We start from the raw sequence: 57671 nt of genomic DNA, 5'->3' as shown, positions 1-57671 counted from the left end.
TATATAACGCTATGCATGATGTATATGTACATCTAGGTCTTGAAAAAGAATCTTCTGGACAATTTTATATACCTAGAACATTTCTCATTGAGAGGAATTTAGGTACAAAATATCTGGATGCACAAACTGAGGATAAGAAAAGAAATATTTTAAATATCAATAAAGTTACCTTATAAATCACAGTAATATTAATGAAAAATTATATTCTAAATAAACAGGAAAGACAGAAGATAATTAGTTTTATCTTCTGTTTTTTGGTGTGCCCGGCATGCATGAACTTCGCTGAAGTCTCGAACTTTGAAGCGGAAGTAGAGGTTAGCCAAGAGCAAGGGTATCCGTGGTGACGCGGAAGCTGAAGGAAGCTGGAGGCAAATCTCAGGGCCGAGGAACACGAATCTTATAGAAGGTTAGATATGAGTGAGTGAGTTTGCCAAATAAAACAAAGCTTTTTTACCGAAGGTCAAATCAGGTAGATGAGGAGGATAGATGGTATGAAAGTGCATGTGCTTACCTGGGGAGGTCTGACAGAAACGTGAAGTACCCTTTATAACCTACTCGGAGAAGAGTAGCAGAATTATATTGCCGTTTTTTAACTAATCAACTATATTAAAAATGGTGATTAGATGAATAAGGAAAAAACAAAAAAGAAAATTATAAATAACCAGAAGAAATATAAAAAGTTAAGAGAAAAAGCTAGTAATGAATTAATAGTTTTAATGGATTATTTCGGAAAAGGAAGACTAGATGATTTAACAACATATACAGAAATTAAAAAACATCTAGAAGCACACCAAAAAGAAATAGCATACTTTGGTTTGAGAGGAATATTTATCGGTCTGGTAACTGCTGTATTTGCTTTTATGTTCAACACACAAGTAATCCCGAAGTTAGGTACGCTTGAATTTGGTAACCGGTTAATATCTTATATTTTCAATCAAATTGTAGTTGTTATTATATTTATCATTTTCTTTCTTATATACTATTTAACTGCAGGAGAATTTTTTAATGCAGATAATAACAGGAGAAATCAGATTTATATTAATGAATATATGATTAAGCTTGTTGATGAAAAAATAAAAACTATTAATAATAAAAAAGAATGCAAATAGGACATATTTGATTGATTATTCATATTAAAAATCGATAATTTATAATATAGTCTGATTAAAATCATCTCTCTTCTGAGTTTTCTTAGAGGTTAGATGATTTTACACTGTATATTTATGTTAATGTAAATAAAATGATTGTGAAGAAATGTACTTAAACTAACGCGGCAGGTTAGTTGAACAAGAAAACAGGAGATATGGGTTTCTTGTTGAATTAAAGAAGTAGCGTAGTTTAGAAGAATATATAGTTACTTAATATAGTGAAAGGGGTTTTATATTGACAGAAACTTTTCATATATCATATGGAGATCACCCGTCCCAATTCGGTGTATTGCGTATGCCGGATTTATCTGGACTAAGTCCAGTAGTTATTACGATTCATGGTGGTTTTTGGCAATTGAAATACGGACTTGAAGAAAATACACTAATTGATGAAGATTTGACTCGTCGTGGTTATGCTACTTGGAATATTGAGTATCGTCGAGTCGGAGAAGATGGTGGAGGTTGGCCAGGAACATTTATTGATGTTATAGATGCTGTAAATCATCTCACCCAGCTTGAGGAACGCTTTCAGCTCGATCTCTCTCGGGTGGTTATCCTTGGGCATTCAGCAGGCGGACACTTGGCTCTTTGGTTGGCATCCCGTTTTAACAAAGTTCAAACGGACGAAATCGGCAATACTTTGCTTATACCAATACGGAGCGTTATAAGTTTGGCAGGGGTCTTGGATTTGAAGAAGATGTGGGAAATCCATGAGGAAAAAGGGATGATTAGTCCCGTAGCTTCTTTTATTGGAGGATCACCCCAAGAAGTATCTGAACGTTATAGGTTAGCTTCACCGATAGAATTGCTGCCTTTGAATGTCGAGCAAATTTTAATTCATGGTGAATTAGACCGCCATGTTCCAGTTGATTTGAGTATTGAGTATCATCGTAGGGCTATTGAACAGGGCGATAAAGTTCGTTTGGTAGTACTTCCAGAAGTCGAACATTTTATGGTTATCGATCCGTCATCATCGGCATGGAAGTCAGTGACCGATTCACTGGAAACTTTAAAAGAAAGTTCATGTTATTGAACTAACGAGGTGCTTTAGCAAAATATGGCCATCATTTTGATGATCATTTTTATGTCCAAAACATTAAGTTGTTCTCAGATATGCATTGTGAAATGTTACATTTAAATTAAAGCTACAGTTTAGTTGAATAGGGATAACTATAATAAAATTGGACAAACTAAATCTAAATAAAACGTATATTCCACTAATTTGAATTAGTGGAGTATACGTTTTTTTGTACGTTTTGGATAGGGGTGCTTCTCATGTAAGCCTTTTTTGCATGAAAAACGGTCATATGAGAAGAGATAGTATAATCCTCGACTATTTGTGTAAGAATGTTAGAAATGATCATAGCAGCGAATTTATTAACGATTAGACGTTGTGGCTCACTTGCTGTCAATTCGGTACAAGATAGTTCACTTGGTTTAACAAAACTATCTTTATCTTCTAAAATATCGGGAAATACTTCTGCTACAGGTGGTTGTTTAAATAAATTTAATTTTACACCTGTAACAACTTGTCCACTCCAACCACTTTCATTAAAAGCAATTAATTCTTCTTCTGTCCAACTTGATTTAGTTCGTACTTGCCAATCTTTTGGTACTACAGTGGATTCATTACCCGCATCAATATAAATACATGTTTTCGAAGTTTCAAAGAATGTATTTAAAATTGACCTTGAAAAATTATTATCCACACATCCAATTAATATCGGCAAAAAGAGTATATCACTTCTGTAGTTGTGTACTTGAAGGTATTCTGAAGTAAATAACTTACGAATATCTTCTACACTTTCAATATAGTTATCTGTATACGTTGCAATGTCGATACCATACGCATATGAATATCTCTGCGCCAGGACTTCTGCCTTTTTTAAACCTACTTCCTCTGGAAGAAATAATTGATTACCTAAATTTTTGGTTTCAATAACGTCAGGGTCAACTACTGTGTAAGCTCCTCTTTTTTTCGATACTCCTAATAATTGACTGATATGTTGTGTTAAATATCCGCCTGTTCCACCTGTACCTATTTGAATAATGTAAGGAAAGATTTCTTTATTAGGTATAAATGAAGTCTGAGCTGCCTTTAAAATGTTAATAGAATCATTCATGGCTGCTCACCTCAATTTGATTCATATCGAAGGAAGGAAGTTCAGTAAATGGGCATTCAAATACTTGTTCAAAAGATTTAATACGATGGCCGACTGTTTCTGAAATAAATTGACGTAAAAATACGTCTGGAAAATACCGTTGCGTATTACCGACAATAGCATAATGCATACCTGGTACTCGTTCGGATTCGTTGTCTTGAGAACTCGGAGTAGGATACATACCGTGGTGCGAATGAATTTCTAATACTTTAATATTATCCATTACACGTTCAACTGTTTCCCTACCACTTTCTGTTACTTCTACCCAATACGTGTGTACCGTTTGCTTCGGAATATCTAAAAAGTATCTATTTACTTCTTTGTTGTAATAAATATCAGCGTGTACTTCCAATGATTTATCTCCAAAATGTTTTGCTAACGCTAGGAATTGACGCAAAATCTCAAATGGAATTTTAGGAAAGGGGAAAGAGTTGTCATTAGACAACTCCATACAATTTCCTTTTTTCTTTGCCTTCATTGTAGGAATGATAAGGTTTTTATCTTTCAAAAAGATAATTTCTGTATGACTCTTTACAAGTTCAGGGAAGTCATTTTCCATACGAGCACGTAATAATTCAGCAGTTAGCGGTCTTCGTTCGTTTTCTCCATCTTTATCTAAATTGACTACTAACAAACCTTCTGCCAATTCTTCCGTTGAAAAATACGAAGTGATTTCTAAAGATTCTCCATAATATCGAATCACGGTAGATTCATTAGGTTTAAACTCATCTTCTTTTTTCACTTCAGGGGCTTTTGTAGTTTTTTTAGTAGCAATTCCCTCAATTTTTTCGGAAGCACTGGCTTCATTACGCTTAGCTTGTACTTCAGCAAGTTTTGCTTGACGTGCTTCTTCCGATTTAGCAGCCTTTTCCTCTTCCTCTTTACGTTTTTTCTCTGTTACCTCATCTACTATATTAAACATTGCAAAGAAATCTGTTTGTTGTGTCATGTTATATTCTCCTCTCATGCCTCCCAAAAGGTGAGGGCTTACAGGTTTATACTTTTTACTGTATAAATGCTATTTCTTACACATAACCTTTATCTTTAAGAGATAAATAGTCATTTTCTCCAATTATTAAATGGTCCAGTAATTCTACACCTATAATTCTCCCGGCTTCTTCCAACCTTCTAGTTACTTCTATATCTTCACTGGAAGGATTGGGATTATATCAATAGTAAAGTGGGAGAAATATTATGAAAGCAATCTCTTGGCTTTGACTACATGTCTTCAGAGTTAGCATAACTAAATTATAAAATTACCTTTTTTATGAAAGAATTAGTCAAAAAAGATAAGAAAAACTGTTTAACTTTATGGGGGCACTTCAAATGAGTGGTCGCCTTTTTATTTCGTTTACCCCTGTAAATTTAGTTTTCGGTGGGGATCATGTCGTTTTGCCTTTATTAGAACAGGAACTTGTACCAACTGGATGGATAAACGAAGTCTGGTCGTTCGCTGTAAAGATACTTCGCACTAGGAATTGTTGATTAACTAATTAATTTAGGTATTAACGATAGAAAACTACATTTCTGTATTTTTAACTTAAAATGATTTGTAAATCAAAAGAACTGGAGGTATAATTCGATTATACATATTCAAACATTTGAATATGTATAATCGAATTTGTCAAAGGAGGAAAATTGATTGTGGACAGATATACAACAATTTAAAGCTGATTTTTTTAAAGCCTTGGCACATCCACTAAGAATACGGATTCTTGAATTACTGTCAGAAGGAGAAAAGAGCGTTACAGAAATTCAAAGCACTCTTAATAGTGAAGGTTCCGCAGTTTCCCAACAACTAAGTGTATTACGCTCTAAAAATATTGTAGTTGGTATCAAAAATGGTAAACGAGTTGTTTATTCACTTCGCGACCCATCCATTATAAAACTTTTAATAGTTACACGAGAAATCTTCAATAATCATTTAATTGATACCCTTTCTATGTTAGAAGAATTAGATGAAGAAGATACACTTTCTAAATCATAGAATCGGAGTAATCAATGGAAATTTAAATAGATATAACTCCCTAAACAATCAATAATATACAATCAATTTACTATTTTAATCATTCATAGAAAAAGAAGGGGTATAATGAAAAGCTTTTTTACAGGAAGATTTGATGACTATTCAATACGGCATTTCCAAAAAGATCTTCTTTCAGGCGTTATTGTAGGGGTAATTGCTATACCATTAGCTATGGCATTTGCTATTGCATCAGGTGTGAAACCAGAATACGGGATTTACACAGCATGTATTGCTGGTATCTTAATTTCTTTATTTGGTGGATCGAAATATCAAATTGGAGGACCTACTGGTGCTTTCGTACCTATTCTTTTTGGGATTGTCATAGCTTATGGATATACAGATTTATTACTTGCTGGTTTTTTAGCCGGTATTATCTTGTGTTTAATGGCGATTTTTAAAATAGGTTCTTTGATTAAATTCATCCCTCGTCCTGTCACAATTGGTTTTACTTCAGGGATTGCCATTATTATTTTCACAGGGCAAATTGAAAATTTCTTTGGACTGACAGGGCTTGAAAAACATGAGAAGTTCATTGACAACATGAAGGAAATTATCTTTCATATTGATACAATGAATTTTTATAGTATAGGAATTGCCATATTGTGTCTTTTCGTCATTTTACTCACACCGAAATTATTGCCGAAAGTTCCTGGATCACTAATTGGTTTAATCGTAACAACAATAATAGCAACAGTATTCTTTTCAGGCAATATTTCAACTATAGGCTCCACCTTTGGAGAAATTCCAAGCCAACTCCCTCATTTTCGCTTTCCCGATATAACATGGGAAAGAATACAGCGTTTAATAGTACCTGCATTTGTAATTGCTATATTGGGAGGAATTGAATCTCTCTTATCCGCTGTAGTAGCAGATGGGATGACGAATAGTAAACACAATAGTAATCGTGAATTAATGGGCCAAGGAATTGCAAATATCATTACTCCTTTATTTGGAGGAATTCCAGCTACAGGTGCAATTGCACGAACAGCGACAAATATTAAATCTGGTGCTACTTCTCCTATGTCAGGGATTATTCATGGGATTTTTGTTTTATTAACCCTCTTAATATTAGCACCCTATGCTTCACTTATTCCGTTAGCTAGTATGGCGCCTGTTTTAATGATAGTGGCTTGGAATATGAGTGAAAGAAAACAGTTTCTTCATGTGTTGAAAATGAAAAGTGGCGATTCTCTTATTTTATTGGTTACATTTCTTTTAACTGTCTTCACCAGTATTACGATAGCAGTTATGGTTGGTCTCATCTTAGCTGTCGTTTTATTCGCAAAACGCATGAGTAATATGTTGGTTGTTTCCAAAGTGTTACCAGACCACACTCATAAGAATGAAATTGTTCAATCCCATGTAGTTAACGAAGCTCATAACTGCCCACAAATTAGCATTTATACAATTGAAGGGCCACTTTTTTTTGGTGCTGCACAAGTGTTTGAACAACGCATAATGGATACAATTCATTATGAACCTACTGTCTTGATTTTACGTATGGGGAAAGTACCGTTCATCGATTCGACAGGTGAAGCGAATTTGAAGAATATTGTCAATTATTATAAAAAACAAGGTGGAATTCTTGTGCTTTCAGGTATAGTTGATGATTTGAAAAAGTCATTGAAAAAGTCTGGTCTTTATGATGAAATTGGTGAAAAGTATATATTTAGTCGTACAGGCGAAGCCATTGACTATTCCATCTCAGAAATTAACCATAATAAATGTTTAGGATGTAAGCATTTCGCTTTTCATGAATGCAATCAACTTTCACATACAGGAAATCTCGATAAAAAGGAGTCTAAATTACTAGAAATATAAAAAATAAAAGATAACTAAAAAGGATGGATATAAAATGGGACTAAACAACGCACTCAAATTACATTTTAATATAACACCTAGTCAACTAATAAAAATCGCTATCAAGCGTAAAGAGGTTCAACTTTCTTCTGGTGGCGCGATAGTAGCGAAAACAGGTAAATATACAGGCCGTTCACCTAAAGATAAATTTATTGTTAAAGAACTTGCCTCTGAACTTGCAATTGATTGGAAAACAAATCAACAAATGACGTCAGCAAATTTTGATCTTCTTTTAAAGGATGTTTCTAATTATCTAGAAGAAAAAGAACTATTTGTATTTGATGGGTTCGCTGGAGCCGATCAAGCATATCGTCTACCTATTCGAATCATTAACGAGTATGCTTGGCATAATTTATTTGCTCATCAATTATTTATTCGTCCAACAAAAGAAGAGTTAGCTGTACACAAAGAAGATTTCACTGTAATCTGCGTTCCTAATTTTGAAGCTACACCTTCCATTCATGGAACAAATTCCGAAACTTTTATTGTGATTAATTTCGATAAAAAAATCGTATTGATTGGAGGAACACAGTACGCAGGAGAGATTAAAAAATCGATTTTTACTATAATGAATTATCTTTTACCAATTAATGATGTTCTTTCTATGCATTGTTCTGCAAATAAAGGATTAAATGAAGATGTTGCTTTATTTTTTGGTTTATCAGGTACGGGAAAGACCACTCTCTCAGCAGATGCTAATCGTATGTTAATTGGTGATGATGAACATGGTTGGTCAGACAAAGGTGTATTTAATATTGAAGGTGGTTGTTACGCAAAATGCATCAACTTATCAGAGGAAAAAGAACCAGAAATATTTCGCGCGATTACTTATGGATCTGTTTTAGAAAATGTCATAATCGATCCTCATACACATTTGGCAGATTATAATGATTGTAGTTTAACAGAAAACACACGAGCAGCTTATCCGATCCATAACATTCCGCATGCTCTTAATCCGAGTACGGCAGGACATCCAAATGTTATTTTCTTTTTAACAGCAGATGCGTTCGGTGTTTTACCACCCATTTCTAAATTATCAAAAGAACATGCCATGTATTATTTTCTTTCAGGTTATACCAGTAAATTAGCTGGAACTGAAAGGGGCATAACAGAACCAGAAGCAACATTTTCAACCTGTTTTGGTGCACCATTCTTGCCATTATCACCTAGAGTTTATGCTGAAATGCTTCGAGAGAAAATTCGGAAACATGACGTGGATGTTTATTTAATTAATACAGGTTGGTCAGGAGGCCCTTATGGAATAGGCGAACGTATTTCCCTTTCCCATACTCGAGCGATGGTTACAGCAGCTATTGAAGGTCAATTAGCACATACAGAATTTGAAATGGAACGGAGTTTTGGTCTTAACATACCTAAAAGTTGTCCTAATGTACCATCTGAAATTCTTAACCCCCGCAATACATGGAAAGATAAAGAGGCTTATGATATCCAAGCAACAAAATTAACAAATCTATTTCGGGAAAATTTCGAGAAGTTTTTATAAAAATCATAAAATAAAGGGTAAGTGGAGAAAAACGAGTCGTTTTTCTCCACTTACTTTTGTATATTTTGATTTTTCCCCAAGGGAATGTTATCTATCCAGTAACATTAGCTGTAGTCTAACCATAGAAGATCTTCGGGAATGCCTTGCTCCATATTTAACAGAGTGCTTTTCTTGTTTTAATTTGCAATGTACTATTTTATCTTATTCAACAAGACCTCTAAAACAACTTGCCATGTAATTTTTGAACTTGATCCCTTAATTGTTTGTTTTCTTCTTCTAGTGCCTTTATTCGGATTTTTAATGTCTTAATTAAACTATCTTCTGAACGAAGGTTTTTACTCTGTTTACGGGGAACTAATTCACTTATTTGCATCCCTCTTAATGTCTCTATTCTAGTTCTAATGTCTTTTTGTTTGTACAGCCATGACTTTGAAACACTTGCTTTTTGTGCAACGGAATTAAAATTAATCTTCTCTTTTTTCAGTGCCATCTCTGAAATTGTCTTTTCAACCCTAATTCTTGTCTTCTCCGACTTTTCTTTGGATAGTTGAATTATGGCAGTTGTGTTACTCTTTCTAGTCATCTTAATTCGTCTCCTTTAACGAATGAATAATTTGCTCTAATCTATTTTTAACACGTTCGTTAGTTTCAACCTGACGCTGCCATTGGTTCTGTTTAGCCCTATTTAATATTTCTTTAGTTCGGTCTAAGTGCTCTTCATGTTCATTTAGAAATTGTTTACTTGTACAGAAGTTCGTACAATCTAAACAAGCATTTGCGTGAGGACACGGTCCCGCAATTACTGGTAAACGACAATAGCCATTAGGAAGTGCTTGTGCATTGATATTTTTTTTAAACCATTGAAGATCTGTATTGTCAGCTTCAGTATTTTCTTCGGTTAAATCCAGAATGCTACCGCTATTCGTCACCAAAGTTTCCTTAAACTTTATGAACTCTTTCTTTAGAGTTTCATCAAAAATATGGGCATATCTTGCAGTCATTTCTGGTGATTCATGCCCTAAGAATTTTTGAACAATATGCTGTGGCACTCCGTTGTTTATCATTCTAGTGCCAACTGTATGCCGAAAGGCATGAGCATGAAATCGGAAAATCTCTCCTTTATTATCCTTTATCTTTTCTTCATAAGCTAATTTATTTAATTTAACTCTAAAGGTATCTTGCTTCAATGGAGAACCATCTTTCCGTGGAAATACATATACACATCCATCGTCAAGTTCATAAGCCACTCTTTGCTCTTGAACCAATATCAATGCAGCAATTTCTTTAGAAATAGGAATGGTATGTTCTTTCTTCATTTTCCACTGATAATACTTTAAAAAGCAATCCCCTTCTTTATCTGTTATGACACTCCCTTTTTTCAATGTACAAAGTTCACCGATACGCATTCCGCATTCTTGAAGTACCATAACCATTGCAGCCATATAAGGTTCCAATTTATCCAATTTAACATTTAATTGTTCAAGGACATGTTCATCTATATAACGTGGTTGTGCCTTCGGCACTTTAGGATAATCTTCTCGAAAGATAAGGATTTGGGAAGGCGAATCCTTCCAATCAAACCTTTGAAGTGTAGAGAAAAAAACTTCTAAAGTAGATATTCGTCCAGTCGCAGTACTAGGTTTTAAACCTTTTAAATTAATTTCATTTAAATATTGCTCAACTTCATTCCTAGTTAATTGATGAATCCTTCGTATGCCTTCACAATTTGTATTTATAAAATTAAAAAACTCTCTTAATTTTGACGCCATATCAACTACATGGGAAAAGCTACGTGTATTTAACATTAACTTACAATATCGCTTGACGATTTCTTTAAAATAATCATTTTCAAAACCCTTGAAATTGATTGTATATTCGTAGGACGTTGGATTTATCTTATCTTCCGGCAATGAAAGTTTTCTTAGATCCCAAACATCTTTATCCCATTCTTCACCATCAAAATAGAAATCCTCATAGAACTCCATAAACTGTTTTAAATTAGTAACGTAGTAGGAGTTCGCTTGCACAGAAATTTTATTTTGATTTATATCAAGCTTGTAATTTTTAGTCGTAGATTTTATTCCTTGTTCTACTAAGTAAGTTCGGTATTCCGTCAAAGCTTTTACTATAGGTACTTCAGTTATAGAGGTAATATCGGGATATTTTAAATTTAAAAACCCCAACATTCGACTTATCACTGTTCCTTTTCTAATCCAAACAGTTTTTGCACTCCAAGTTCCATTATTTAAGAGAACATAATAAAAGTATTTTAATTCTGTTTTTAACCAGATGTTTTCTACTTTATCAAAATTTACCCAACGATTTCTTAACGAAGGATTCTTACTTAACTCTATCGCACTAGGATGTGGGCAAATTCTTATATCCCATCTATCTGCTGCCCAAAACCCTTGTAAGACACTAGTCATATCCGCTATTTTTTTATTAATCTCTGTGTTAGTGACGAGCTTTCGATTTGTTGCAACGCTTGGAAATTTCATTTTTTATGTTTCTCTCCCTTGGAGATACGCTTTATATTCATTTTTCATATCTTGATCAGAAAGATGAACGTATGTATCAAGTGTTGTTTGTACATGTGCATGACCTAACCTTTTTTGTACGTAAGCAGCATCCCATCCACTTCTAATGAGTTCTGTGGCATGCGTATGACGCAACATATGGGCAGTGAAGGTAATCCCTGTCCGTTTCACCAATCGCCTTATAAGATCTAATACACTTTGATATTTTAGAGGTTTCCCAAAATAAGATTCTTTGAGATTTATAAATATATAATCATGCTCCAAATCTTCCCCATATTCATGAACTAAATAATCGGTGTATAAAGCCATTAATTCCTTGCTAACATCGATTGTTCGTTCTTTTCTAAGCTTAATATAAGCCCCATTTTCGTTGTGATCTCTTGGCATGATATTAATCTGATTATCCCAAGTAGAAATATCTTCGATACGAAGGGATAATACCTCTCCTACCCGAAGTCCTCCTTCATACATAAGCATAATAAGTAACTTATCCCTTTTTGTATGACACGCATCGATTATTGCTTTAACTTGTTCGTGTTCTAATACTTGTACAAGTTTCTTTTTGACCCTAAGCTTTAAAATATTTTTTTGATAAGATTTACCTTTAGAAATATGGTGAAGAAACCCCTTGAAATTTCTTCCCCTCGCTTCTTTAGTCATATCTATAGCTTTAAAATCTCCTGTACGATTTAAATACTCTAAGAAACTAGTTACAGCATTAAGTATGGCATTAACAGATGTTTCTTCTCTTTTAGCCTTCTTTGGTTGTAAATCTATTACCTTTACCTCCCCCGTTGGATTTCTTAACCATCCCACAAAGTTTGACATTTCCTCGAATTTCAAATCTTCTAATCTAATTCCTCTTTGGCTCATAAATTCATAAAACAGCTTGAGATGATAACAATATGTTTTAATCGTATTTGGCGCTTTCCCCGTATTATCCAAGTACTTTATATATCTCTTAACCGGTTCTACCACTTCAAAATTTTTGTCTAATAGTATGTATAATGGATATGATTTTTCCTCAACAACTACTTTTTGAACTTTCATTTCTCCACCACCTTTAAATACCTTAACTCCTATAAATAATACCTATATTTATTCATTAGTTAAAGTATTGAATTAAAAAAATCCTAAACTTTAAGTACTTAGAGTACTCTAGTTTAGGATACTATGTTTATTGTCAAACCGCTAGGATGATTATGAAAAACCATAATCGATGCAGCATTACTTAGGATAGCCATTTTAAATACTTCTCTCGGATGTACTATAGAAGCATTCAGACTTCCGATATGACAAATTTGAATGTTGATTGGTCGATTTTTAACATCAAGTGCCATAACCAGAAACATTTCACGGTCAGCATCTTCTAAAATCTTCCGAACAACAGCATAAGCATCTTTAGGTGAACCAATAGACTGTGTATCATAAAGAACGCTAGATTCTTTCACCATTTTCAAAGACACCAAGTTCAATATTTGTTTTGTATGAAGAACTGCCGAAGTTTCAGCTACTACATCAGCAAAAAGATTAAGTTGTCCCATAGTATTCTTCTCCTCTCATGCCTCCCAAAAGGTGAGGGCTAACAGATTGATATTCATTGTTAAATGTCACTGGTTAAACATATAGATCACGAAAGCTTTGATTTCTTATTGGTATAAGCCACTCATCATCAAAGGGTTTATCTTGAATACGGTCAATTAACTTCCGGAAATTTGCGATTCCGTGTGTTGTACGTACCCCATGATCTTCGTTGAAAGGGCTAGCTATAAACCATTGAAAAGCTCTCTCTAGTTCGGTTAGACGAGTAATTTCTAATCGTTGATTTCGCCCCCAGCATACAATTCCATTTGATTTACCCACATTAGGATAAGGAAAGTGGAAAAGGAGAGTTTCGTCATCGATTGGCTTTTTATCATTTAACACGGCGAATAAACGTGTCTCAATCATCTTTTTCTGGTCATTTTGACTAGAAATTAAGTACTGAATGACCATCCGTGGAAAACCGATAGAAAAAAATTCATCATCGTCACCATATTTTATATCCCACTGTTTTTGCGGAATCTCCATCGTGATTCTCTGTCTTGTGTGCCAGGGATCCGAACTATATCGAATAGTTCCTACAGGGAAAGTAGGGGAGACGTTTGTCTCTTCTTCTACCAACTTTTCAGCATTATGAAGTCCATCTGGTTCAACTTTCAGAGAATTAATAAAGTCTTCCATAGTTAGATGAAATGGTCCTTTTTGTACCCCGTTGTCATAAAGCTGTGTGGCTTTAATTGGATAAGCGGGGTTAATAGGACAATCGGAAAGCTCAAATTGCCACTTCATATTGTTCACACTCCATATCGTTTTCTATAATTTTCTCTAATCTCTTCTGCTCTTTAATACTCGCTAAATGTTGGTATACAGAAGTCCAATCACAAACACCATAATCCTCATCTGCGATAAGAATAATTCCATCATCAATGGGATGGATGATTGTATAGGCACCGTAAAGAAATTCGTCATTTCCTAATATTTCTTCCTCTAAACAATTTCTTAGAAGAGGATCAAGAATTACCCACAAGTAACAAGAATTTATATCTCTTTTTGTTTCTCCAACTAAATTAGTCCAGTAAGCAATATCCTCTTCCTCTTCTCCTGGTGCAAAAAATTGAACTGCCTCGAATGTTTCTAAAGTCAATTTATAAAAAATTTCGAGGTTAGTATCATCCATTTGATAAGGATCGGGATATATATAGGTACTTTTTAAAATCTCTTTTACATTAATACCTTGTTCAAAAGCTACTTTAATTAAGAGAAGATTATTTAAATAAGTTCTCATAGCATAAAATTCCTCAGTGGAAAACATAATCTGTATACCTCCTATAAAAAACGGAAAGAAGTCGGCAATCGATGTCTTGGTGCCTCTTCCAGTTCATTTAATTTGTATCCCAATGAATACATTTGTCCGAAAGAACTAAAAGGATGTAAATACACGATACCATCCTCATCTTCCATCGTGACAGATTCTTCAAGTGTATTAAGTAGTGATTGCACGTCATGCTGAGTAAACATTTCACAATTAATATCTTCGGCACCATACTTATTGATTAGTGCTTGATACAAATAGGATTCAGATTGATGGTCGGGAACTACTTCAGTTTTTCGTTTCTCTATTTTTTCTGTAAACAATTCAAAATTGAACATTTTAGTTCCTCCATTAGTAAGAGAAGAAATCATTCATACTTCTTTTACACATATTCATTGTGAACGTACTGGCAAAATTAGTTGTAATTCATCTACTGTTTCTTGTTCAGTTCCGGAAGTAACTACCAATGGTCGCATACTACCAGTAAAACCGATTTTGACAGAGTTGGTAGAGAACGTTTTAAGAGCGTCTACAAGGTAAGTAGCAGAAAGACTGATTGAAAATCCTTCTTCTCCATTCCATGATTCAAACACTAATTCTCGTTTTCCTTTTGAACCTGTGCCAATAGCAGATAACTCAACAAATAAACCAGATACCGTTAATTTCACTACACCATTAATTCCTAGTAGTGCTAACATTTCCAACGCTTCTATAAGTTCTAAACGATTTAGAACTAAATCACTTTCGTACTCGGTAGGTATTAGACGATTAGTGTCTGGATAATTACCCTCGAGCAAACGTGAAAGGAGTATCGTTGTACCGTTAGCAAAAGATACTTGGTTACTGCTAGGAAAGATAAGAACAGGATTTGATAAATCAAATGATTTAACTGCATGTTCTAACACATTAGCAGGTACAGTGATTTGTATTTCCTCCGTTGATGAACCATTCAGGACTTTAGCTAGACGATGGCTATCAGTACAAATAAACGAATTTGTTTCACCTAGGTTCATGTGAACACCTTGAAGAATCGGACGATCATCAGAAGTAGATGCTGCGTAACGAGTTTTCTTCACGATTTTTTCAAAATCTTCACCTTCAAAACGAATGGCTTTCGATGTATTTGTAATTTCAATTTTTGGGTATTCGTCAGCGGCCATAGTAGCAAATTCTAAAGAAGTTTTGTTTTGCGTAACAGTTACTGATGTTTCCGTTACAGAAAACGTAATATCTCCTTTTAATTTCTTACAAAGTTCAAACGTTTCTTTTGAAAAAACACTTTTCCCTTCATCTTCTACGATTATTCCGCTTCCATCTCCTACAGGTACGTGATGAATCATACTTTCTGTTCCGTCACTTACTGTAAAAAGAACCCCTTTGCTTTGTACCTCTACTAACACCCCTGCCAAGATGGGAATACTCGATTTAGCTGTCATAAGACGACCAATTTTCCCGATAACTTCTGTGATGATGGCTTTAGGTAATGTAAATTTCATGATTAAATTCCTCTCGCTCATGCCTCCCAAATAGGTGAGGGCTTACAGGGTATAAAGTAATAAAAAAACACGAAAAGAAACGGTGATTTCCGTTTCAAGTTCGTGTTTGGTCTCTCAGAGAATTAGCTTGCTTGACCTTGTGCCTGTGATTGATTGTTTGGCTGACGGTCTGCTCTTACTAATTCAAGTGTTTTCTCTACTTGTTCCTTCATCATATTAAAAGGTAACTCATAGATTTCTTGGAAAGGCTTCGCTAAGATGATCTGTGCATAATAAAGGATTCCTTCTTTATCCAATCCCATTTGTAAACATGATTTTACATAGACACAAACAGGATTTAAAGCTGAATAAAGTTTTCCTAAATCATCCGCAGATGCTTGTTCTAATGACGCTTTACAACCACTTGCCGTTTCTAATAAATGAGGAACCAAATTAAGTGGTATCTCTAAGTATTGAAGGGCACCGGTTACATGAGCTAACGCATTCTTTTGTCTCTCTTCTTTGCTTTCAGGCATAGGTGATTGATTACTACCTTGCTTGTTAGATTGTTGTGTTTGACTTGATTGGTTTGCAGGTGGGTTAGAGTTCTGAGAATTAGGTAATTTCGGTAATGCCCATTTTGGTAACTTAGGCGTGTTGAAATAACCAGTAATGTATTTCTCTTGTTTATTTATTGTGAACTTTCCTCCTACATAATGTTCTCCATTAGTATTTAAGGGAACCCAATACTGTTGTAAATCATACAGATAACGTCCAATTCCCCACTTAGCTCCTGCTCGCTTTAAAGCATTAGAATAACCACCCTTGATTTCTTCAATGTCAGGTATATCTGATGCATCTTCTCGAGATATCCATTCGTCTCCAACTTTCAGAGACAAAATACAACGGAATCCTGTGCTTTTGGCAGTACCGATAGTTTGATAAGCATCTTGCCAATAAGGACCAACTGCTTCATCTAAACGATTCATTACTGCTCGTGAAGTTATATAAGGCAATACTAACACCTTAGTGACTCCGTTTTTCTCTGTAGCACTTTGTACTCTCCACTCAATATCAGTAATATTAAGCGGGCTTTTTAGTACCTCCAATACATCATGTAAATTATTGATAGCGTTTGCCATCGTAAACACCCTTTCTCAAAGTTTTTTAACTGTTCCTTTAAAAGAGAACGCAAAAAAGCCTTTAAGCAGATTGGTAGTTTAATAGCATAAAAATAAAAATATGCTATAGTTCTCAATCGGCCCAAAGGCTTATTAATTGTTCGTCACCGCAGAATCACTCGAAAAGTGAGGGATTTGCATTAAGAAAATAAAAGAATAGTTATACACTTAGTTTAGCAAACTTTTCCTGGGTTGTAAATTGAATTTAAAATTTCCTCTATCAAGTTAATTGGGAGTTATGATATAGTAATTAAAAGACTAATTTCATAGACAATCAAAGCAAATACTGCTCATACCAACCTATAACAAGGGGGAGGTATGAGTTTTTTTATTGGAAAAAAGGAGTGATTGAATGTCTACACATCGAAAGAGATATGCATTTCTTTATCTTTCTGATCAGTTAAACACAGCACAAATAAAAGAAATTACCAACATATGTACTAACTTAAATATTGAGTATGAATTGATCGAGAATCCAAAGGATTATCGTACGTGGGCAAAAGTGGAAAACTCTATCAACCCCTCTTTGCTTATAACTGATATGGAATTATCCGAAGATGATTTTCATGCACTCGATGTAAAGCTAGAGGATGCAGTTATTATCTTGTTTGGTGAACATACCAAAGAAAAATATCACCAAAAACCTGAAATGAAAACAAGTGAAAAAAGTAATCTCGTAAAGAAATGTAACGATTATGAAGGATTCATAAAATATATAACTGTTTTAATATCAAAGAAATTTAAAATGAAAGTTTTAGGGACAGAAAATCTTTCTGCTGCTCCTACTACGACAAGTAATACGGGTAGTACCCAAAAGGAAGAATTACCAAGTCCTTCACCCGCTAAAGAAGAAAAAGCTGAAAAGATGGTACAAGAACAACCTACAGAGGAACTAGCTACTCATACAGAAGAAGAACAAGAACAACAACTGACAAATGAACTTACTTCCACTCCAATAAAAATAATAACAAATGAACAAAACATGGAGATGAATTTTCCAACTGCAGAAGAGGAAATGGACGATAATGAGATGTCCGATAATCTCAAACTTATCACAGAAGCAGTACAACAAAAACCATTCAAGCCTGCTCCTCATCCAACACTTGTAACACGACAAGTAAATACCAATAGTGTTGGTAAAGAAGTTCCTTCTTTCTCAAAAGAGGGGAAAGGGGATATAGATACGAAAGTAACTGAACCAATACTTCCTGAAGAAATACCATATCAAGGTCGAGCAAGAGATATACAAAAGAAAATGGCTAGTCAAAGGTGGGAAGGACATCATACCGTGGGGGTATGGTCACCACTTCACCGTATGGGTGTCACTTCATTTATCATAAACTTTGCCTTGTTTTTGGCTGAAAATAAAGTACAAACAGCGGTTTTAGAAGGATTAACAGAACAACATGCCTTGAAAAGTTGGCTGGAGAGATATACATCTGTTCCGAGTGATTGGATTAGTTATGCTCAGGCACTCCTTGTAGATTCAGATGAAGAATGGAAATGGACATATCAAAATATTATGTTTCTACCTTTAGACAAAGAAGATACACTTCGACATTGGGATGCTAACGCATTAGCTGCTTACATGACTACAACTAACAAAATTGAAATGACATTGGTAGATCTACCGACTGGAAAAATGACTTCCTATACAGAAGATTCCCTTCAGTATCTAAATGAATTATGGATTGTATTAGATGATTCAACACAAGAAATCTTAGCTTGGAAAGAATATATACAAGCAATAACAGAACGCGTGGATATTCCTATTTATGTTGTATTCAACAAAGCTTATCCGTTTTCACAAGTTTCTCGCTTATGTAAAGAATTACAATTACCGTTGCTCGTTCAATTACCTCCACTTCATGAGGAAACGATGATGAATTACTACGAGAATAAACCACTGTACTTGAAACAAGAGGTTCGTGCTAAATTAGAACCGAAATATATGGAGATTGGTAAACATCTATTTGGGAAGGAATTTCAGAAAAGCTCTAGGTTGACTGCTAAAGCAAAAAGAAATTGGTCGTTTAATTTTTTAAAAACGTTGAAGGGTTAATAAAAGGGTGCTATATTTACAGTAGTTCTTATTTATTTAACTTTTTTTGCAAACCATCTTCGGATAGGTTCTGCGGTGACGACTATTAGAGCGGTCTTTGGACTTAGAGTGATTTGTACAGTTTTTGTACAGGACTACTTTGGCCATTGCCGCTCTTTTTTATTATGTAGAAAGGAGAGGATGAAATGGAAATCAGAGAAATCAAAAAAGCACTTATGCAAGGGGAAATCCGTTTAACTAGCCATGTGCTATCACGAATGGAAAAAAGGGGATACACCAAAAGAGATTTAATTGCGTGTATTATGAGTGGCGAAAAGACACATACACAAATTTACAAAAATCGTTTATGTGCCATTATTGAAGGAGTAGATACTGATGGTTTACCAATGGTAGTTGTCATTGGAAATGATTTTTCCAAACAAACAAAGTATGCATTAGTAACGGCTATGCCTCCAATTAACAAAAAGAGATTTAAGCAAGTGATTTAATCTAGAGACTTAGAGAAAGGGTGTTCAGAATACATGAGTAATCTTAGGAGAAGTAAGATACCTGGTTGGTATGAATATACAAGAGAAGTATGTCCTATCTGCAATAAAACTGGAGGGTGTATGATCCATGAAAACGGAGAAAAGGTCGTATGTATTCGGAATCAAAGTAAAGTACAATTCTCTGTAAAATTTCCAAGTTGGATTCATAATCTTGTGGAACCAAAAAAGGTTACAAAAGCTAATTTTGTTCAAGGAAATAAGAAAGTGGGAGCAGCAAGCTTGAATAAAGCGTATGGAAGTTTGCTTGCTCAACTTACGTTGGAAGAAGCCGATTGTATGCACTTGATGAATGAAAAACGAAAAATGAGTCGTGAACAAATAGAAATCAGAGGGTATAAAACAACTTCGGAAAAACCATGGATAACGGTAAAGCAAATGGCTAAGCATATGCAACCGGAAGAACTAAAAGGTGTTCCTGGTTTTTATCAGAATGAATTCGGGTGGAGTTTTACTAGAGGAAATGGGTTCTTTATTCCTTATCGTAATGAGCGAAATCAAATTATTGGTTTTCAACTACGAGCAGATGTAGTACCTAATGAAGTGAAAGTTATTCCAGGTTCTTTCGATAACTTGCAAGCACGGGTTATTGAACAATCAAATCTGGTACAAATCATTATAGATGGCGAAATCATTGAAGAAGTTCGACTAGAAAAGAATGATAATGCTTATGGTGTTTATCAAGACGGAAAATATGGTCATGTATCCTTAGTCGATGGTCAAAAATATTTTTGGTTTAGTTCTGCAAACAAGCCGAACGGTACAGGAGCAGGAGATCCGTTGCCATATCATGTAGCTGTTCCGACTGAACAATTGAAGTATTGGCAATCAGGTAATTTACACAGCACAAAAGCAGTGTGGATTACAGAAGGTGGCTTAAAAGCGGATATTGCAGCAGAACATATAAAAAATGTGTATGATGCAGAAGAATTAATGGATGTAGGTTCTACCGTGATTGGAACACCTGGAATTAATACATGGCGCACTATTCTTCCTGCTTTAGAAGAAATGGGTGTCGAACGGGTGAATGTGGCAATTGATATGGATGTTATGTCTAATCCAGATGTAAGGTACCATTCGCTACAAATGATGGAGGAATTAAAAAGATTAGGATATTTGGTGAATATAGCAATATGGAATGAAGCTGACGGCAAAGGAATTGACGATATCTTCACAATCGGTAAATTTCCCCATTTGAAAAGGTGTTAGAAGTTATATTTTGTCTGTCCAGTTACATCATAGTTGGTAACTTTACAACATAGTTGGTAACCTTACAACATAGTTAGTAACTTTACAACATAGTTGGTAACTCAAGCAGATAGATACTACTATTTCAAAATAATATATTAAAGCATGAAAATGGTTAGAAATCTATATAACAAAATTATTGTTAAAGACAGCCTGTGGATGCTACAAAACCACAGGCTGTCTTTATTTTCCATTTCAGTGTTAGTATTAAATAAAGTTTGATATTTTAAATCAAGACGGGTTACTTTGTTTATTTGCTTTTTTTAGGGTTAAAAGGATATCTTTAATCAAACTTTATTTTAAAGTTACAACAGAAAAGTGTTATTCTTTCATGGTGTGATATTCATCGCCAATTTCAAACAAACCGAACACTTCAAGCGTGATTTTGGATGATGTTGCATGAAGGATGTAATTACGAGTAGAACGAATTCATAAGACCTTAAACTTCTGTTAGAGGTACTTGTGTTTTTGGGGGACCTGGTGAAAACCCGCTACAATTCTCTTTCACAAAGGACTCAAAAAAATCTAGTTCCTTTTTCTTTTAATAAAATATCTCAAATATAGTAGAACCAGATTAAAAATTGGGTAGTATACCTAATCAATATTGCATGTAAAGGATTTAAAAGTTAATGATATAATCGTACTTAAAGAGAAAAAAATAAATATCAGGAGTTATTGTATGAAGTTTGATTGGGGAGTTTAAACTTACTTCTTAATCCTCCATTGTATTCCAGCCATTTTTCTTTTTCTCGCTCTACTGCTCGGTTTTGCCATTCAAACCACACATATTCACACTCGCTACAATGACTTTCTACACCGTTATTATTACTTACATCTCTCCGAGTAAATATGCTCTTTTTACGACAACTGTAGCAATAGATTACTTTATCATCATCTTTTTTTAACATAGATAATTTTCCCTCCTATTTACAATATTTATTGTCCATTAATAGACTCCTTATTCTTTAACCGAAATATTTTTATTTGTTTATGTTAATTATTAATAGCGTCGAGGCCACATCCACAAAAAAAAGGACCAAATTGAGTCCTTTTTTTGCTTATAAGTAAATGGGGTCTATATTTAGATGTGCTAACTCCTGAAGTACTTCACTAGAAATAACAGGAACATTAATAAATAGGTTCTTTTTTGCTCTACTTAATGCGACATAGTAAACGCGGTGATCTTCTTTACTCATATCAGGTGTAAGCAAAAATTCAAGGCTCTTTTCACTATTGGTCTCTGGAATCACAACAAGAACATTGTCAAATTCATCGCCCTTTGACTTGTGGATAGTCTTAAACACACTTATATCATCAGAAATTTTGACTTCTATTGCTGCTCTCTTATAAAGTAATTGTTCATAGTAGCCTTTCACCTTTCCACTCGAAATTTTTCCTTTAACTCCATAATGACCAAAAATGTAATTGTTATAAAAATCTTTAATATTTCCATCGCAAAAATTATTATATGCTTCTAAGAGTCTTTTCAGATTGCTAAATGCTTTCTTATCTGAAAATCCATCAATCTTTCTGTAAGCTTTTTTCATAAATTTGATGGCATCTTGTAACTTTAATTGCTTCCCGTATTCAATTGCATGGATAATATAATAAATCATCCATCCTCTAGAACTATCTCCAAAAATCAAATCGATTCCCTCCGTGTTATTACCCTTGAAATCATATTTAATAGCATTAGTTTCATTATTTCGGTAAGCCAATGTATAGAAACTGTTAATCCCAAGAGTTTGAGAAACATACTTATGTGCTGTAAATGAACTTCCAATTAGTAATACTGGAATCTCGCCAACCTTTTTGTCTGGACTACATTGATTAAAGTCTCTCTGGGATCGTATATGATTTAGTATTTTGATGATTTGTTCAGTAGAGCGATGATTGTTTTCTAAATAATGAAGGGACATACCATCAAGTTTAAATTGATCAAACAAATTATCATCAGTACCTTGAAATGAGAATATGGCCTGACAAGGATCTCCAATAACCCCGATTACCGTTTCTTTCTCCGCAATTAATTTAATGATTTCAGCTTGTAGAGGACTTGTGTCTTGAAACTCATCTAGTAGAATATAAGGGAATTTTGCTCTAATAACTTCTCTTATTTCATTTTTTTGAAGTAGAAGCAAATATGAAAAGTATAGAACATCATCATGACTCAAAAGTCCATTTTCCCAGCATAATTCTTTATAAACTAAGTATGAATTTTTCTTGATATTATAGCGTCCAACCTTGGATTGGTATACTTTGAGAAAATTCAGTTCTATTGTAGTTCCATTTAACATCCACATTAAATTTCCCAAAGAATGAGCTAGATCCTTATTGAGACTCTCATCAAAATGTTGTTTACTTCTAGTTTTGTATTCTTGAAGTAAAGACCTTCCTAATTTAACTTCTTCGTGCCCGTCTAAATGTTCAACAGGAAAAGGACAATCATCTAACATCCACAAATACGGTTTTAAAACATGTTTGTAAAGAAAGCTATGTATAGTGCTTACCTCAACATCTTCAGCTGTATCTTTCAGACGACTTTTTAAGGTTTCTACACCGATATTAGTGTAAGTAATACAAGCAACTTTTTTAACTTTCGATAGCTTTTTTGATTGATTTAAAATCCAGTGAATATGACGAGTTAGAAACGTGGTTTTTCCTGCACCTGGACCTGCATAAAGCTTGAAGTGATTGTCAATTGGTATATTTCCATTACTATCGTTTAGCTTTACTGCTTTTGACAAATCCATGTTATCGCCTCTTTAATGTAGTCTGGGGGACTAATTTTTTCTTTATTACTTGTAGCAACAACATAAGCTAATTCCTGTGCTACTTGGCCCTTTTTTATAGAATTTAAATATCGTCCGGCTATTATTTTAGCTTTTATTTTTTCCGCTTTTTTAGGTTCATTAAATATTTCACCACTAACATATTCTCTAACTTCCTTTCCATAATTATTTTCGCTTAATATATCTGTAATATCTTGAATCGACTTCCCATCCTTTAAAGCGCTCATTAATCGTTTTATTTCTTCTATATTAGAGACTGATTCTGTTAGTAGGCTTTCAGTAGTAATATTTTTCAATAATAGGTCATATTCAAATGTAGAACTTTCCTTTTCTTTTTGGCTAAATACTTTAATTAAATCTTGTTTATTATTTTTTCTTTTATCAATCAAAGTATTCGAATATGATTTATATTCATAGTTATTTGGAGCAACGTCAATAAACAATGGTGAACAAGCAACCCAAGAAGCACCCTTTTTTCTTTCTTTTCGGACGGGATCTAGGTCTGTAATACATGCAACCTTTTTCTTAATAGCATACTCGCTCTTTTCTTGATCAAACAATTTTAAAAAGTGATCAAAGTACCGACCACCAATATTAATGATTGAAGTATGAGTATCCACTAGATCAAAATCCAACTTTTTTGCAAACTCTGGAACTAACAACAACTCTGCTAAGCCCTCCACCAAAATTAAACTGTTTGCAAAGAACATATCTGCTTTTGTCACATCAATAAAACGTTTTACGTAATTTTTCGATTTTTGGTCTTCTGTACTTGCAGTAAATACTCTCCCTGGATAAGCGACATGAACATTTTCCTGCTCTTTTTGCAATACAATGATATCATCCAATTCAACAGCTGCAGTTATATTTGGTGAATGAGAGGTTATAAAAATTTGATTTACTTGAGAACTTTGGTTTTCTTTTAAGAACTTCAAAAACTTATATTGCATATTAGGATGTAAATGGGCTTCAGGCTCTTCAATAGCTAAAATTGAATAGACCTTTGCATTTGAGCCTAAGTAATCCCCTGACGCATCTTTCTGCATTTTTGCCAGCAGAAGAGAAATGTAAATCAAGTTATTATAGCCAAGACCATTATGTATAGCAGGAAGTTTAATACCCGTTTCACTTTCTATAATTAGTTTAAGAGCAGAATATAGTTCTGTATCTAATATCGTCCCATCAAAAGATGGCTTCATACCTCCAAATCCAGCTCCAGTATCTTCAACGTATTTAAGCATGTGAATGTTTCCTTCACTCATCCGAGCTTGCAATGAAGTAATCAAAAGTTGTGCATCAGTTGAAAAAGCTTTCTTCTTAGCTTTTATTTGTTTTATTTTTTCATCTTTGTTAAGTTTTTCATCAATCTTAATCTCGTAGTCCATAAAAAAGTCGATTACTTCTTTTAATAAGGTATTTCTTCCAGTGAAAAGATCACGTTCAACATCCCTAATGGCAGTTAAGAATTGAAAGTCAAATTTATTTATGTTTTCTGGATCAATTAGGTTTTTTTGTTCTGGATTTCCTACATAAATCTTTTGTGTGTATTTTCTCAAAAAAATGTTACGAATGACATTCCAGTATTCTTCAGTTTGATTTACATCTATGTCAGACATCGTTTTTACGTAAGAATCCACTTCCTTATCTGGTAGGTAGAACTCGTAAGTAATGCAAGCTTCATATGGACTCTCAATTTTAGTAAGCCAGGTTGATACAGTTACAAGGTCATCAGAGTATTCAGGTTCCTCTAGCGACTCAACTAATTTTGCTGAAATTATTATTTTTGGAGGAGCCTTTTTTAATTCTGTAGTTGTAATAGTTCTATTAAAATCATCAACAGATAAACGTTTGTTCTGTTGATTATCAAATAACAATTGCAATGCTTTAATAATTGTTGTCTTTCCAGCATTATTTTGACCTATTATCACATTAGTACCTTCGTGAAATTCAATTGTTGTTCTAGAATTAAATGTTCTAAAATTCTCGATACTTAATTCAGCGATATACATTTTCAATTCATCCTTTTCTTTAGACTTATAAGCTACATTAAAAATTTATAAAGAAGATAAACATAATAAAATAAGGATTTGTATTAATATTTTTATCCTTTCAACATAGAACTTTGCAAAAGGATTATTAAAGGTTTCCCACTCTTGGAGCAAACAAAGGATTTATCAAATGCTTTAAATAGGAATCCGTTATTTTGCCTTAAACTATATCTTTTAATTTAAAGTTCCTACTATTTTTAAAATAGTGTTTTAAAATAGTCTATTAAGGTTATTATACTACATATAAAATAAACATTTAGATTTTTCTGATAAGTAAAATTCAGAGTGAAAATTATTAAAACTATTATTGAGGTGCATAATGGAATACCGTTATGTGCCTTTTATTATATTGGGGGTTGTTAAATGAGTAATAGCAGTATTAGTAAGTCACATTTAAATCGTTTGAGTGATGGCAGGGGCCAGGGGAGAGGGAAAGACTATGTACCTTTTATACAAGCCAATGACAATAAGGTAGCTTCTGAGGGATGGTTGACAAGGACGCATGGATGGAAAACAAGGAGAATACATCATACTCTATCCAAACATGAATACCAATTTCTTCTTGTTCAAGAATGGGCAGACTGTGTTGTAGATATTAGAGAACAGTATCCGTTGACCCCAATAGAAATGACTATTGAAATTGCGGATAAATTAAATATTCGCCATCCACATTACAAAGGTGAGAAGGTAATTATGTCAACGGATTTTATGTTAAGTGTAGTAAACGAAGACGGGGAAATAACTGATGTAGCTAGAACTATAAAACCAGTGACTAAGCTTACAAAGAGAACATTAGAATTATTTGAAATAGAGAGACGATATTTCCTAGAGATGGGTATAAGTTGGAAAATGGTTTTTGATAAACCAAAACCAATAAATATGATTAAAAACATAGACTGGATGTATGATGCAAAATTTTTAGGTACACGGCCAGGTGTTGACTCAGAAGTTATAGATTTAGTTGCTGATCCTTTACTTAAAACCCTTTTCTCTTGTAGCCCAAAAGATTCTATAAGTAAAAATTGTTTGAAATGCGATATGAAACTTGGGTTGGAGGCTGGTACATCTTTATATATTGTTCAGCACATGTTGGTAAATAAGTTATGGAAAACAGATATGAATCTGCTTATAAGGGAAAATAGACCTCTAAGTTTGATTGTTGATAGACAGTAGTATTAAAAAAATGAGGTGAATTTGTATGCAATTATTTGAAAATACCATAATACAATTTGAAAATATTTCCGACCAAGAATTAGTGTTGGAAAGAATATTATGGATTTCTGAGGATCGTAGTAAAGTAGTTCTTATGAATATAATGAATAGGAAAAAAATGCAATTTCCCTATTTTCGCTCGTATCAAGATTTAATTCAACTAATTGAAGATGGAGTTGCAAGCACATATAATTTAGAGCCTGATATAAGGTTGATTAAAGCCAATCAGGAATATTCGAAGAGGCATATTGATAACAGAGATATTAAGTGGGAGATAATAAAGTCAATAGTTATGAAAGAACCAGAGATATACTATCCAGAATCTAGAGGTTTAATGGTTAGAGAGGTAATGAAAATTACAGGAAAACAAAGAAAAACTATTCATGAATGGATAAAAAAATACTGGTTTTATGGAAAATCAATTAATGGTCTATTAAATAATTACTTTGATTGTGGGGTAAATAAAAGACAATACTCTGATAAGAAAGCTGGTCCAAAAGCTGAAGATGGAAATGAGTATATTATCCGTGATGAAGACAAGGAAAATTTTCTATGGGCCATAAAAAAATTTCATATTGAACAAGGATTAACTATTACAGAAACCCATAAAAAACTTTTACAACATAGGTATAAAACGGGATTTTATCGAGAGTTTAACGAAATGGTCCCAATAGTAGAACCCGAGAAATGTCCAACATTAAGAATGTTTCGCTATTGGTATCAGAACAACTTTAACTCAAAGCAGAAATACAGTGCAAGGTATGGTGAGCGAAAAGCAGAGATGAATGCAAGAGCTTTTAAGGGTACACCAGAGGAAAATGTTCAAGGTCCAGGTGCTTATTATGAGATTGATTCGACTCCAGCAGATGTAATTCTTGTGTCGTTAGATAGAGAAACGGTAATAGGTAGGGCACATGTATATTTTGTCAAAGATGTTATGTCCAGAATGATTGTCGGTGTACACATTTGCATTACTCCATCTTGGGAAGAAGAAATGGTAGCTTTAGAAAATGCTTCTACTAATAAAGTAGAGTATTGTAAAAGGTTTGGAATAGAAATAACGGAAGAAGATTGGCCTTGCCTCCATTTGCCTAAATTTATTGTTGGAGACCGTGGAGAACATAAAAGTAGAAACTCAAATAATTTAGTGGATATTAATGTGAGAGTCGGAAACACACCTTCCTATCGTGGAGATTTTAAGCCATATATTGAACAACAATTTCGTAGATATAATGCAAGAATACGAGAATCCATACCCGTTAGTGCTGTTCGAAAGGAGCATCGAGAAAGAGGGGACAAGAACCCAGAGAACTACGCGGTCCATACAATCGAGGCTTTTTCGAAATTGACTATTTTATTTGTCCTTGAGTTTAACAAATCTGCTTTACCGGATGAATATCTAATGACGAGGGAAATGTTCGAGGAAAAAGTTGAATTGACTCCATTGGGAATATGGAACTGGGGATTAAAAAAGAATCTCCTCCACGAAATGCCACGAGATTTAATTAGATTAAAACTACTACCGAAAGGAGAAGGCATAGTAACAAGAAGCGGTATTACCTTTAAGAAAATGTCCTTTTCTTCGGATAGAGGTTTTGAGGAAAAGTGGTTTGAACAAGAGAGTATTTATGGACAAAAAAAGGTAGTTGTGAATTATGATCCTAGAAATTGTAGTAGTATTTTTATTAGCTTAAAGGATGGAACATTTGAACCGTGCTTCCTAACACCAAAATTCAATGACTATAGGGATTTACACTTCAATGATGTTAAGGTGTTGTTGAGTTATAAGAACAAACAGCTTAAACAGCTAAAAAAACAACGGGTAAATATAGAGGGTCCCCTAGATGCTGTTGCAGAAAGTTTATCTTTATCTGAGAAAGAGAAAACAAAAGAGGCACAAAGAGGTATGCCGAAATCTGGAAAGTTTAAGAATAAGCGACTTGCACGTAATTTAGACAAGAGGATGACTTCTAGTGAGGATGCATGGACTACAGTTAAGAGAGAGGAAGATATTAAACAGGTAAGTAATGAAGTCTCAAGTAATAGTGAAAATACAAATCGTCAATCCGAAATTACAAAAATGACAGAAATGCAGCTTTTCTTAATGTCTAAAAACAAGGAGAGACGAGAAAATCGTGGAAATGAAAAATGATCGTTTTATCTATTTAAAGGGCTATCAAGTAAGAGCAGAATATAAGGAACAAATTGTCCCTGAAAGTATAGGGAATCCTTTTATCGAGGCACTTCCTAATCGTTTATCACGAGAAGAACTCTATGATCTACTTTATTCAGTTCCAAGGTTCAATGGTAATATAGATGGCCTCGATGATGAGGATAGAATTGAATTGGTACAACAGATTAAGCCTAGTTTTTGGTTACCTCTTTCTTCTCATTTCAATAAATACCGGAACCTATATAGTATGATAAAAATCGGCTATCAATCAAGGAATCCGATGACTCCTCTATATCATAGGTATCTTTCTGTTGGATATGACAAAATATTAGAACATGGCACAGATGAGAAGGGGCTAAACCTCCTTGGACAAACCCAAACTGCTCAACAGTGCGCAGAAATTGGATTAAGTGGTATGGGAAAATCGAAGTCATACGACAAGCTTTTATCCTTGATTCCTCAAGTAATTCATCATACTAGCTACAAAAATAACCAATTAACTTGTAAACAAGTGGTTTGGTTAAAAATTGAATGTCCTAGTAATAAATCAATAGGTGCTCTATGTCGGAATTTTTATACAGCTGTTGATGACTTGTTGGGCACTACTTACTATGAGGATTTAGCTGAGAAGGATGGCAGAATTGAAGTATTAGCAAAGCGTATGGCAAAAGTTGCAGGTTTAATAAATTTGGGCATTTTAGTAATTGATGAAATCCAAAGAGTAAACCGTGCTCATTCAGGCGGAGATGAAAAAATGATTGATTTCATTACGGAACTTACTAATTCTATAGGTATTCCAATTGTCATTATAGGAACTTTTAAAGCTCTTTATATTTTTAAATCGAGCTTAGCCAATACCCGTAGGGGAGTATCTAATAGCTATGGAGAAAATATAACGGACAGAATGAAAGATGAATGGGAATGGGAACAGTTTATTGAGAGTTTATGGGATCTGCAATATACCAAAAGCTTCACTGAAATTACACCTGAAATTAAATCTGCCATGTATTATCATACGATTGGAATTCCTGATTTTGCGGTCAAACTATTTATGCATGTACAATCCCATGCAATTCTATATAGTGACACTGAAAAGATAGATGTTGAAATGATAGAAAGTGTTGCTAATAAAACTTTAAGACTGGTACAACCAATATTCGAACGTATTCGAAATGGAGAAGAAGTAAACGCTGATGAGTTCGATGATTTAAAACCTGACTGGATCTCGTTTAATAGTTATCTTATGGATATTCGTCACCGTATACAAATAGACGGTCAGATGTCGGAAGAGCATAAAAGAATTTTATTGCAAAGAAATAAGAGAATCTTAATTGAACAATTAACTAGCTTTGCGACAAGGATGGGTTGTACAGAAGAAGAAGCTAAAAAGTATGCAATAAGAGTTGAACGAGAAAACAATGGTTCACAGGATAATGAGCTGTTGTATGCTGAAATGGCAAAGTTAGTATTGGAAAACAACAGTATTGTAACGAGCGAAGAGGTTACTGGAAAATCAAGTAAAAGCAATAAGAGAAGGAAGAAAAACCTGGAAGAATACGATCACGATGATTTAAGGTTCGTGGTCTTTGAAGGTTTAAATACTAATAAAACCACTGATGAAGCACTTCGAGATGCTGGACTTGTTAGTTTATATGAGGAATTCGTTTTAGGGAAAGAGGAGACTTGATATGAGCAATATCATATCTTTCCCAACTACTTTTCCAGATGAAGATTTTAGGAGTATTTTATATAGATACCATTTACGTTCCCCACATAGATCTTATCTAAAAAATAGAAAAGAATTATTAGGAAAAGCATATTCTACTATGGTTATGTACCCTGAAAATTTAATTCATGTTATTAATGGGCTAGGAGTTTCTGAAGAATTTATAATAAATCTTATTGATAATCACACATTCTATCCTCTTTTTCGACCTTTTGTTAATAAAGACTTACATAATACTATAACCAATGTATTTTACAATTCTAGTGGCGGTTTAAGCATGAAAATTAAAACACTGGAAAACCAGTTTTTATCAAATAGTATTAGGTATTGCCCGACTTGCCTAAATGATGATTATGAAAGGTTCGGAGAAGTATATGCGCACAGAACACATCAATTTTCTTTTTTAACCGTTTGTCCTATTCACGAAACAAAACTCGTTTATAGTTGCTCTCACTGCGACATACCCTTTGCAAGCAGTAATGCTAATTTAATGTTAACCGAGCCCAAGTGTCCGAATGGCCATGAGATTAATGAAAATACTAAAGAATGGATGGACACCAATAAATATGAATTCCTAGATGATATTAAAGCACTTATGTCGTATAACACCTTAACATTAAACTATGTCTATCAACAACTAATGGTTCGCCTAGGAAACAGAGGATACATTCATTTTAAAGGAGATACTATTTTTAAGAAGGACCTTATTTCTGATATGGTTGATTACTATGGGAAAGAAGTTTTAATTGAGTTAGGATTGAATGTTAATGAACTTTTGAGAGTAATGCCTAGTTTATTCGCACCAGATGATTTGAGGAAGCATACAATATTTTACATTTTATTAATGCGTTTTCTTTCTGGGAATACAGAGAACTTCTTAAAACAGGATGAAACTTATTTCTTTCCATTACCATTCGGAAATGGTCCATGGGTATGTAATAATCGAATATGTCCCCAGTATAATCAAAGGGTAATAAATATATGTAGAAGAAAAGTTCATGAGTGGATTACTGGCTATTTTACTTGTAATTATTGTGGAATGACTTATTATAGAAAAGGTTTTCCCCATTTGGAAGATGAAACTCTATTTTCAATTGAAACAATGGGTGCATTATTTATTAATCAGGCAACAAAGTATATTAACAAAGGGTATACTATTACTCAAACTGCAGAGTTCCTTCGTTCAAATAGAACAACTGTTAGAAAGTATTTGAAGCTTTATAAGAAGGAAAATGAAAGTAATCTGTTAACAATAAACCAGAATAATGGACACAAAGAGATTTTGCAAGGAAAACTTGAGGTAGCGGTAACAGACAACAATTCAAAGTTAGAACTATGTAAAGAGACTGTTCTCGAAGCTATTAGTATTTTAGGTAAGCGAGCAAATAGACCTCAAATTAGAAAATACAATATTCATCGATACGATTGGGGAATGAAGCATGATCGTACTTGGATGGAACTTCATTTGCCACCAAAAAGAAAATTACCTAAAATGCTGAATTTAGAATCTTTAGATGATGAAATGTATCAACTAGTTTCAGCAGCTGTAGATAGATTGTGGGAAAATCCACCTGAAACGAAGATTACCAAAACTTCAATATTTAAAACAATACCAAGTTTTGTGCAGAACCGTTGTTATAGATTTAGTGAGTATCTTCCAAGGACAATACATTTAATAGAGCGTAGCTTAGAAACAGACGATCAATATTTAATTCGTATTTTCCCGAAAGTAGTTAAGTGGTTTAAAGAATCCAGGTATAAAAATTTATCGTTAAAATTGATTCAAAATGGATTTAAAATGTATAAAAAGAGTTCACTTACGGTTATACAATGGTTAGAGGATCAAATCGATCAAATTAACTCGTCGTAAGGAGCATTAAGAAGTATGCATTTTTTTCCTCCACTTTATCCAGACGAATTGCTATATAGTGCATTAGCCAGATATCATAATTACTCTGGAAATGAAAGCTTTAAAAAAACTATGAGAGATTTATTCGGGTGTGAAACAGTATGTTCTGTAACTGATTTACCATGCAATCTAGATGTATTAGCTTCACGGATTCCTGGTAAAGTTATCAGCAAAGAGAAATTGCTTTATGACCATACTTTAATGCCCTATTATAGTCACTTTATTCCTAGTGATAGACTAGAAAATATTCGAGAGGAAATGTACTTTAGCAACGGACGTTCTATCCATATGTTGGTGGGCTTAACCGCAAACGGTGTGAAACCTCCCAAAAATTTAAGATATTGTACAGTGTGTGCAATGAATAATAGAGCTCAGTATGGTTTAGCTTATTGGCATCGTGCACATCAAATACCGGGAGTTATAGTATGTTACAAGCATAAGGTTAATTTAAGAGAGGCTAATGTTCCGTACTCGCAAAGAAGAAATAAGCATGAATTTGTTCCTTTAGACACTATTACAATAAATATTAATACGGAAGAGGTAATTGTAGAAAATTATCTAAATTTATTTATAGCGCAGAATTCATTTTATTTACTAAATTACAATTCAGAGAAGATTGTAAGAAAAAATAATGTAAGGAACATTTATTTAAAAGAAATACAGAATATAAATATGTTATCAGTAAAGGGTAGAATAAAGTTCTATAAACTAATCCCTAGCTTTAACAATTATTATGGACGTGATTTATTAACATTAATGGGAAGTCATGTGGAAGAAGATAAACAGCATACCTGGTTACATAAATTTTTGCGAAATTCTGATGAAGTGATTCACCCGCTGAGGCATATCTTATTACACGGTTTCTTGGGGCAGAGCATAACTTCCACAATTTTAGAAAGTAATTCTTCATCAACGTTAGTTAATCCATTCTTCAATGGTCCTTGGCCTTGTTTAAATAAAGTATCAAGACATTTTGGAGAGAAAGTCATTACTTTATGTACTATTACAAGATGCTCGGATACGGGGAAACCAGTTGGGACTTTTACTTGTGAATGCGGATTTGTCTATTCACGAAGGGGACCTGATACGTCTGAAGGAGCTCAAATGGAATTTGGGCGGATAAAGGAGTTTGGCGATGTTTGGAAGAATAAACTTTGGGTATTATGGGGAGATGAAAAGTTATCTTTAAGGGAAAAAGCAAGACAATTGGGTGTTGACCCTAAGACTGTTAAACGCCAGGCTAATTTATTGATCACTGATACCAATATATATAATGGCACACTAAAAACTCTAAACGGTTTTATACAAACAAGGAGAAATGAATGGATATTTATTAAAAATGAACAACCATCTCCATTAAGAAAATCGTTATACAATTGGTTATATAAGCATGATAGGAATTGGTTGATGCAAAATAAACCCAATAATATGAATCAAAGATCTAACAAGAATCGAGTAGATTGGAATTATAGGGATGAGAATATGGCAATGCTGGTAAGGGAAACAGCAAATCAATTAATAACAATAAGACAGCTTCGTATAACTAAGGCTGAAATAGGTAGGAGAATAGGATACTTATCCTTGATTGAAAAACAGTTAGAAAAACTACCCAAAACCAAAAGAGAACTGGAAAGAGTTGTAGAAACAACAGAACAATTTCAAATTCGTAGAATAGACTTAAGTATTGAAGAGCTGATGAGAAACAATGAAATATTAAAAGTATGGAAAATTGCTAAGAAGGCAGGATTAAGAACCGATGTTCTAAATCATTTAAAAGATTTAATAATTAAAAAGATAAGATTAAATAGCTCTATTTAAAGTGTCAACTATATGACAAGGATACTTTCGAGGAAAAAGCAAAACAAGTAAGAAGCAATTACAAGGTAAACTAAACATGTCATTCTATAATAAACGAGGTAACCCTAATTTGATTAGGGTTACCTCGTTTATTAATTGTATAGGTAAAATTACGGTGCTAATGTTTTTCAAATACATTTTTTTTTGAATTGAAAGTAGTCTTATCTAAAAAATCTAATGAAGAAAACAAAAAAATAGTTAGACACAGAAAGCTCATAAAGTTCATTATAATATTTTTTGGGGTTACTTCTGCATAGTTTCTTCATATTTATTCTCTATACTATCTCAGAGGATTGCCTTAATCAGTTGTCCCAAGGCTAATCCTTTGTTGATTCTAGTTTGAATAATATATCTTAAATCGTTCAAATATTATTATTTAGAATATTTTGTTAGTTAATGTCCTCTTAATATAAAGACACGCAAGTAGGCACAGCTTGGATAAATATCTATAAGTTTAGTGACTTATTTAAACTCTTTGAATTGCTAGAAGGATTAGAAAGCATTGTTAGTAGATTATAAGCATGAAAGGTTAGGTGAAACTCTTTGTTTGAACAATTAAGTTTATTTTTAGCTTTTGGTGCGGGATTACTGTCTTTTATATCACCTTGTTCATTACCCCTTTATCCTGCATTTCTGTCCTATGTTACCGGGGTATCTTTAAATGAACTAAAAGAAGAAAAAGGAATACTAAATAAGAAGGCATTGGTACACACGCTTCTATTTTTACTTGGATTTTCAGCCATCTTTATGGCATTGGGTTTTTCCACCTCTTTCATCGGGACGTTTTTTCTTCAATACCAAGACTTACTAAGACAAATTGGTGCTATTATCCTCGTATTTTTTGGTTTAGTAGTTATTGGGGTTTTTAAATTTGAATTTTTACTATCAGAGAAAAGAGTCCAATTCAGAAAAAGACCTAAAGGTTATATAGGATCCGTATTGATCGGTATGGGGTTTGCTGCTGGATGGACACCGTGTACTGGACCAATACTAGCAGGTGTAATTGCTTTAGGAGTTTCTGACCCTGACAGAGGAATGTTGTATATGCTATTTTATGTACTGGGTTTCTCCATTCCGTTTCTCATAATGTCATTGTTTATTGGAAAAATGAAGTTTCTTCAAAAGAGAAATGGACTTTTCATGAGATTAGGTGGATTTTTAATGATTATAATGGGTATCTTGTTGTATTTTGATATGATGACAAAAATAATAGCAATTTTAACTCCTTTTTTTGGAGGATTTACAGGGTTTTAGAGCACAATTATAAATAATTAGGAAAGTAGGTTTATTGTTACTATGGATAAGAAGCAAAAAAGATTTTACATACGGTTTGTACTCTTGATATTAATGGTTGGAGTAATTATCTTCACCATATATTCTAACTTATCTAAAGAGAAAAATGGTGTATTACAAGTAGGAGATGAAGCTCCTGACTTCGTTCTAACTGATATGAATGGAGAAAGACATCAATTGTCGGAGTACAAAGGACAAGGAGTCTTTTTGAATTTCTGGGGAACTTGGTGTAAACCATGTGAAAGAGAATTTCCGCTAATGGACAAACAGTATCAAGAAGTTAAAGATCAAGGACTTCAAATACTAGCGGTAAACATAGGAGAATCTGATTTTGTAGTTCAAAAATATATTGATCGAAAAGGCTTAACTTTTCCAGTTTTAATTGATGACAATAAAAGTGTAATGGAAACTTATAATATTAACCCTTTGCCAACTACTTTTCTTATTAACCCAGAAGGGAAAATAGAGAAAATAATAACCGGCGAGATGAGTGAAGACAGTATAAAACAATATATGGAGCAAATATTGCCTATCTAAACTTAAATGTTATCAGACAACAATGTATTTGCAACTTAACAATCCAGATTTAACTAGTTGGGAGGATCGAATGCTCTAATGAATAGAATATCGACAAAGTTAACAGCCTACTTTTTTATTGTTGTATTGATAATGGAAACATTTCTAATTTTTTATCTCCATAGAAATATTATTCACACAAGAATTGATGAAGAATTTTCTTTATTGTTGAAAAACGGATCAAATCATAGAGAAGTACTTGAAGAATACTATTCCGAAACAACCATGAAACATATCGTATTGATGGAAAAAGGAGGAGATAGAGAAGTTGTCATTACGGATAATAAAGGTGGAATCATTAGTAGCTCCTTCAAAAACAATGCATCTTTAACAGAATTTCTTCCTCTAATTAAGAATCTTGATTTGAGAAGCGATGAGGTATTGATTTCGGATTGGGAAGAGTCTCCATATATCATTAGTGCACACCCTTACAAAGGGAGTAATAACCAATCAGGCTATGTTGTCATGTTTCAAAGTACAAGTTCTATTGAACAATTGGTGGATAAGTTAAACATGCATTTTGGGATTGCTGGTGGGACGAGTGTTTTTCTTCTATTTATTGTCTATACAGCTCTATCTAGACTTCTCACAAGACCTTTAATACGTATGAAGGAAGCCACTGAGAAATTAAGCAAAGGGGATTTTGAAGTGAGTCTTCCATACATCGGTAAAGATGAACTTGGTGATTTGTCAGGTTCTATTCAAAAATTAGCTGATGATTTAGAAAGGATGAAAACAGAGCGAAATGAGTTTCTAGCCTCGGTTGCTCATGAACTAAGAACTCCTTTAACATACTTAATTGGTTATTCAAATGTAGCCATGAGAAAAGAAATTAGTATAGAAGAACGAGAACAGTATCTTGCAATAATAGCTGAAGAGTCAGAACGAATGAAAGAACTTGTGAGAAATTTATTAGATTTAGCAAAAATGGATGAGAATACTTTTACTGTGACAAAAGATTATTTTTGGGCACAAACGTTTTTTGAAAATATTATCAAACTAGTTGGACCTTCTTTTGAGATGAAGAATATTAAGCTTAGTTTTGCATGTGGGGACAACTTTCAAGTCCATGCTGATTCCCTACGATTAGAGCAAATTGTATTGAATTTACTGGATAATGCCTTGAAATATTCTAAAGAAAATACACAGGTTACACTGAAAGTTCATAAAAAAGAAAAGAAAACAATCATTTCCGTAATTGATTTCGGAAGAGGTATCCCCTCTGATGAAATTGAATTCATTTTTGAAAAGTTATATCGTGTTGAAAAGTCGCGCTCACGTTTATCTGGTGGTTCGGGAATTGGACTTGCTGTTGTGAAGGAATTAGTAGAAGCACATGGTGGTAGCATTGAAGTCCAAAGTGTCTTGGGCAAAGGAAGTACATTTACCATAATGATTTAGCTTTATTTAGAATTTCGTCTAGCAGTAATTGAATAGGAGGTTTTTAGAATATATGCGGACAATTTTATTGGTTGATGATGAGCAAAGGATGTTAGATCTAATTGAATTGTTTCTCCTACCGCTTGGATTCAGATGTATTAAAGAAACAAATGGCCTGGAATCAATTGAGTTACTAAGAAACGAGAAAGTTAATCTTGTCCTGTTAGACGTTATGATGCCAGATGTAGATGGATGGGAAGTATGTAGAAAGATACGTGAATTTTCAAATGTACCTATTATTATGCTTACAGCTAGATCCGATAAGATGGATTTAGTAAAAGGATTAAACACAGGGGCGGACGATTATATTACCAAACCTTTCGATGAAAAAGAGTTGGTAGCTAGAGTAAATGCCGTTTTACGACGGTTCTCTGAACACAAAACAGAGGAAGAAAAGATTTCATACGAAGACTTTAAGTTAGATAAAGAAACTTATTCCTTGCAATATCATAGTCTAATCTCACCATTAACATTGAAGGAGTTTTATATCGTGGAAGCATTAATTTCTCGCCCTAAAAAGACTTTTACACGAGAAGAACTTTTGCATGCTGCGTGGGAGTATGACACATATACAGATACGAGAACAGTGGACTCACATATTCGAAATTTAAGAGAGAAATTGAAAAATGCTGGCTTTCCTATTGATGAATTTCTTAAAACTGTATGGGGAATAGGATATAAATGGAGCTAAAGGAGAAAAGTCGAAATGAAGAAATATAAAATTATATTCAGTTTATTAGTATTAATATTAGTCCTATCTGCATGTAACTCAAATGAAAATGATGTTTTCTCATTCGAGGGAGTAAATAATAATAAAATTGATCATATACACGGTTTAGGTTATATAAATGGAGAAAGCGATGTCGTCATTGCAACTCATCTTGGGTTATATAAATATGCCAAGGATGGTTGGAAAGAAGCAAATAGTCAAAAACATGACTATATGGGCTTTCAAGCTGTAAGAGAAGGATTCTTTTCAAGTGGTCATCCAGAAGAAGGTTCTGAATATAAAAATCCTCTTGGTCTTATTAAAAGCATAGATGAAGGAGCAAGTTTCGAACAATTAGCGTTTTACGGAGAGATTGATTTTCATTACCTTGCAGCTGGTTATGATTCAAGTACGATTTACGTGTTAAATGAAATGCCAGTTGAAGAAATGGACGCAGGTCTACATTATTCTCTAAATGAAGGAGATTCATGGACTAAAGCTGCTATGAATGGGTTTAATTCCGATTATATTTCTAATTTGTCGGCTCATCCCACTCGTAAAGAATTGATTACAATCGGTAGTAAGGATGGATTATTTATTTCGAATGATTATGGCCAAAACTTTAAGTTAATGAATGATACAAAAATGATCACTTATGTAACATTGACTGAAACGGGAGGTTTATATACTAATTTTGAGAATAATACCGTCTACCTTAAGTCCTTCTTGTTTGAGAGTAACGAAGAAATTAATGTACAACTTCCAAAAGAATTGAAGATGGATCCAATCACTTTTATCTCAGTAAATCCTGAAAATCAACAAGAGATTGTATTAGTTACAAATAGTAATAATATTTATATAACAAAAGATGAAGGACTAACTTGGGACCAGATTGCTTCTAACGGTGAGTTAGCAGAATAAGAAGATGGAGGGTGTTTCACGGATGTATAGTTTGATGTCGAGATTTAGTCAAACAATTAGTGAACCAGTTACTGTTTTCTTACGCTCCTATGAACATTCCCCAATTGTAGTTGCGCTCCTTCTCGGCTTGATTGGAGCTGTGGCACCATGCCAACTGACAGGAAATATGAGTGCAATTACATTTTACGGAAATCGCACTGTTCAAATGAAAAATAATTGGGGAGAAATACTATCCTTTATAGCAGGAAAGATTATAGTATTTAGTCTGATTGGGTTGCTGGCTTGGATATTTGGTCAATCATTTGAAACTAAAATGACAGAGTATTTCCCTTTATTTCGTAAAGTAATTGGTCCACTACTAGTAATTACTGGACTTGTACTTTTAGGAATTTTTAAGCTTAGATTTCTTAATCGTTTAACAATGTATATCCCTATGGCATTAAAGGAAGGAAAGCCGGGATCCTTTATGTTGGGAGCAAGCTTTTCACTCGCATTTTGTCCAACTATGTTTGTTCTCTTTTTTGTCTGGCTTATGCCAACTGTTGTATCAACTTCCTATGGTTTTTTATTACCTGCTGTCTTTGGAATTGCAACGTCGATTCCACTAATCCTTTTATTTGTTTTAATATGGTTATTTGATGCTAAGAAAATAATTATGAAACGTAGCATGAAAATGGGAAGATTGATACAACGCATAGCGGGGGGCGTTTTAGTAGTTATAGGACTTTTTGATACCATCACTTATTGGGGGATATAATTTACAAATGAGCTGTCAAATATTAAGAAGACAAAATTATTCCCTGTTAGTAGTAAAAAGCAGTTAGATTATATAATACTTAAATAGTTAGTCTAAAAGTACTGCATGGAAGAGCCTGTCTAATGGGTCTCTCCATGTATTTTTTATTTAAAATACATGTTATATGAAGTAGTTCGTGTTGATGAGGAAAGTTTATCAGGAGGAAAGAAATGAACACTGCTAAAAATACTTTAGTTTGTATTAGTTTAATATTATATTTATTTGCATTAGTTTTTATATTATTCTTTGATTCAAGAGGTTATAGATTGTCAGAGGTATCTTTTGGGGAATACATAAATTGGTCTTCAAATTTTATACCATTTAGAACTATAAATCTATATATTCATTCTATAGCCCATGGAACTTTGAATATTAAGATCCCTTTAAAAAACCTTGGTGGTAATTTAATTTTGTTTTTACCTATGGGCATTTTTTTACCGCTCATTATTAAAAGAATTAATAATATACGTATATATGTAATTACAATGACTGTTTTATTATTATTTATTGAGGTAACACAAGTGGTTTCAAGAAGAGGAAGTTTCGATATTGATGATTTGATTCTCAACATGCTAGGTGCTGTAATAGGATTTGCAATTTGGAACGATAGATTTGTTAAGAAGTATTAAACTATTTCCTATTCACTAAATTTGCAAAAACTCCAAGAAGAATTTACTTCTCCTTAGAGCTTAAATAAATTATTATGAAAAACACATCTACAGCTTTAGTAGTCGCGCATTGATAGCAACTATTACTGTACTTAGAGACATTAAGATCGCCCCAAATGCAGGACTTAGTACAATTCCATATTTATAAAAGAATCCTGCTGCTAATGGAATTGCTACAATATTATATCCTGCAGCCCACCATAAGTTTTGTGTCATTTTTCGGTAAGTAGCTCTTGAAAGCTTGATAATATTAACTACATCTAGCGGATTACTTTTTACAAGGACGACATCAGCAGTTTCTATTGCAACATCAGTTCCTGCACCTACAGCAATTCCTAAATCAGCTTTTGCAAGAGCTGGCGCATCATTGACACCATCTCCCGTCATTGCAGTAAGAAGGCCGTCTGTCCTTTGTATATGTTCAATCTTTTCGGATTTTTGATGAGGAAGAACCTCTGGAAAGATTTCTTTCATACCTAACTGTTGTCCGACATATTGAGCAACCTTAGCATTATCACCTGTTAGCATAATAGATTTAATTTTCATTTCTTTAAGTTGATTAATGGCTTCAATTGCTGTTTCGCGAACGATATCTGAAAGTGCGATCATACCTGCGTACTTATTATCCACCAAAGTGAAAACAACTGTCTTACCCTCTGAAGACCACGTGTCAAATTGTTCTTTGTCATAATTTAAATTCAATTCTTTGATATATCCCGGACTAACCACTAGGATTTGTTTTCCGTTCACTGTTCCTCGGAGGCCTTTTCCAGTTAATGATTGAAAGTTCCCTAATTTTAAAGGTGTAATACCCATTTCCGTTGCTTTTTTTATAATACCTTTTGCTAGTGGATGTTGGGACTGAACTTCTACCGACGCTGCATATGAAATAACATCTTTCTCACTATAATCCTTTGAAGTACTTATATTTGTTACACCAAATTCACCTTTTGTTAAAGTTCCTGTCTTATCAAAAACGACTGCTTCGATATTGCGAGCTCCTTCAAAGGCTGCACGATTTCGAATCAGAAGGCCATTTTTGGCTGCAATCGAAGTGGATACTGCAACCACTAAAGGTGCTGCAAGCCCTAAAGCATGAGGACAAGCTATGATTAATACCGTAACCATTCTTTCCATGGCAAAGGAAACTGGATAACCAAGAGAAATCCAAATGAAGTATGTTGCAAGGCCTGCTACAAGGGCACCGTAAAATAACCACTTTGCAGCCCTATTTGCAAGGTCTTGAGCGCGGGACTTAGATTCCTGTGCTTCTTTAACTAAACTAATAATTTGGGAAAGATAGGTTTCATTTCCCGTTTTCATTACAGAAATAATAAGTGCACCTTCACCATTAATTGATCCTCCAATAGCCTCTTGGTTAGCTTCTTTTTCAATAGGGACAGATTCACCTGTTAGCATGGATTCATCAATCGTAGATTTTCCATCGACTATTTTACCGTCTATAGGTATTTTTTCGCCAGGTTTGACCAAAACTCGATTTCCTTGTTTTAAACTAGCCACTTCTACTTCTGTTACTCTACCTTCATCGTCGACAAGATGAGCTTCCGAAGGCATTAATTTAGCAAGTTCCTCCAAAGCTTTCGAAGCACCCATAACAGATTTCATTTCAATCCAATGACCAAGTAACATTATGTCAACAAGAGTAGCCAATTCCCAGAAGAAATCATTTTCAGCAAAACCAAATACAGAAGCTGTACTATATACATACGCCACGCTAATAGCCAAGGAAATTAGTGTCATCATCCCAGGGTTACGTTTTTTTAGTTCGTCTTTTGCTCCCACAAGAAATGGCCAACCACCATAAAAGAATATGAAAGTAGAGAGCGCAAACAGTATATACATATCACCTTCAAAGCGCCAATCAACCCCAAGGAACATTTGAATCATTGGGGACAGTATTAAAATTGGAATCGTAATAATTAATGAAATATAAAAACGTTTTTTAAAATCCTCCACCATATGGGAATGGTGATTATGATGTCCATTAAGAGTTTGTTTAATGCCATGGGTCTGATCAGCACCATGACTATCATGTTCTCCTTGTCCTTTTTGGTTATTGGAATTGTGTTCATGATGTGAGTGATTAGTCATCTTCAAGTTCCACCTGCCTCGTTATATAGTTTTGCAATTAGTATATACAATAAATATGCATTAATTATGCAATATTATAATAGCAAAACAATTTTGACATCACTCAATGAGGATGTCAGCCAAACAACATGAGCTTTTTAAAGTTCTCTATTATGGAGTGTTTGATCCCGGCTCAGGGGACTAATGCCGAATAATCTATTTCCTCACATAGGGAGATGATAAAAGACGGTTTCAGCTGTCAATACAGGGTGGGTTAAACAGTTAGTTAAATAATTAGCTAGTTTACTTTTAGAGGGAAGCTTAATATCTTCTTCAATTTCCGTTTATATTTGCTTCTTTTATAGCACGATATAATTGTTCATACAGTGGAGTTTTTGATTCTTATACCAGCTAGAACATTAAAAATCCATCCTTCCCTCTAATCTGACCACTTCAATTATTTTAATTCTGACGCTTTTCGCAGGGTCAAATTTTATTATACTAAGCTTATAAAGATAATGGAGGGAAAATAAATATGACAATTAATTTAACAGGAACAGATCGAGTAAAAAGAGGAATGGCTGAAATGCAAAAGGGTGGCGTTATTATGGACGTTATTAATGCTGAGCAAGCAAGAATTGCTGAGGCGGCAGGTGCAGTTGCAGTTATGGCATTAGAACGAGTACCATCGGATATTCGTGCAGCAGGTGGAGTAGCTCGTATGGCAGATCCACGCATTATGGAAGAGGTAATGGGAGCAGTAACGATTCCAGTAATGGCTAAAGCACGAATTGGACATATTACAGAAGCGCGTATTTTAGAAGCAATGGGCGTTGACTATATTGATGAATCAGAAGTGCTGACTCCAGCAGATGAGGAATATCATCTACGTAAAAGTGAATTTACAGTACCGTTTGTTTGTGGATGTAAGGATCTTGGGGAGGCAGCACGTCGAATTGGAGAAGGAGCTTCGATGTTGCGTACCAAAGGAGAACCTGGAACAGGGAACATTGTAGAAGCAGTGCGTCATTTACGTAAGGTAAATGCACAGGTTCGTAAAATTGTACATATGAGCGAAGATGAACTAATGACGGAAGCTAAAATTTTAGGTGCACCGTATGATGTTTTATTACAAATTAAGCATGCTGGTAAATTACCGGTTGTGAACTTTGCGGCAGGTGGAGTAGCAACACCTGCAGATGCAGCTCTAATGATGGAACTTGGGGCTGATGGCGTATTTGTTGGGTCCGGTATTTTCAAATCAGAAAACCCAGAGAAATATGCGAAAGCTATTGTAGAAGCAACAACACATTTCCAAGATTATAAATTACTTGTAGAGATTTCTAAAGATTTGGGAATACCAATGAAAGGAATTGAAATTTCTCGTTTGTCTGCTGGAGATCGTATGCAAGATAGAGGGTGGTAATATGGTTAAAATAGGTGTTTTAGCACTGCAAGGTGCTATTAGAGAGCATATTCATTCTATTGAAGCATGCGAGGCAAAGGCTATCACGGTAAAAAGTGTGGAGGACTTAGCGTTAGTGGAAGGTTTAATACTCCCTGGAGGAGAAAGTACAGCTATGAGAAAGCTTATTGATCGATTTGAAATGCTTGAACCACTGAGACAATTTGCATTAGATGGTAAACCGATGTTTGGAACATGTGCAGGCTTGATCCTACTTGCTAAAGAATTAGTTGGGTATGATTATTCACATGTAGGTGAACTTGATGCTATTGTTGAACGTAATTCTTACGGTCGACAGGTTGATAGCTTTGAAATAGATTTAAATATTGAAGGTGTTGCAACTGACTTTCCGGCAGTATTTATTCGAGCACCTCAAATCGTAAGTGTAGAGGAAAACGTTGAAATACTTGCTACACATGGAGATAGAATCGTGATGGTAAAACAAGGTCATTTGTTAGGATGCTCCTTTCATCCCGAATTAACAGATGATCATCGTATAATGACATACTTTATAGAAATGGTGAAGGAAAGTCTTGCAAATGAGGTTCACGTAAAATAATGTACGAGTAATTTCATGAATCAAAAATGATGTTCGGAAGCTGTAACAATCACGTTCATTAGAGCATCAGCGCATGGTGAAAGTTGATATTAACACTTGTGCGGCGAATTATTAGTAAGTCGTGGAGTTGAGAAGCGTTACAGTAAAGTAAGTGGATTCCGTCTATGACTGAATTAATCAGGGTGGCAACGCGGGTATGCTCTCGTCCCTTTTTCATGGACGGGGGCTTTTTTGTCGTTTTTCAACCCTATTAGTTATTAACTATTGGTCTCTATCATTCTCTAACTCTTTTACTAACTTTTTTATTTGTTTATCTTCAATTAATAAATTACTTAAAGGTTCCATCTGTGTACCTCCAATCTAAATAGTAAAAGGCTTTGTGCACGAAAACGTGCCAAAGCGTTTACTGTATCTATTTTTTAACGCGTAGCAGTTTGGTAACTTTTGAAGGGAATACTGACACTCTTCACAAGTACACTGAACAGTATAGTCATAAAAAAATGTGGTGTTTTAAATTTTTTCTAAAAAAACGCATACCATAAAGGGGTATAAAGTATATATAGAATACCGAAACAATTCTTACAGTTTAATAAAAAGGGTGGAAAGATGGGATATTATCAAATATTTATATTAGCGTCGCTTGTGGGGTTAGCTTTAATAGTTTTTATATTAGCGAGGATATCGAAAAGTATATTTAATCCCATGCAAGGGATGATAACTTCTATGTTTTTTGGTATGAATATTGGGTTGACTGCTGGTATTCTCTTAGGAGTAACATTTCAAGGGGACTTATTCCTCTCCACAATTCTATCGATGGGTATCGGAATGTTAGCCGGTTCAATATGTGGCGGATATTTTGGGGTATTATCTGTTTTAGAAGGGGTAATGTCTGGTTTGATGGGTGGTATGATGGGTGCGATGTTAGGAGAAATGATAAACGAGGAACAATCAATTGCTTTAATAAGAATATTTCTATTGTTATCTATTACCACAATCTTTCTATTTTTCTTATTACCAGACAAGAAAAATCAAAAGATACAAAATAAAAGATGGCTATTAAAGCCGGTCATCCTGGCAATTAGTATTATTTTTTATTTTATTGGAGGTGTTTCCTTAGCGGAAAAGCAAATAAGTTCCAAATCTAAGGATTCTATATCAGAACATCAGAACCATACAAATAATGAGGCGAATAATACAAATAAAAATTCACAAGTTATTACGATACAAGCTAAAAATATGAAATACTCAATAACAGAGGTATTTATAGAGAAAAATCAGCCAGTCACTCTTGTTCTAGAAAATTTGGACAAAATTGAGCATGATATTGAAATAAAAATCCCAACTCTTAACGATAACGACCTAAAACATAATCACGAGACTAAAGAAAATCTTATACATCTTCATGCCGAACCTAAAAGTACAGAAAACTTATATTTCATCCCTGTTAGCACAGGAATTTACGAATATATTTGCACTATCCCAGGACATAAGGAATCTGGAATGGTCGGTCAGGTTGTAGTGAAATAGGCATTTTAGAGTGATAAATAAAAATTTAGTAAATCTAAATAAATCATTAAACATATCTCTTTACATACCCCCTGCGGGTACTGTATTATAAAAATAAGGATAGGAGGTTGCTTATTTGGACAGTGTAATAGAAGAAGGTACGTTATTATCTAAGGTGTCTTGTAGAAAAAGTCATCATCCTGAACATGTGAAAAAAGATTTAACAAATCGATTAAACCGTATTGAAGGTCAGATTCGAGGAATAAAAGGAATGGTAGACAAAGACGTCTATTGTGACGATATAATCACACAGCTTTCTGCAACTCAGTCCGCTCTAAATAGTGTAGCTAAAGTACTTTTACAAGGACATTTAAAAGGCTGTGTAGTGGATAGATTAGCTGAAGGTGACGATGAGGTTTTAGATGAATTATTAGTAACAATTCAAAAATTAATGAGAAAATAAGAGGAGGAGATTTAAATGACAAATCAAGTGACTATACAAGTTCAAGGAATGACTTGTGGTGGGTGCGTAAAATCTGTTGAAAATAGCGTTAGCGCACTTAGTGGTGTGGAGAAAGTTAATGTACAATTAGAAACAGGAAAAGTAAATATAGAATTTAATGATTCGCAAACAGATATTAAACAAATTACGGATACCATCGAAGGTAAAGGATATACAGTAGTTGCCTAAATATAATAAGTAGAGTGGTGTTTAAATCACAGCATTTTTTTCATATTTTATACCCCCATATGGTATAGGATTTTAATAATAATAGAAAAGGAGAAGTGAAAAATATGGAAAACGTAACATTGAATGTGAGTGGAATGTCATGTGGATTTAGCTTTTGATTCAGAAAAGGTAAGTATAGATAAAATTAAGGCAATAATTGATGACCAAGGTTATGACGTGAAATAATAGAGTAAGAGTGCTATTTGGCACTCTCTTTCTTACTTCCACTTATACCCCCTGGTAGTATTTAAAGGAGAGGTGTAAACAAAATGAGTAGTGAATTAAAAGAAACTAGTCTACAAATTACAGGAATGACCTGTGCAGCCTGTGCTACAAGAATTGAAAAAGGCCTAAAAAAAATGGATGGCGTAGAACAAGCCAACGTAAACTTGGCTCTTGAAAAGTCTATGATTAAATACGATCCTGAAAAATTGACTAATCAAGATTTTGAAAAGAAAATTCAAGATCTAGGGTATGGCATTGCAAAGGAAAATAAAGAGTTTGCAATAACAGGAATGACCTGTGCTGCCTGCGCTACGAGAATTGAAAAAGGTCTTAACAAGTTAGAGGGAGTTTCATTTGCCAACGTTAATCTAGCGCTTGAAAATGCAACTATTGAATATAACCCTTCTCAGATTAATGTTTCGGATATTATTGCGCGAGTTGAGAAATTAGGATATGGGGCAATTAATAAAGAAGATGAAAAAGAAGCAATAGATTACCGAGAGCAAGCTATTAAAAAGCAAAAGAAAAAATTTATTATCTCGGCAATCCTGTCCCTTCCTTTATTGTGGTCTATGGTTGGTCACTTTTCTTTTACATCGTTTATTTACATGCCCGAGTTTCTTATGAATCCCTGGGTACAAATGGCTTTGGCAACACCAGTTCAATTTATCATTGGGAAACAGTTTTATGTAAGTGCTTATAAAGCATTGCGAAATGGGAGTGCCAATATGGATGTCCTAGTTGTTATGGGTACATCCGCAGCTTACTTTTATAGTGTTTATCAGGCTTTCATTACAATTGGTGAGCACCATAACGCCCAATTGTACTTTGAAACGAGCTCAGTGCTGATTACCCTAATTATATTAGGTAAACTTTTCGAAGCAAAAGCAAAGGGGCGTTCGTCTGAGGCTATTAAAAAGCTTATGGGACTTCAAGCTAAAACAGCCTTGGTTCTAAGAGATGAAAAGGAAATAGAAATACCTCTTGAAGAAGTTGTAACCGGAGATATTATTTTAGTAAAACCAGGAGAAAAAATACCGGTTGATGGAGAGGTAATGGAGGGAAACTCTGCTGTCGACGAGTCAATGTTAACTGGTGAAAGTATTCCAGTCGATAAGACGATTGGTGATTCTTTATTTGGTTCAACAATTAATAAAAATGGTTTTATTAGAATGAAAGCAACGAAAATCGGAAGAGACACAGCTCTTTCTCAAATAATTAAAGTAGTGGAAGATGCTCAAGGCTCCAAAGCCCCAATTCAAAGGCTTGCAGATAAAATATCTGGCGTATTCGTTCCAATTGTAATAGGTATTGCCATTATTACTTTTTTGGTATGGATTATATGGGTAAACCCAGGAGAAGTTACTCCTGCACTCGAAGCTCTGATTGCCGTTCTTGTTATTGCTTGTCCATGTGCCCTTGGTCTTGCAACACCAACCTCCATTATGGCAGGTTCAGGTCGGGCAGCTGAGTTTGGTATTCTGTTTAAAGGTGGAGAACACCTCGAAACCACGCATCATATTGATACAGTAGTTGTTGATAAAACTGGAACAGTTACGAATGGTAAACCAGAGTTAACCGATGTAATTGTTGCAGATGGTGTAAATGAAGAGGAGTTTCTTTCTTTGGTTGGTACAGCAGAGAAACAATCCGAACATCCACTTGCAGAAGCGATTGTGAAAGGAATTCAAAATAGAGGGATATTACTCGATACAGTTCAAGATTTTGAAGCAATCCCTGGATATGGAGTAAAAACAACAGTTAATCAAAGAGATGTTCTTGTAGGAACTCGAAAGTTAATGAACCAATATCACGTGGATATTTCTACCATACTAACGATAATGGAAGAATTAGAGGCAAATGGAAAAACAGCCATGCTGGCAAGTATAGACGGTCAATATGCAGGGCTTATTGCGGTTGCGGATACAATCAAGGAAACGTCTAAGAAAGCCATCAAGCGTTTACGTGATATGAATATTGAAGTGATCATGATGACTGGTGATAACCAACGTACAGCTAAAGCGATTGGTAAAGAGGTTGGAATAGATCATGTTATCGCTGAGGTACTTCCTGAAGGAAAAGCCGAAGAGGTTAAAAAACTTCAGGCAGCTGGAAAAAAAGTAGCGATGGTTGGAGATGGAATTAATGATGCTCCAGCTCTTGCAGTCGCCGATATCGGGATGGCCATTGGAACAGGAACAGACGTTGCGATGGAAGCTGCAGATATAACATTGATAAGAGGAGACTTAAACAGCATAGCGGATGCAATTATTATGAGCCACAAGACGATGAGAAATATTAAGCAAAATCTTTTTTGGGCATTCGCATATAACACGTTAGGCATACCGATTGCTGCAGTCGGATTACTTGCACCTTGGGTAGCAGGGGCAGCTATGGCATTTAGTTCTGTATCTGTTGTACTAAATGCATTACGACTTCAAAGAGTAAAACTAGAAAAGTAAAACTTTTAATCTGACCCACTTCGGTGGGTTAATTTTTATTTATCTGAGGTGGTGTGAATTAAACTTCACTAAGGAGCTACTTATATTAAGTTAAATCTTCCATATTTTTAATTAATGAATAATCCCTCACGTTGCACTATTAATATGTTTGTTATAAGGTATTTAAAAGTCTTCCGAATAAAGTTAAAGTTTTTCCATACAATAAAGAATTTTGAAACAATAATCACCTTTATTTTACGTAATAGAGACCTTTGGAACATAATTTGAATATAATAGTTATGAGGTGAAAACTATGTGCTTTTCAACTAATGTAATCGAACAACAAGCTCTTATCATAAGTGATAAGATAATTAAAAACACTATATACAAACCAGTAAGTCTGGATTTTATTAGTGAAAAAAATGTTGGAATACAAGATTTTCAAATGCAAAATATCGGAGAAGAAATATCATTAATAACAATGGTAAATTTAGAAAACAATGAAGGATTACAAATTAGTGTAGAACCAAATGAAAATGGGTTAAGGTACGCTATGGGGGAAATCTCTTATAAAGATTATAAAAAACTGCAAAATCGAGAAAGTAGACAGTTTATCTGGTATTTCTTCGCTATTTCAAGCGTTTTTCTATTGATATCCTGGGCCTCTATCAGGTGGTTTTTTATATAATTTTTTCTAGACTTTAATACCCTTAAGTGAATATCTAACAGTAACCAATATTATAGATATTATTTAATACAAAAAGAGCGTTGATTTCACAAGAATCATTGCTCTTTTTTTATGAAAAAATTATTTGTATGGAAGAATTGATTGGATGCTTATTGTTAAGGACAGTTATCTTATTTGCTACATAGATATAACAAGTGTAGGGAAATAAGATTAAATTAAAGTCCTAGTTTTTTTTCAAACAAATAGGGAAATAATAAAGTATAAAGACAAATTACATAGTGATAAAATTCAGGTATTAGAATCTTCAGTAACTGGTCTGCACAATTTTTTCATAATTTCAGTGTAAGATTGTTTAAAACAACAGCTGTATCTTGTTGTAAATTTATTAGAGTTTAGAGGAGGATAACAATGAAAAAAAAATTATTTATGGGTCTTGGTTCGTTCGCTATCGCAATTACATTGTCTGCTTGTGCTGGTGATGAAAAGGAAACGGAGATGGACACACAAGAGCACAAAGAAATGAATACGGAAGAAAGTAAGGGTATGGAACATTCTAATATGGATATGTCTGGATCAGGTGAAGTTCCTGAAAACTTAAAAGTAGCTGAAAATCCAACTTTTGAAGTAGGTAGTCAAGCTATTATTGAAACAGATCATATGGAAGGTATGAAAGGTGCCGAAGCAACGATTGTCGGTGCTTATGATACAACTGTTTATACTGTTTCGTATACTCCTACAACTGGTGGGGAACGAGTAGAGAATCATAAATGGGTCATTCATGAAGAATTAGGAGAACCACAATCGGCACCATTAGAACCTGGTACAGAAGTAGTCCTAACAGCTGAACATATGGAGGGGATGGAAGGAGCAACCGCTGAAATTGATTCGGCTGAAGAAACAACAGTGTATATGGTTAATTATACTTCTACTTCCGGAGACAAAGTGACTAATCATAAGTGGGTAACTGAAAGTGAATTGTCACCAACAAAATAACTTTTTATTTTTAGATTCATTCAAAAAACCTATCCATTATATGGATAGGTTTTTTTCTTTTTGTAGAGCGTAATCCGTTTATAAAGAAATGCAGTAACTAATAAATACTATTTGAATCTACTGAAAATAGTAGCATGCTATTAACTTACACAGACTCTTACTTTTTATTATTTATCCTATAAATTAAAACTATAGTCCGAAATATCCTAGAATTAGAAAGTTAAACTAGGTATTTGTAATGATTTTGTAATCAAATCGTAACGAATATATTGCATCATTTGTGATAAAGTTACAATTATAAATATAACATTTACTGGGGTGTAAAATGAGAAGTATAATTATGCAAGTATTAATTGTGGTATCTTTAATTTTTTCTGCACAAGTATTTTCAGCAGATAAAGTCAATGCTGCAACATCAACTGAAATCGGAGCATTTGCTTCAAAGTTATACGGTACTCCATATAAATTTGGTGGAACAACTCCTAAGGGATTTGATTGTTCTGGATATATTAGATATGTTTATAATAAATTCAACATTAGTTTACCAAGAACATCTGCCGAGCAGTTTAAAGTGGGAAAAACAGTTGAAAAAGATAAATTACAACCTGGAGACTTAGTGTTTTTTGCTAATACATATAAAAAAGGTATTTCTCACACTGGAATTTATTTGGGTAACGGGGAATTCATATCTGCAAAAAGTAAGGGTATTTTAAAAGCTAACTTAAAAACAGATCCTTATTGGGGTCCTAAATATGCCGGAGCGAAACGGATATCTAATGTAACTGTAGCTATGGAAAAAGGGAAAAATACTAACAACTAAGTTTTAGAGATTTTTAAGTACAATCATCCACTGTATAGATGATTGTACTTTTTTGTTTTTGGAGGCAAGAAAATCTTACTTGTCCATATATTATCCACAATTATTTGTTATTCTTTTTTATGGTATGTTTTTAACTAAATCATATTGAAAAAGAGAAATTCTAGGAGGGACAGAATGTCTTCAAACTCCCTAAATAAAGAAAAGAACACAACAAAGAAAAAGAAAGATACTTTACTAAGGATTTTGTTATACTTTGTAGTTTTGCTATTTATTCTCTTACTTTTTTCTTTCTGGGTGACAATTTTTTATGTTCCTAAAGAAGAGGAAGAAAATATATTTGACGATAAAATCTATCCTTTTTTCCATGTTGAATTAAAAGATCGTTTATCCGAAGAATTAGATGGGATGCCTACTAAAACAAATAATCTAGATACAGGAGGGAAATCAAACTTGAATCTAGAGGATAGGGATGAATTTGCGCCTACTATGGACGGTTTCTTTAACGAAAGAGAACTTACTATAAAGAATATTGATGCTCTTTTTAAAAATATGAAATCTCCCAAAGAAATTTCATCATCTCATTCAACTTTCGGAAAGGAAGTCCTGTATATTTACCATACTCATAGCAGGGAATCTTTTTTGCCATATTTAGAAGAAACAGATAAACCTGAAGAAGCGTATCACTCGAAAGCAAATATTACACTAGTAGGAGAACTGCTTGGAAGGGCACTGGAAAGAAGGGGAGTAGGAACAACAGTCAATTCAACCGATATCGTTCAAGAACTAGCTACAAGAGGTTTAAACTATAATAGTTCTTATAATGTGTCAGGAGAGCAAGTACGTGCTGCGTTAAAAGGTAATAAAGATTTAGAGATCTTTCTAGATTTGCATCGCGATTCTTTGCGTAGTGATTCTACTACTACTGTAATGAATGGAGTAAACTATGCCAAATTATTATTTGTTGTAGGTACGGGCCATGAAGGTTATGAAAAGAATCTTACGTTTGCGGAAGGGCTACAAACAATTTTAGACAATCAATACCCCGGACTGTCCAAAGGCATAATGCCAAAAAGTAGTAAACAAGGCAATGGAATTTATAATCAAGATATTTCTCCAAACTCTATTATTGTGGAAATTGGAGGTGTAGATAATACAGTAGAAGAGCTTCATCGAACTACAGAGGTTTTTGCTGATGTTTTAAGTGAATATTATTTCCATGAAGAAAGGTAAATCAGTCTTTTGGATCCATGGCATTACTTGTTCGTTTTCGTTTTCTTATTATATTTCAAATTACTTTATATCTTAAAGTTAAATGCACCTTAAGTCATAAGCTTCAAGGTGCATTTCATTTTGTAATTTTAAAGTCCTGCATGTGATACTAGATTGTTAGATTCATCTTGTAATAGTTCTGAAACAGCTTTTGCTAGAACTGAAATCGAACGATTAATTTCTTCCTGTGTATTATCGATTCCACCAAGTTCTATTAACACCATATTGTTAGCAAGATCTTGATTATAAATGCCGTCCACATGGTCTCCTTTTTTACCGATAACGCCTTTAGATATTCCAGGAACCAATTCATTTAAGTGTGAGGAAAGATGTTGGGCATAGGATTTGTTTATTAAGTAATTTGGATGCTCTTCCCCTACCACAAAATATATTTTTCCAAATGTTTCATTGTTGTAAGTTAGTGTTGAATTTTTCCTAGTTGTAGAATCTCTGTGTAAATCAATAATTATGTCATATTTATTGTTCTGAACATTATCTGTTAAATAAGGACGGACAACGTTATAGGCTTCTGGAAAAGTACGATTTGTTTTCTTTAGCTCACTCATGGTGTCAATTCCGAGAAACTCAGTTTCAATAGAATTTAGACTAAAATGATTTCTAATAATATCTTCAAAAGCGGTTATGTTTGAGGTTGAATGGTATACCTCTGCTTGACCGGTCTCATTTTTTACTATTGGTATAAAGGATTCGTGGGAGTGTGTAAATAGCAATAATGCTTTCCTAGGCTCAATGATTTTGATATTATCAAGATTTTGATTTTGAGTTGCAGCGTATACGACGACTGCTTTCTCGTCTGCTTTCTCGTCAGGCTTCTCATCAGCCATTTCCATAATTCCTATTTGTTGAGGGTTACTAAGAGTAGCTATAATAATTGGTGATATAAAAATTATTAAGAATAGTCCGATAATTATTCTTGTTTGGTTTCTCATATTAATACACCTCAAACAACAATATGTTGGAAGTTTAGGAATTAGAACTATATATTTTGTAAGATAAGAAAATTTAATACTATTAATTTTAAAGAAAAGTGCACGAAATGTTACGAATAATATTGTCAATTGGTTCATCCATTTAGTATAAGCATATACCTCCATAAATTTTCCATATTTATTTGATACACTGCCAATATATTAAATAATATAAATTGGAGAGAATGAAGATGAAATACAAAATGTGGATTACTTCCGTATTGTCGGTAAGCATTATTATAATTGGAGGTTGTAGTGCAAGTGATTCTTCTGCCAAAAATGCAAGTATGGATCATGCTAATATGACTGCAGAAGAAATGTCGAATATGGAAGGAATGGATCATTCAGATGCGAGCGATGAAGATATGGCTTCTATGGAAAACGGTCATGATAGCCATACAAACCCTTTGGCATTAAATAATTCAACTGGAGAAAATGAACTAATACTTCCACCATTAATTGAATCAAAGGATGGGGTAATAGATATTACAGCACAGCAAGGAACAACCGAATTTTACGAAGATGTTCAAACCGAAACATATGGATATAATGGTTCCTTTTTAGGGCCAATTATTCAGGTATCAAAAGATGAAACAGTAACATTTAGAACTAACAATGATTTATCAGAACCAACGACATTTCACTGGCATGGTGTAGATATTTCAGGCGAAGGTGATGGTGGTCCTCATCAAATACTACAACCAGGTGAATCAGAAGATGTAAAATTCACTGTAAATCAGGAGGCTTCCACTCTATGGTTCCATCCACATCCTGAAGGTGCTACAGCTGAGCAAGTATATAAAGGATTAGCTGGTTTAATTTATGTGGAGGATGAAAATTCGAAAAATCTAGATTTACCAAAAGAATATGGGACAAATGATTTTCCATTAGTATTCCAAGACAGACAATTTAACGAGGATAAGCAATTTGATTACCAAGCAGTAATTAACGATGATGGAACAATAGGAGATACTTTATTAATAAATGGAACATTGAATCCTAAACTTACGGTAGGTAAAGAAAAAGTTAGATTACGTATATTAAATGGTTCAAATGCTCGAAATTATTCTTTTAAACTAAATACAGGAGATTCATTCCAACAAATCGCTACAGATGGTGGTTTCTTAAATGAACCAACAACAATGAGTGAAATAACGTTAACACCCGGTGAACGTGCAGAGATTATCATTGATTTTTCAAAGTATAAAGCCTCAAGTGATATAGCGTTAATTAATGAGGAAGATACAAACCTTTTACCATTTAAAATTGATGAACAGAAAACAAATTCAAGAGATTTACCAAAAACTTTAAATAATTTTGCTGTTACAGATGAAGAAAGAAATTTACCTGTTACGAAGAAACTAGAACTTTTTGGAATGGGTGCAATGGTGACCATTAATGATAAGCAATTTGATATAGACCGAATTGACTTTACTCAAAAACAAGGGGTTACTGAAGTATGGGAAATTTATAATAAACCTGATGCAATGGGCGGAATGACACATCCATTCCACATTCATGGGACACAGTTTAAAATTATTTCAATTGATGGAAACGAACAGCCAGTAAACGAACAAGGCTGGAAAGATACTGTAGCAATTGATGCAGGAGAAACAGTGAAATTAGCTGTTAAATTTAATAACAAAGGTATATATATGTTCCATTGTCATGTTCTTGAGCATGAAGAGAATGGAATGATGGGACAAGTAAAAATAGATTAAAATTTATATTAGAATTACATACGAGTTACAAAAATAAGGATTTTCTAAGGAGTTCTCATTTCTCTGTTTGAACTAACACCTTATGGGAACATTAATACTGATTGCAATATTAATATCTAGGAGGTATTTCATGAATCAGAAATATGAAGAATGTCTTAAAGCTTGTATGGAATGTCTAAAGGCTTGTAACACATGTTTTGATGCTTGTTTAAGAGAAGGCGATGTTAAGATGATGGTCGATTGTATACGATTAGATCGCGCTTGTGCAGATGCTTGTGCCTTTGCGATACAAGCGATGACTTCGAACAGTCCTTTTGTGAAAGAAATATGCCAACTTTGTGCAGAAATTTGTGAACGCTGTGGAGAAGAGTGTGCTAAACACGAACATGACCATTGCCAAAGCTGTGCTGAGTCATGCCGCAAATGTGCTGAAGCATGTCGTCAAATGAGTGCGTAAGAAAATTTACGAAGAATACTAAAATATAATAAGGCTACTGCAAAAAGTCAAACCACATGGCTTTAGCGGTAGCCTTAAATTATTTGTGAAGAGAAAAGGAAACCGTCCACCTTTTCAATGTAGGTTGCATAATAAATTATCTTTAATTAAATGAAGAGACTCAGCAGATTTTTCCTGCAATGAATTGCACCTCATAATAAATAAGATAATATTCAAACTAGCAGTAAATGGCTAGGATAAAATGCTTGGTAGAATTTTCTTGCTACAGGCATACTTGATAGTTTATATCTAAATAATAATAAGAGTTCCCAAAACACTTAACAATTGACCACTGCATTGTTAGGATTGCTATCCATTCTAACAATCGAACACTCCTATATAAAAGTCTCTTGAATTAGAAAAAATTTCGGGTTGTCTATTGGGTAAATGATAGTATGGAAAGACTAATAAAATACCACTTTGTTTTAACCAAATGTTTTTCAATTATTCTATCATGAGAATAGCTAGCTTTTGAGAGTTAATTGTTCTCCTTATATTAGCGTTTTAAATTTAAAATATCGCAAAAAGAATTGCAGTTAAAAATAATAGAAATAAATAGCTGCTAGAATTCCTATTATTAGGATGAGGAGATTACATAGAAAGCCAAGTAATATTATTCTATTTTTTGGTATATTAATCATCATCACCGCCGAACATGTAGTCTTTCGTGTTAAGTGATATGTTTATGACTATACTTAGTGCAAAGATAGTAGCCAGAACAGAACTTCCTCCATAACTAAACAATGGAAGGGGAATCCCAGTAATAGGAACGAGCCCTATCACCATTCCAATATTTTCAAAAACATGAAATAAGATCATAGAAATAACTCCAGCAGCAATTAGAGTTTCATACTCACCTTTATTTTTATACGCTATCCTGAAAATTCTGTATATTATAATGTAATACATAAAAATTATTCCTGCAGAACCAATAAAACCAAACTCCTCCGAAATGG

Annotated in this window: 51 protein-coding genes and 1 pseudogene (2 of these 52 only partly in view); 34 read left to right on the top strand and 18 right to left on the bottom strand. The window is 33.9% G+C overall.

Annotated elements, in window-relative coordinates:
* The 3 genes from MHI40_RS23240 to MHI40_RS23230 all read left to right on the top strand — a co-directional run.
* Positions 1 to 176 carry the 3' end of a PBECR4 domain-containing protein gene (locus tag MHI40_RS23240; RefSeq protein WP_340766041.1) on the top strand. The gene continues 442 nt to the left of window position 1, outside the view, so the window shows 176 of its 618 coding nt (coding positions 443-618); its start codon lies off the left edge, out of view; its stop codon occupies positions 174 to 176.
* Positions 177 to 623: 447 nt separating this feature from the next.
* On the top strand, positions 624 to 1109 hold the full coding sequence (locus MHI40_RS23235; protein ID WP_340766038.1) for a hypothetical protein: 486 nt from the start codon (positions 624 to 626) through the stop codon (positions 1107 to 1109).
* Between the two features lie 274 nt (positions 1110 to 1383).
* Complete coding sequence (locus MHI40_RS23230; RefSeq protein WP_340766037.1) at positions 1384 to 2181, top strand: alpha/beta hydrolase family protein; 798 nt, start codon at positions 1384 to 1386, stop codon at positions 2179 to 2181.
* 184 nt (positions 2182 to 2365) lie between these two features.
* On the opposite strand, the gene MHI40_RS23225 is transcribed toward MHI40_RS23230, so the two are convergent.
* The 3 genes and pseudogenes from MHI40_RS23225 to MHI40_RS23215 all read right to left on the bottom strand — a co-directional run.
* Complete coding sequence (locus MHI40_RS23225; protein WP_340766035.1) at positions 2366 to 3271, bottom strand: ThiF family adenylyltransferase; 906 nt, start codon at positions 3269 to 3271, stop codon at positions 2366 to 2368.
* Entirely contained in the window at positions 3264 to 4259 is a 996-nt protein-coding gene (locus tag MHI40_RS23220; RefSeq protein ID WP_340766033.1) for a hypothetical protein, read from the bottom strand. The genes MHI40_RS23225 and MHI40_RS23220 overlap by 8 nt, the downstream gene beginning before the upstream one ends.
* Positions 4260 to 4335: 76 nt before the next feature.
* A pseudogene (locus MHI40_RS23215) lies at positions 4336 to 4476 on the bottom strand (JAB domain-containing protein); the annotation flags it as partial.
* A gap of 160 nt (positions 4477 to 4636) precedes the next feature.
* Between MHI40_RS23215 and MHI40_RS23210 the strand changes: the two are divergent.
* The 4 genes from MHI40_RS23210 to pckA all read left to right on the top strand — a co-directional run bounded on the left by MHI40_RS23210 (position 4637) and on the right by pckA (position 8700).
* A complete protein-coding gene (locus MHI40_RS23210; protein ID WP_340764609.1) occupies positions 4637 to 4795 on the top strand; it encodes a hypothetical protein in 159 nt (52 codons plus the stop codon).
* A gap of 157 nt (positions 4796 to 4952) precedes the next feature.
* Positions 4953 to 5297 carry an ArsR/SmtB family transcription factor gene (locus tag MHI40_RS23205; RefSeq protein WP_340758911.1) on the top strand — a complete coding sequence of 115 codons (345 nt, stop codon included), beginning with the start codon at positions 4953 to 4955 and terminating at the stop codon, positions 5295 to 5297.
* Between the two features lie 105 nt (positions 5298 to 5402).
* On the top strand, positions 5403 to 7157 hold the full coding sequence (locus MHI40_RS23200) for a SulP family inorganic anion transporter (protein WP_340758912.1): 1755 nt from the start codon (positions 5403 to 5405) through the stop codon (positions 7155 to 7157).
* Positions 7158 to 7191: 34 nt separating this feature from the next.
* Positions 7192 to 8700 (top strand): phosphoenolpyruvate carboxykinase (ATP), encoded by a 1509-nt coding sequence (gene pckA, locus MHI40_RS23195; protein WP_340758913.1) that lies wholly within the window; start codon positions 7192 to 7194, stop codon positions 8698 to 8700.
* A 217-nt stretch (positions 8701 to 8917) separates the two neighbouring features.
* Here the strand turns inward: pckA and MHI40_RS23190 are convergent, their stop codons facing one another.
* From MHI40_RS23190 to MHI40_RS23150, 9 genes are all read right to left on the bottom strand, one after another.
* On the bottom strand, positions 8918 to 9283 hold the full coding sequence (locus MHI40_RS23190; RefSeq protein WP_340758914.1) for a DUF6262 family protein: 366 nt from the start codon (positions 9281 to 9283) through the stop codon (positions 8918 to 8920).
* 1 nt (position 9284) lies between these two features.
* Complete coding sequence (locus MHI40_RS23185; protein ID WP_340761468.1) at positions 9285 to 11198, bottom strand: tyrosine-type recombinase/integrase; 1914 nt, start codon at positions 11196 to 11198, stop codon at positions 9285 to 9287.
* Positions 11199 to 11201: 3 nt separating this feature from the next.
* Entirely contained in the window at positions 11202 to 12287 is a 1086-nt protein-coding gene (locus MHI40_RS23180; RefSeq protein ID WP_340758916.1) for a tyrosine-type recombinase/integrase, read from the bottom strand.
* 113 nt (positions 12288 to 12400) lie between these two features.
* Positions 12401 to 12781, bottom strand: a complete 381-nt coding sequence (locus tag MHI40_RS23175; RefSeq protein ID WP_340766031.1) for a JAB domain-containing protein — start codon at positions 12779 to 12781, stop codon at positions 12401 to 12403.
* Between the two features lie 73 nt (positions 12782 to 12854).
* A complete protein-coding gene (locus MHI40_RS23170; protein WP_340766029.1) occupies positions 12855 to 13568 on the bottom strand; it encodes a hypothetical protein in 714 nt (237 codons plus the stop codon).
* Positions 13552 to 14091, bottom strand: coding sequence for a hypothetical protein (locus MHI40_RS23165; RefSeq protein ID WP_340766027.1), 540 nt, complete (start codon positions 14089 to 14091; stop codon positions 13552 to 13554). Before MHI40_RS23165 ends, MHI40_RS23170 begins: the two co-directional genes overlap by 17 nt.
* Positions 14092 to 14105: 14 nt before the next feature.
* The gene (locus MHI40_RS23160) at positions 14106 to 14429 is read right to left on the bottom strand and encodes a hypothetical protein (protein ID WP_340766024.1); all 324 of its coding nucleotides are present in this window, start codon (positions 14427 to 14429) and stop codon (positions 14106 to 14108) included.
* Between the two features lie 54 nt (positions 14430 to 14483).
* Entirely contained in the window at positions 14484 to 15587 is a 1104-nt protein-coding gene (gene dnaN, locus MHI40_RS23155; protein ID WP_340766022.1) for a DNA polymerase III subunit beta, read from the bottom strand.
* 122 nt (positions 15588 to 15709) lie between these two features.
* Complete coding sequence (locus MHI40_RS23150) at positions 15710 to 16708, bottom strand: Rad52/Rad22 family DNA repair protein (RefSeq protein WP_340766020.1); 999 nt, start codon at positions 16706 to 16708, stop codon at positions 15710 to 15712.
* Positions 16709 to 17099: 391 nt separating this feature from the next.
* Here MHI40_RS23150 and MHI40_RS23145 point away from each other — a divergent pair, with 391 nt between their 5' ends.
* The 3 genes from MHI40_RS23145 (at position 17100) to MHI40_RS23135 (ending at position 20563) form a co-directional block, all read left to right on the top strand.
* A complete protein-coding gene (locus MHI40_RS23145) occupies positions 17100 to 18809 on the top strand; it encodes a hypothetical protein (RefSeq protein WP_340766019.1) in 1710 nt (569 codons plus the stop codon).
* A gap of 185 nt (positions 18810 to 18994) precedes the next feature.
* A complete protein-coding gene (locus MHI40_RS23140; RefSeq protein WP_340766018.1) occupies positions 18995 to 19297 on the top strand; it encodes a DUF4258 domain-containing protein in 303 nt (100 codons plus the stop codon).
* Between the two features lie 33 nt (positions 19298 to 19330).
* The gene (locus MHI40_RS23135) at positions 19331 to 20563 is read left to right on the top strand and encodes a hypothetical protein (RefSeq protein WP_340766015.1); all 1233 of its coding nucleotides are present in this window, start codon (positions 19331 to 19333) and stop codon (positions 20561 to 20563) included.
* Between the two features lie 704 nt (positions 20564 to 21267).
* Here MHI40_RS23135 and MHI40_RS23130 read toward each other — a convergent pair.
* From MHI40_RS23130 to MHI40_RS23120, 3 genes are all read right to left on the bottom strand, one after another.
* Positions 21268 to 21510, bottom strand: a complete 243-nt coding sequence (locus tag MHI40_RS23130; RefSeq protein WP_169360605.1) for a hypothetical protein — start codon at positions 21508 to 21510, stop codon at positions 21268 to 21270.
* A gap of 150 nt (positions 21511 to 21660) precedes the next feature.
* Positions 21661 to 23355 (bottom strand): ATP-dependent helicase, encoded by a 1695-nt coding sequence (locus MHI40_RS23125; protein WP_169360604.1) that lies wholly within the window; start codon positions 23353 to 23355, stop codon positions 21661 to 21663.
* Positions 23334 to 25403 carry an ATP-dependent nuclease gene (locus MHI40_RS23120; RefSeq protein ID WP_169360603.1) on the bottom strand — a complete coding sequence of 690 codons (2070 nt, stop codon included), beginning with the start codon at positions 25401 to 25403 and terminating at the stop codon, positions 23334 to 23336. Before MHI40_RS23120 ends, MHI40_RS23125 begins: the two co-directional genes overlap by 22 nt.
* 402 nt (positions 25404 to 25805) lie before the next feature.
* Between MHI40_RS23120 and MHI40_RS23115 the strand changes: the two genes are divergently transcribed.
* From MHI40_RS23115 to MHI40_RS23060, 12 genes are all read left to right on the top strand, one after another.
* Complete coding sequence (locus MHI40_RS23115) at positions 25806 to 26615, top strand: TnsA endonuclease N-terminal domain-containing protein (RefSeq protein WP_169360602.1); 810 nt, start codon at positions 25806 to 25808, stop codon at positions 26613 to 26615.
* A gap of 25 nt (positions 26616 to 26640) precedes the next feature.
* Positions 26641 to 28806 (top strand): Mu transposase C-terminal domain-containing protein, encoded by a 2166-nt coding sequence (locus tag MHI40_RS23110; RefSeq protein WP_169360601.1) that lies wholly within the window; start codon positions 26641 to 26643, stop codon positions 28804 to 28806.
* Positions 28796 to 30514 carry an ATP-binding protein gene (locus MHI40_RS23105; protein WP_169360620.1) on the top strand — a complete coding sequence of 573 codons (1719 nt, stop codon included), beginning with the start codon at positions 28796 to 28798 and terminating at the stop codon, positions 30512 to 30514. Before MHI40_RS23110 ends, MHI40_RS23105 begins: the two co-directional genes overlap by 11 nt.
* A gap of 1 nt (position 30515) precedes the next feature.
* Complete coding sequence (locus tag MHI40_RS23100) at positions 30516 to 32423, top strand: TnsD family Tn7-like transposition protein (protein ID WP_340766007.1); 1908 nt, start codon at positions 30516 to 30518, stop codon at positions 32421 to 32423.
* A 15-nt stretch (positions 32424 to 32438) separates the two neighbouring features.
* Entirely contained in the window at positions 32439 to 34280 is a 1842-nt protein-coding gene (locus MHI40_RS23095) for a TnsD family Tn7-like transposition protein (RefSeq protein ID WP_340766005.1), read from the top strand.
* A gap of 582 nt (positions 34281 to 34862) precedes the next feature.
* The gene (locus MHI40_RS23090; protein ID WP_169360598.1) at positions 34863 to 35573 is read left to right on the top strand and encodes a cytochrome c biogenesis CcdA family protein; all 711 of its coding nucleotides are present in this window, start codon (positions 34863 to 34865) and stop codon (positions 35571 to 35573) included.
* Between the two features lie 42 nt (positions 35574 to 35615).
* Positions 35616 to 36149: a thiol-disulfide oxidoreductase ResA gene (resA, locus tag MHI40_RS23085; RefSeq protein WP_169360597.1), complete on the top strand. Its 534-nt coding sequence runs from the start codon at positions 35616 to 35618 to the stop codon at positions 36147 to 36149.
* A 78-nt stretch (positions 36150 to 36227) separates the two neighbouring features.
* A complete protein-coding gene (locus MHI40_RS23080; RefSeq protein WP_340765999.1) occupies positions 36228 to 37589 on the top strand; it encodes a HAMP domain-containing sensor histidine kinase in 1362 nt (453 codons plus the stop codon).
* Positions 37590 to 37641: 52 nt separating this feature from the next.
* Positions 37642 to 38319: a response regulator transcription factor gene (locus MHI40_RS23075; protein ID WP_277586697.1), complete on the top strand. Its 678-nt coding sequence runs from the start codon at positions 37642 to 37644 to the stop codon at positions 38317 to 38319.
* Positions 38320 to 38334: 15 nt separating this feature from the next.
* Positions 38335 to 39258: a F510_1955 family glycosylhydrolase gene (locus MHI40_RS23070; protein ID WP_340765996.1), complete on the top strand. Its 924-nt coding sequence runs from the start codon at positions 38335 to 38337 to the stop codon at positions 39256 to 39258.
* Positions 39259 to 39280: 22 nt separating this feature from the next.
* On the top strand, positions 39281 to 40015 hold the full coding sequence (locus MHI40_RS23065) for an urease accessory protein UreH domain-containing protein (protein ID WP_277586695.1): 735 nt from the start codon (positions 39281 to 39283) through the stop codon (positions 40013 to 40015).
* A 209-nt stretch (positions 40016 to 40224) separates the two neighbouring features.
* Positions 40225 to 40683, top strand: a complete 459-nt coding sequence (locus tag MHI40_RS23060) for a VanZ family protein (RefSeq protein ID WP_340765993.1) — start codon at positions 40225 to 40227, stop codon at positions 40681 to 40683.
* An 87-nt stretch (positions 40684 to 40770) separates the two neighbouring features.
* Here the strand turns inward: MHI40_RS23060 and MHI40_RS23055 are convergent, their stop codons facing one another.
* A complete protein-coding gene (locus MHI40_RS23055) occupies positions 40771 to 42834 on the bottom strand; it encodes a copper-translocating P-type ATPase (RefSeq protein ID WP_277586693.1) in 2064 nt (687 codons plus the stop codon).
* 520 nt (positions 42835 to 43354) lie between these two features.
* Between MHI40_RS23055 and pdxS the strand changes: the two genes are divergently transcribed.
* The 10 genes from pdxS (at position 43355) to spoIIP (MHI40_RS23005) (ending at position 53470) form a co-directional block, all read left to right on the top strand.
* A complete protein-coding gene (pdxS, locus tag MHI40_RS23050) occupies positions 43355 to 44239 on the top strand; it encodes a pyridoxal 5'-phosphate synthase lyase subunit PdxS (RefSeq protein WP_340766100.1) in 885 nt (294 codons plus the stop codon).
* Position 44240: 1 nt separating this feature from the next.
* Entirely contained in the window at positions 44241 to 44837 is a 597-nt protein-coding gene (gene pdxT, locus MHI40_RS23045; protein WP_340765989.1) for a pyridoxal 5'-phosphate synthase glutaminase subunit PdxT, read from the top strand.
* A 606-nt stretch (positions 44838 to 45443) separates the two neighbouring features.
* Entirely contained in the window at positions 45444 to 46364 is a 921-nt protein-coding gene (locus tag MHI40_RS23040) for a plastocyanin/azurin family copper-binding protein (RefSeq protein ID WP_340765987.1), read from the top strand.
* Positions 46365 to 46479: 115 nt separating this feature from the next.
* Positions 46480 to 46806, top strand: coding sequence for a metal-sensing transcriptional repressor (locus tag MHI40_RS23035; protein ID WP_340765985.1), 327 nt, complete (start codon positions 46480 to 46482; stop codon positions 46804 to 46806).
* A 15-nt stretch (positions 46807 to 46821) separates the two neighbouring features.
* Positions 46822 to 47034, top strand: a complete 213-nt coding sequence (locus MHI40_RS23030) for a copper ion binding protein (protein WP_277586689.1) — start codon at positions 46822 to 46824, stop codon at positions 47032 to 47034.
* Positions 47035 to 47342: 308 nt separating this feature from the next.
* The gene (locus tag MHI40_RS23025; protein ID WP_340765983.1) at positions 47343 to 49760 is read left to right on the top strand and encodes a heavy metal translocating P-type ATPase; all 2418 of its coding nucleotides are present in this window, start codon (positions 47343 to 47345) and stop codon (positions 49758 to 49760) included.
* A gap of 292 nt (positions 49761 to 50052) precedes the next feature.
* Positions 50053 to 50427, top strand: a complete 375-nt coding sequence (locus MHI40_RS23020; RefSeq protein ID WP_340765981.1) for a hypothetical protein — start codon at positions 50053 to 50055, stop codon at positions 50425 to 50427.
* Between the two features lie 408 nt (positions 50428 to 50835).
* Positions 50836 to 51420: a YdhK family protein gene (locus tag MHI40_RS23015; RefSeq protein WP_277586686.1), complete on the top strand. Its 585-nt coding sequence runs from the start codon at positions 50836 to 50838 to the stop codon at positions 51418 to 51420.
* A 340-nt stretch (positions 51421 to 51760) separates the two neighbouring features.
* Entirely contained in the window at positions 51761 to 52240 is a 480-nt protein-coding gene (locus tag MHI40_RS23010; RefSeq protein WP_320415376.1) for a C40 family peptidase, read from the top strand.
* A 174-nt stretch (positions 52241 to 52414) separates the two neighbouring features.
* Positions 52415 to 53470, top strand: a complete 1056-nt coding sequence (spoIIP, locus tag MHI40_RS23005) for a stage II sporulation protein P (protein WP_340765972.1) — start codon at positions 52415 to 52417, stop codon at positions 53468 to 53470.
* 128 nt (positions 53471 to 53598) lie between these two features.
* Here the strand turns inward: spoIIP (MHI40_RS23005) and spoIIP (MHI40_RS23000) are convergent, their stop codons facing one another.
* A complete protein-coding gene (gene spoIIP, locus MHI40_RS23000) occupies positions 53599 to 54459 on the bottom strand; it encodes a stage II sporulation protein P (protein WP_340765970.1) in 861 nt (286 codons plus the stop codon).
* A gap of 230 nt (positions 54460 to 54689) precedes the next feature.
* Between spoIIP (MHI40_RS23000) and MHI40_RS22995 the strand changes: the two genes are divergently transcribed.
* Both MHI40_RS22995 and MHI40_RS22990 read left to right on the top strand, forming a co-directional pair.
* Complete coding sequence (locus MHI40_RS22995; protein ID WP_340765968.1) at positions 54690 to 56219, top strand: multicopper oxidase family protein; 1530 nt, start codon at positions 54690 to 54692, stop codon at positions 56217 to 56219.
* A gap of 130 nt (positions 56220 to 56349) precedes the next feature.
* Complete coding sequence (locus MHI40_RS22990; RefSeq protein WP_277587601.1) at positions 56350 to 56676, top strand: four-helix bundle copper-binding protein; 327 nt, start codon at positions 56350 to 56352, stop codon at positions 56674 to 56676.
* A gap of 672 nt (positions 56677 to 57348) precedes the next feature.
* Here the strand turns inward: MHI40_RS22990 and MHI40_RS22985 are convergent.
* Positions 57349 to 57671: the final stretch of an FtsW/RodA/SpoVE family cell cycle protein gene (locus tag MHI40_RS22985; RefSeq protein WP_340765966.1), read on the bottom strand. It continues 841 nt past the right edge of the window; 323 of the gene's 1164 nt are visible here — the last part of the coding sequence; its start codon lies off the right edge, out of view — the gene reads right to left on this strand; its stop codon occupies positions 57349 to 57351.

This window comes from Psychrobacillus sp. FSL H8-0510, from assembly GCF_038008345.1.
GTDB classification, from domain to species: Bacteria; Bacillota; Bacilli; order Bacillales_A; family Planococcaceae; genus Psychrobacillus; species Psychrobacillus psychrotolerans.
The sequence above is the reverse complement of the archived record's forward strand: the minus strand, read 5'-3'. Positions and strand labels throughout refer to the sequence as shown.

What these genes read in the sequence shown, in the direction of transcription:
- MHI40_RS23235 (WP_340766038.1), top strand. Translation starts at nt 624, where the DNA reads ATGAATAAGGAAAAAACAAAAAAGAAAATTATAAATAACCAGAAGAAA.
- MHI40_RS23225 (WP_340766035.1), bottom strand. Translation starts at nt 3,271, where the DNA reads ATGAATGATTCTATTAACATTTTAAAGGCAGCTCAGACTTCATTTATA.
- MHI40_RS23220 (WP_340766033.1), bottom strand. Translation starts at nt 4,259, where the DNA reads ATGACACAACAAACAGATTTCTTTGCAATGTTTAATATAGTAGATGAG.
- MHI40_RS23210 (WP_340764609.1), top strand. Translation starts at nt 4,637, where the DNA reads ATGAGTGGTCGCCTTTTTATTTCGTTTACCCCTGTAAATTTAGTTTTC.
- MHI40_RS23200 (WP_340758912.1), top strand. Translation starts at nt 5,403, where the DNA reads ATGAAAAGCTTTTTTACAGGAAGATTTGATGACTATTCAATACGGCAT.
- pckA (WP_340758913.1), top strand. Translation starts at nt 7,192, where the DNA reads ATGGGACTAAACAACGCACTCAAATTACATTTTAATATAACACCTAGT.
- MHI40_RS23190 (WP_340758914.1), bottom strand. Translation starts at nt 9,283, where the DNA reads ATGACTAGAAAGAGTAACACAACTGCCATAATTCAACTATCCAAAGAA.
- MHI40_RS23185 (WP_340761468.1), bottom strand. Translation starts at nt 11,198, where the DNA reads ATGAAATTTCCAAGCGTTGCAACAAATCGAAAGCTCGTCACTAACACA.
- MHI40_RS23180 (WP_340758916.1), bottom strand. Translation starts at nt 12,287, where the DNA reads ATGAAAGTTCAAAAAGTAGTTGTTGAGGAAAAATCATATCCATTATAC.
- MHI40_RS23175 (WP_340766031.1), bottom strand. Translation starts at nt 12,781, where the DNA reads ATGGGACAACTTAATCTTTTTGCTGATGTAGTAGCTGAAACTTCGGCA.
- MHI40_RS23170 (WP_340766029.1), bottom strand. Translation starts at nt 13,568, where the DNA reads ATGAAGTGGCAATTTGAGCTTTCCGATTGTCCTATTAACCCCGCTTAT.
- MHI40_RS23165 (WP_340766027.1), bottom strand. Translation starts at nt 14,091, where the DNA reads ATGTTTTCCACTGAGGAATTTTATGCTATGAGAACTTATTTAAATAAT.
- MHI40_RS23160 (WP_340766024.1), bottom strand. Translation starts at nt 14,429, where the DNA reads ATGTTCAATTTTGAATTGTTTACAGAAAAAATAGAGAAACGAAAAACT.
- dnaN (WP_340766022.1), bottom strand. Translation starts at nt 15,587, where the DNA reads ATGAAATTTACATTACCTAAAGCCATCATCACAGAAGTTATCGGGAAA.
- MHI40_RS23150 (WP_340766020.1), bottom strand. Translation starts at nt 16,708, where the DNA reads ATGGCAAACGCTATCAATAATTTACATGATGTATTGGAGGTACTAAAA.
- MHI40_RS23145 (WP_340766019.1), top strand. Translation starts at nt 17,100, where the DNA reads ATGTCTACACATCGAAAGAGATATGCATTTCTTTATCTTTCTGATCAG.
- MHI40_RS23140 (WP_340766018.1), top strand. Translation starts at nt 18,995, where the DNA reads ATGGAAATCAGAGAAATCAAAAAAGCACTTATGCAAGGGGAAATCCGT.
- MHI40_RS23135 (WP_340766015.1), top strand. Translation starts at nt 19,331, where the DNA reads ATGAGTAATCTTAGGAGAAGTAAGATACCTGGTTGGTATGAATATACA.
- MHI40_RS23130 (WP_169360605.1), bottom strand. Translation starts at nt 21,510, where the DNA reads ATGTTAAAAAAAGATGATGATAAAGTAATCTATTGCTACAGTTGTCGT.
- MHI40_RS23125 (WP_169360604.1), bottom strand. Translation starts at nt 23,355, where the DNA reads ATGGATTTGTCAAAAGCAGTAAAGCTAAACGATAGTAATGGAAATATA.
- MHI40_RS23120 (WP_169360603.1), bottom strand. Translation starts at nt 25,403, where the DNA reads ATGTATATCGCTGAATTAAGTATCGAGAATTTTAGAACATTTAATTCT.
- MHI40_RS23115 (WP_169360602.1), top strand. Translation starts at nt 25,806, where the DNA reads ATGAGTAATAGCAGTATTAGTAAGTCACATTTAAATCGTTTGAGTGAT.
- MHI40_RS23110 (WP_169360601.1), top strand. Translation starts at nt 26,641, where the DNA reads ATGCAATTATTTGAAAATACCATAATACAATTTGAAAATATTTCCGAC.
- MHI40_RS23105 (WP_169360620.1), top strand. Translation starts at nt 28,796, where the DNA reads ATGAAAAATGATCGTTTTATCTATTTAAAGGGCTATCAAGTAAGAGCA.
- MHI40_RS23100 (WP_340766007.1), top strand. Translation starts at nt 30,516, where the DNA reads ATGAGCAATATCATATCTTTCCCAACTACTTTTCCAGATGAAGATTTT.
- MHI40_RS23095 (WP_340766005.1), top strand. Translation starts at nt 32,439, where the DNA reads ATGCATTTTTTTCCTCCACTTTATCCAGACGAATTGCTATATAGTGCA.
- resA (WP_169360597.1), top strand. Translation starts at nt 35,616, where the DNA reads ATGGATAAGAAGCAAAAAAGATTTTACATACGGTTTGTACTCTTGATA.
- MHI40_RS23080 (WP_340765999.1), top strand. Translation starts at nt 36,228, where the DNA reads ATGAATAGAATATCGACAAAGTTAACAGCCTACTTTTTTATTGTTGTA.
- MHI40_RS23075 (WP_277586697.1), top strand. Translation starts at nt 37,642, where the DNA reads ATGCGGACAATTTTATTGGTTGATGATGAGCAAAGGATGTTAGATCTA.
- MHI40_RS23070 (WP_340765996.1), top strand. Translation starts at nt 38,335, where the DNA reads ATGAAGAAATATAAAATTATATTCAGTTTATTAGTATTAATATTAGTC.
- MHI40_RS23065 (WP_277586695.1), top strand. Translation starts at nt 39,281, where the DNA reads ATGTATAGTTTGATGTCGAGATTTAGTCAAACAATTAGTGAACCAGTT.
- MHI40_RS23060 (WP_340765993.1), top strand. Translation starts at nt 40,225, where the DNA reads ATGAACACTGCTAAAAATACTTTAGTTTGTATTAGTTTAATATTATAT.
- MHI40_RS23055 (WP_277586693.1), bottom strand. Translation starts at nt 42,834, where the DNA reads ATGACTAATCACTCACATCATGAACACAATTCCAATAACCAAAAAGGA.
- pdxT (WP_340765989.1), top strand. Translation starts at nt 44,241, where the DNA reads ATGGTTAAAATAGGTGTTTTAGCACTGCAAGGTGCTATTAGAGAGCAT.
- MHI40_RS23040 (WP_340765987.1), top strand. Translation starts at nt 45,444, where the DNA reads ATGGGATATTATCAAATATTTATATTAGCGTCGCTTGTGGGGTTAGCT.
- MHI40_RS23030 (WP_277586689.1), top strand. Translation starts at nt 46,822, where the DNA reads ATGACAAATCAAGTGACTATACAAGTTCAAGGAATGACTTGTGGTGGG.
- MHI40_RS23025 (WP_340765983.1), top strand. Translation starts at nt 47,343, where the DNA reads ATGAGTAGTGAATTAAAAGAAACTAGTCTACAAATTACAGGAATGACC.
- MHI40_RS23020 (WP_340765981.1), top strand. Translation starts at nt 50,053, where the DNA reads ATGTGCTTTTCAACTAATGTAATCGAACAACAAGCTCTTATCATAAGT.
- MHI40_RS23015 (WP_277586686.1), top strand. Translation starts at nt 50,836, where the DNA reads ATGAAAAAAAAATTATTTATGGGTCTTGGTTCGTTCGCTATCGCAATT.
- MHI40_RS23010 (WP_320415376.1), top strand. Translation starts at nt 51,761, where the DNA reads ATGCAAGTATTAATTGTGGTATCTTTAATTTTTTCTGCACAAGTATTT.
- spoIIP (WP_340765972.1), top strand. Translation starts at nt 52,415, where the DNA reads ATGTCTTCAAACTCCCTAAATAAAGAAAAGAACACAACAAAGAAAAAG.
- spoIIP (WP_340765970.1), bottom strand. Translation starts at nt 54,459, where the DNA reads ATGAGAAACCAAACAAGAATAATTATCGGACTATTCTTAATAATTTTT.
- MHI40_RS22995 (WP_340765968.1), top strand. Translation starts at nt 54,690, where the DNA reads ATGAAATACAAAATGTGGATTACTTCCGTATTGTCGGTAAGCATTATT.
- MHI40_RS22990 (WP_277587601.1), top strand. Translation starts at nt 56,350, where the DNA reads ATGAATCAGAAATATGAAGAATGTCTTAAAGCTTGTATGGAATGTCTA.